The 56,548-nt window shown below is 55.7% G+C and carries 54 protein-coding genes (1 of these 54 cut by a window edge); 28 read left to right on the forward strand and 26 right to left on the reverse strand.

The features are described 5' to 3' along the window. Positions 1-213 precede the first annotated feature (213 nt). Positions 214-999, reverse strand: a complete 786-nt coding sequence (locus ACR0JI_RS16655; RefSeq protein ID WP_480477727.1) for a DeoR/GlpR family DNA-binding transcription regulator — start codon at positions 997-999, stop codon at positions 214-216. Between the two features lie 203 nt (positions 1,000-1,202). Here ACR0JI_RS16655 and ACR0JI_RS16660 point away from each other — a divergent pair, with 203 nt between their 5' ends. The 5 genes from ACR0JI_RS16660 (at position 1,203) to ACR0JI_RS16680 (ending at position 8,573) form a co-directional block, all read left to right on the forward strand. Next, positions 1,203-2,150: an ABC transporter substrate-binding protein gene (locus ACR0JI_RS16660; protein ID WP_480477729.1), complete on the forward strand. Its 948-nt coding sequence runs from the start codon at positions 1,203-1,205 to the stop codon at positions 2,148-2,150. Between the two features lie 76 nt (positions 2,151-2,226). Then, positions 2,227-3,249 carry a quaternary amine ABC transporter ATP-binding protein gene (locus ACR0JI_RS16665; protein WP_480495188.1) on the forward strand — a complete coding sequence of 341 codons (1,023 nt, stop codon included), beginning with the start codon at positions 2,227-2,229 and terminating at the stop codon, positions 3,247-3,249. After that, positions 3,246-5,237 (forward strand): ABC transporter permease, encoded by a 1,992-nt coding sequence (locus ACR0JI_RS16670; protein ID WP_480495190.1) that lies wholly within the window; start codon positions 3,246-3,248, stop codon positions 5,235-5,237. The genes ACR0JI_RS16665 and ACR0JI_RS16670 overlap by 4 nt, the downstream gene beginning before the upstream one ends. 1 nt (position 5,238) lies before the next feature. Then, a complete protein-coding gene (locus ACR0JI_RS16675) occupies positions 5,239-6,120 on the forward strand; it encodes a phosphotransferase (protein ID WP_480495192.1) in 882 nt (293 codons plus the stop codon). 8 nt (positions 6,121-6,128) lie between these two features. Continuing rightward, positions 6,129-8,573 (forward strand): GcvT family protein, encoded by a 2,445-nt coding sequence (locus tag ACR0JI_RS16680; protein WP_480495194.1) that lies wholly within the window; start codon positions 6,129-6,131, stop codon positions 8,571-8,573. A gap of 224 nt (positions 8,574-8,797) precedes the next feature. Here ACR0JI_RS16680 and ACR0JI_RS16685 read toward each other — a convergent pair whose 3' ends face one another. After that, on the reverse strand, positions 8,798-9,277 hold the full coding sequence (locus ACR0JI_RS16685; RefSeq protein ID WP_480477739.1) for an Lrp/AsnC family transcriptional regulator: 480 nt from the start codon (positions 9,275-9,277) through the stop codon (positions 8,798-8,800). A 100-nt stretch (positions 9,278-9,377) separates the two neighbouring features. On the opposite strand from ACR0JI_RS16685, the gene ACR0JI_RS16690 reads away from it, so the two are divergent. Beyond that, positions 9,378-10,565, forward strand: coding sequence for a diaminopropionate ammonia-lyase (locus tag ACR0JI_RS16690; protein ID WP_480495196.1), 1,188 nt, complete (start codon positions 9,378-9,380; stop codon positions 10,563-10,565). A gap of 135 nt (positions 10,566-10,700) precedes the next feature. Here the strand turns inward: ACR0JI_RS16690 and ACR0JI_RS16695 are convergent, their stop codons facing one another. The 4 genes from ACR0JI_RS16695 to ACR0JI_RS16710 all read right to left on the reverse strand — a co-directional run bounded on the left by ACR0JI_RS16695 (position 10,701) and on the right by ACR0JI_RS16710 (position 13,210). Then, positions 10,701-11,594: a VOC family protein gene (locus ACR0JI_RS16695; protein ID WP_480495198.1), complete on the reverse strand. Its 894-nt coding sequence runs from the start codon at positions 11,592-11,594 to the stop codon at positions 10,701-10,703. Between the two features lie 17 nt (positions 11,595-11,611). Then, positions 11,612-11,824, reverse strand: coding sequence for a hypothetical protein (locus ACR0JI_RS16700; protein WP_480477745.1), 213 nt, complete (start codon positions 11,822-11,824; stop codon positions 11,612-11,614). A 117-nt stretch (positions 11,825-11,941) separates the two neighbouring features. Beyond that, a complete protein-coding gene (locus ACR0JI_RS16705) occupies positions 11,942-12,667 on the reverse strand; it encodes an MOSC domain-containing protein (protein WP_480477747.1) in 726 nt (241 codons plus the stop codon). Next, complete coding sequence (locus ACR0JI_RS16710) at positions 12,668-13,210, reverse strand: MarR family winged helix-turn-helix transcriptional regulator (protein ID WP_480477749.1); 543 nt, start codon at positions 13,208-13,210, stop codon at positions 12,668-12,670. A gap of 87 nt (positions 13,211-13,297) precedes the next feature. Here ACR0JI_RS16710 and ACR0JI_RS16715 point away from each other — a divergent pair, with 87 nt between their 5' ends. The 4 genes from ACR0JI_RS16715 to ACR0JI_RS16730 all read left to right on the forward strand — a co-directional run bounded on the left by ACR0JI_RS16715 (position 13,298) and on the right by ACR0JI_RS16730 (position 16,630). Beyond that, on the forward strand, positions 13,298-14,047 hold the full coding sequence (locus tag ACR0JI_RS16715; RefSeq protein ID WP_480495200.1) for a hypothetical protein: 750 nt from the start codon (positions 13,298-13,300) through the stop codon (positions 14,045-14,047). 56 nt (positions 14,048-14,103) lie between these two features. Continuing rightward, entirely contained in the window at positions 14,104-14,628 is a 525-nt protein-coding gene (locus ACR0JI_RS16720) for a redoxin domain-containing protein (RefSeq protein WP_480477753.1), read from the forward strand. Between the two features lie 343 nt (positions 14,629-14,971). Continuing rightward, positions 14,972-15,757 carry a phosphodiesterase gene (locus ACR0JI_RS16725; protein WP_480495202.1) on the forward strand — a complete coding sequence of 262 codons (786 nt, stop codon included), beginning with the start codon at positions 14,972-14,974 and terminating at the stop codon, positions 15,755-15,757. A 3-nt stretch (positions 15,758-15,760) separates the two neighbouring features. Next, positions 15,761-16,630 (forward strand): EamA family transporter, encoded by an 870-nt coding sequence (locus ACR0JI_RS16730; RefSeq protein ID WP_480477757.1) that lies wholly within the window; start codon positions 15,761-15,763, stop codon positions 16,628-16,630. Positions 16,631-16,909: 279 nt separating this feature from the next. Here the strand turns inward: ACR0JI_RS16730 and ACR0JI_RS16735 are convergent, their stop codons facing one another. From ACR0JI_RS16735 to ACR0JI_RS16765, 7 genes are read right to left on the reverse strand one after another with little or no spacing between them, the layout of a single operon-like run. After that, positions 16,910-18,274, reverse strand: coding sequence for an aminotransferase (locus ACR0JI_RS16735; RefSeq protein WP_480495204.1), 1,365 nt, complete (start codon positions 18,272-18,274; stop codon positions 16,910-16,912). Continuing rightward, positions 18,267-19,841: a trimethylamine methyltransferase family protein gene (locus ACR0JI_RS16740; protein WP_480495206.1), complete on the reverse strand. Its 1,575-nt coding sequence runs from the start codon at positions 19,839-19,841 to the stop codon at positions 18,267-18,269. The genes ACR0JI_RS16735 and ACR0JI_RS16740 overlap by 8 nt, the downstream gene beginning before the upstream one ends. Continuing rightward, entirely contained in the window at positions 19,838-21,904 is a 2,067-nt protein-coding gene (locus ACR0JI_RS16745; protein ID WP_480477763.1) for an FAD-dependent oxidoreductase, read from the reverse strand. Before ACR0JI_RS16745 ends, ACR0JI_RS16740 begins: the two co-directional genes overlap by 4 nt. A 60-nt stretch (positions 21,905-21,964) precedes the next feature. Further along, positions 21,965-23,026, reverse strand: a complete 1,062-nt coding sequence (locus ACR0JI_RS16750) for an ABC transporter substrate-binding protein (protein ID WP_480477765.1) — start codon at positions 23,024-23,026, stop codon at positions 21,965-21,967. 17 nt (positions 23,027-23,043) lie between these two features. Next, positions 23,044-24,141 (reverse strand): ABC transporter ATP-binding protein, encoded by a 1,098-nt coding sequence (locus ACR0JI_RS16755; protein ID WP_480477767.1) that lies wholly within the window; start codon positions 24,139-24,141, stop codon positions 23,044-23,046. Continuing rightward, positions 24,138-24,926, reverse strand: coding sequence for an ABC transporter permease (locus tag ACR0JI_RS16760; RefSeq protein WP_480477769.1), 789 nt, complete (start codon positions 24,924-24,926; stop codon positions 24,138-24,140). Before ACR0JI_RS16760 ends, ACR0JI_RS16755 begins: the two co-directional genes overlap by 4 nt. Then, the gene (locus tag ACR0JI_RS16765; RefSeq protein WP_480477772.1) at positions 24,923-25,780 is read right to left on the reverse strand and encodes an ABC transporter permease; all 858 of its coding nucleotides are present in this window, start codon (positions 25,778-25,780) and stop codon (positions 24,923-24,925) included. Before ACR0JI_RS16765 ends, ACR0JI_RS16760 begins: the two co-directional genes overlap by 4 nt. Positions 25,781-25,919: 139 nt before the next feature. On the opposite strand from ACR0JI_RS16765, the gene ACR0JI_RS16770 reads away from it, so the two are divergent. From ACR0JI_RS16770 to ACR0JI_RS16815, 10 genes are all read left to right on the forward strand, one after another. Further along, a complete protein-coding gene (locus ACR0JI_RS16770) occupies positions 25,920-26,549 on the forward strand; it encodes a TetR family transcriptional regulator C-terminal domain-containing protein (protein ID WP_480477774.1) in 630 nt (209 codons plus the stop codon). A 402-nt stretch (positions 26,550-26,951) separates the two neighbouring features. Then, complete coding sequence (locus tag ACR0JI_RS16775) at positions 26,952-27,344, forward strand: COG4315 family predicted lipoprotein (protein ID WP_480477776.1); 393 nt, start codon at positions 26,952-26,954, stop codon at positions 27,342-27,344. A 42-nt stretch (positions 27,345-27,386) separates the two neighbouring features. Beyond that, positions 27,387-27,896: an RNA polymerase sigma factor gene (locus tag ACR0JI_RS16780; protein WP_480477778.1), complete on the forward strand. Its 510-nt coding sequence runs from the start codon at positions 27,387-27,389 to the stop codon at positions 27,894-27,896. Continuing rightward, on the forward strand, positions 27,893-28,639 hold the full coding sequence (locus ACR0JI_RS16785; protein WP_480477780.1) for an anti-sigma factor family protein: 747 nt from the start codon (positions 27,893-27,895) through the stop codon (positions 28,637-28,639). Before ACR0JI_RS16780 ends, ACR0JI_RS16785 begins: the two co-directional genes overlap by 4 nt. A gap of 196 nt (positions 28,640-28,835) precedes the next feature. Further along, on the forward strand, positions 28,836-29,996 hold the full coding sequence (locus tag ACR0JI_RS16790) for a Gfo/Idh/MocA family protein (protein ID WP_480495208.1): 1,161 nt from the start codon (positions 28,836-28,838) through the stop codon (positions 29,994-29,996). 395 nt (positions 29,997-30,391) lie between these two features. After that, the gene (locus ACR0JI_RS16795; RefSeq protein WP_480495210.1) at positions 30,392-31,006 is read left to right on the forward strand and encodes a TetR/AcrR family transcriptional regulator; all 615 of its coding nucleotides are present in this window, start codon (positions 30,392-30,394) and stop codon (positions 31,004-31,006) included. Then, positions 31,003-32,157, forward strand: a complete 1,155-nt coding sequence (locus ACR0JI_RS16800) for an efflux RND transporter periplasmic adaptor subunit (protein WP_480495212.1) — start codon at positions 31,003-31,005, stop codon at positions 32,155-32,157. The genes ACR0JI_RS16795 and ACR0JI_RS16800 overlap by 4 nt, the downstream gene beginning before the upstream one ends. Next, entirely contained in the window at positions 32,154-33,290 is a 1,137-nt protein-coding gene (locus ACR0JI_RS16805) for an ABC transporter permease (RefSeq protein WP_480495214.1), read from the forward strand. Before ACR0JI_RS16800 ends, ACR0JI_RS16805 begins: the two co-directional genes overlap by 4 nt. Positions 33,291-33,294: 4 nt before the next feature. Continuing rightward, entirely contained in the window at positions 33,295-34,008 is a 714-nt protein-coding gene (locus ACR0JI_RS16810; RefSeq protein ID WP_480477790.1) for an ABC transporter ATP-binding protein, read from the forward strand. After that, positions 34,005-34,406 (forward strand): hypothetical protein, encoded by a 402-nt coding sequence (locus ACR0JI_RS16815; protein WP_480495217.1) that lies wholly within the window; start codon positions 34,005-34,007, stop codon positions 34,404-34,406. The genes ACR0JI_RS16810 and ACR0JI_RS16815 overlap by 4 nt, the downstream gene beginning before the upstream one ends. 411 nt (positions 34,407-34,817) lie before the next feature. Here the strand turns inward: ACR0JI_RS16815 and ACR0JI_RS16820 are convergent, their stop codons facing one another. Both ACR0JI_RS16820 and ACR0JI_RS16825 read right to left on the reverse strand, forming a co-directional pair. Continuing rightward, positions 34,818-35,225, reverse strand: a complete 408-nt coding sequence (locus ACR0JI_RS16820) for a MaoC family dehydratase (RefSeq protein WP_480495218.1) — start codon at positions 35,223-35,225, stop codon at positions 34,818-34,820. Between the two features lie 59 nt (positions 35,226-35,284). Next, positions 35,285-36,301, reverse strand: a complete 1,017-nt coding sequence (locus tag ACR0JI_RS16825; RefSeq protein ID WP_480477798.1) for an aldo/keto reductase — start codon at positions 36,299-36,301, stop codon at positions 35,285-35,287. Between the two features lie 175 nt (positions 36,302-36,476). Here ACR0JI_RS16825 and ACR0JI_RS16830 point away from each other — a divergent pair, with 175 nt between their 5' ends. Genes ACR0JI_RS16830 through ACR0JI_RS16845 form a run of 4 tightly spaced genes read left to right on the forward strand, consistent with a single transcriptional unit; the run spans position 36,477 to position 40,412 of the window. Beyond that, on the forward strand, positions 36,477-37,622 hold the full coding sequence (locus tag ACR0JI_RS16830) for an acyl-CoA dehydrogenase family protein (RefSeq protein WP_480477800.1): 1,146 nt from the start codon (positions 36,477-36,479) through the stop codon (positions 37,620-37,622). After that, the gene (locus ACR0JI_RS16835; RefSeq protein WP_480477802.1) at positions 37,619-38,389 is read left to right on the forward strand and encodes a 3-ketoacyl-ACP reductase; all 771 of its coding nucleotides are present in this window, start codon (positions 37,619-37,621) and stop codon (positions 38,387-38,389) included. The genes ACR0JI_RS16830 and ACR0JI_RS16835 overlap by 4 nt, the downstream gene beginning before the upstream one ends. A gap of 9 nt (positions 38,390-38,398) precedes the next feature. Further along, entirely contained in the window at positions 38,399-39,547 is a 1,149-nt protein-coding gene (locus ACR0JI_RS16840) for a dihydrodipicolinate synthase family protein (protein ID WP_480495220.1), read from the forward strand. Positions 39,548-39,551: 4 nt separating this feature from the next. Beyond that, positions 39,552-40,412, forward strand: a complete 861-nt coding sequence (locus ACR0JI_RS16845) for a sugar phosphate isomerase/epimerase family protein (RefSeq protein ID WP_480495222.1) — start codon at positions 39,552-39,554, stop codon at positions 40,410-40,412. Positions 40,413-40,478: 66 nt separating this feature from the next. Here the strand turns inward: ACR0JI_RS16845 and ACR0JI_RS16850 are convergent, their stop codons facing one another. Genes ACR0JI_RS16850 through ACR0JI_RS16860 form a run of 3 tightly spaced genes read right to left on the reverse strand, consistent with a single transcriptional unit; the run spans position 40,479 to position 43,160 of the window. Further along, complete coding sequence (locus ACR0JI_RS16850; RefSeq protein ID WP_480495224.1) at positions 40,479-40,790, reverse strand: Dabb family protein; 312 nt, start codon at positions 40,788-40,790, stop codon at positions 40,479-40,481. 25 nt (positions 40,791-40,815) lie between these two features. Next, positions 40,816-41,580: an enoyl-CoA hydratase/isomerase family protein gene (locus ACR0JI_RS16855; protein WP_480477811.1), complete on the reverse strand. Its 765-nt coding sequence runs from the start codon at positions 41,578-41,580 to the stop codon at positions 40,816-40,818. After that, a complete protein-coding gene (locus tag ACR0JI_RS16860) occupies positions 41,580-43,160 on the reverse strand; it encodes an acyl CoA:acetate/3-ketoacid CoA transferase (protein ID WP_480495226.1) in 1,581 nt (526 codons plus the stop codon). Before ACR0JI_RS16860 ends, ACR0JI_RS16855 begins: the two co-directional genes overlap by 1 nt. A gap of 144 nt (positions 43,161-43,304) precedes the next feature. Here ACR0JI_RS16860 and ACR0JI_RS16865 point away from each other — a divergent pair, with 144 nt between their 5' ends. Then, a complete protein-coding gene (locus ACR0JI_RS16865) occupies positions 43,305-44,123 on the forward strand; it encodes an aldo/keto reductase (protein ID WP_480477815.1) in 819 nt (272 codons plus the stop codon). Between the two features lie 75 nt (positions 44,124-44,198). On the opposite strand, the gene ACR0JI_RS16870 is transcribed toward ACR0JI_RS16865, so the two are convergent. From ACR0JI_RS16870 to ACR0JI_RS16905, 8 genes are all read right to left on the reverse strand, one after another. Next, the gene (locus tag ACR0JI_RS16870; RefSeq protein ID WP_480477817.1) at positions 44,199-45,800 is read right to left on the reverse strand and encodes a GMC family oxidoreductase; all 1,602 of its coding nucleotides are present in this window, start codon (positions 45,798-45,800) and stop codon (positions 44,199-44,201) included. Further along, a complete protein-coding gene (locus ACR0JI_RS16875; RefSeq protein WP_480495228.1) occupies positions 45,800-47,302 on the reverse strand; it encodes an aldehyde dehydrogenase family protein in 1,503 nt (500 codons plus the stop codon). Before ACR0JI_RS16875 ends, ACR0JI_RS16870 begins: the two co-directional genes overlap by 1 nt. A gap of 28 nt (positions 47,303-47,330) precedes the next feature. After that, on the reverse strand, positions 47,331-47,888 hold the full coding sequence (locus ACR0JI_RS16880) for a hypothetical protein (RefSeq protein ID WP_480477822.1): 558 nt from the start codon (positions 47,886-47,888) through the stop codon (positions 47,331-47,333). Beyond that, on the reverse strand, positions 47,889-48,947 hold the full coding sequence (locus tag ACR0JI_RS16885; RefSeq protein WP_480477824.1) for a zinc-dependent alcohol dehydrogenase: 1,059 nt from the start codon (positions 48,945-48,947) through the stop codon (positions 47,889-47,891). It lies immediately after the preceding gene. Beyond that, on the reverse strand, positions 48,944-49,885 hold the full coding sequence (locus tag ACR0JI_RS16890) for an ABC transporter permease (RefSeq protein ID WP_480477826.1): 942 nt from the start codon (positions 49,883-49,885) through the stop codon (positions 48,944-48,946). The genes ACR0JI_RS16885 and ACR0JI_RS16890 overlap by 4 nt, the downstream gene beginning before the upstream one ends. 10 nt (positions 49,886-49,895) lie before the next feature. Beyond that, the gene (locus ACR0JI_RS16895; RefSeq protein ID WP_480477828.1) at positions 49,896-51,404 is read right to left on the reverse strand and encodes a sugar ABC transporter ATP-binding protein; all 1,509 of its coding nucleotides are present in this window, start codon (positions 51,402-51,404) and stop codon (positions 49,896-49,898) included. A 10-nt stretch (positions 51,405-51,414) separates the two neighbouring features. Continuing rightward, positions 51,415-52,380: an ABC transporter permease gene (locus ACR0JI_RS16900; RefSeq protein ID WP_480477830.1), complete on the reverse strand. Its 966-nt coding sequence runs from the start codon at positions 52,378-52,380 to the stop codon at positions 51,415-51,417. 102 nt (positions 52,381-52,482) lie between these two features. Next, positions 52,483-53,589: a sugar ABC transporter substrate-binding protein gene (locus ACR0JI_RS16905; RefSeq protein WP_480477832.1), complete on the reverse strand. Its 1,107-nt coding sequence runs from the start codon at positions 53,587-53,589 to the stop codon at positions 52,483-52,485. A 267-nt stretch (positions 53,590-53,856) separates the two neighbouring features. Between ACR0JI_RS16905 and ACR0JI_RS16910 the strand changes: the two genes are divergently transcribed. The 3 genes from ACR0JI_RS16910 to ACR0JI_RS16920 all read left to right on the forward strand — a co-directional run. Beyond that, entirely contained in the window at positions 53,857-54,504 is a 648-nt protein-coding gene (locus ACR0JI_RS16910; protein WP_480477834.1) for a TetR/AcrR family transcriptional regulator, read from the forward strand. A gap of 188 nt (positions 54,505-54,692) precedes the next feature. Continuing rightward, positions 54,693-55,943: an ABC transporter substrate-binding protein gene (locus tag ACR0JI_RS16915; RefSeq protein WP_480477836.1), complete on the forward strand. Its 1,251-nt coding sequence runs from the start codon at positions 54,693-54,695 to the stop codon at positions 55,941-55,943. 79 nt (positions 55,944-56,022) lie between these two features. Then, on the forward strand, positions 56,023-56,548 hold the 5' portion of the coding sequence (locus ACR0JI_RS16920) for a carbohydrate ABC transporter permease (protein ID WP_480477838.1). The gene runs 392 nt beyond the window's last position; the window shows 526 of its 918 coding nt (coding positions 1-526); the start codon lies at positions 56,023-56,025; the stop codon falls past the right edge of the window.

The raw sequence follows: 56,548 nt of genomic DNA on the forward strand, positions 1-56,548 counted from the left end.
GTCACATGTCTCCGGCGGTTTCCTTCTCCCCAAGAACCCGCTCCGCAAAGTCCATAAACGCCCGTATGATCTTGACATCGCGACGCTGGGACGATGTGCTCTCAGTAGTCAATCTTTCTTTTGCAATGAAACAGGTGGAGCATCGGAGGGTTCCTTCACACCGGCTTGCCCGAAATATCACGTGACCTGATCTGCCCTGATGAGACAGAGCGCCTAGTCCGACCCTGCGATAACTACTTCGATATCATTTTTATCGAGCATGTCCTGGATATTGGCAGGAGGACGGCGGTCGGTAAAAAACACATCAATTCCGGCCATGTTGTGAAGAGATATCGGAGCCCGCTTGTTGAATTTTCCGCTGTCGGCAACGACGATGCGCACTTGCGCATTTTCAGCCGCAGCACGTGCGATATTGGCTTCTTCGAGATCATGCAGCATAAAGCCCAAATCTCCATTCACGGCTCCAACCGAAAACACTGCCAACTGTACGTTGAAACGCTTCACAAGATCCAATGCCTCTGCACCGAAAGCACCCCCATCATGGGCGCGCAATTCTCCACCGGCCAGAAACACCCGGTTGTTGTTGTGCTTTGACAACGTGTAAGCGACGAAAACCGAATTGGTAACCACAAACAGGTCTTTATGTTTCCGCAACGCAAGCGCGACGTAGGCGGTTGTCGAACCGATATCCAGAAATAAGGAGTCCCCGTCGCTAATTGTATTTGCGACTGCCCGGGCTATTGCTTCTTTCGCATGCGCTTGCGTTCCCAAGCGGTTTTCAAAAGGTGGTTCTATTGCGTCTTCGCTAAGATGTACGCCGCCATGAACCTTCCTCACGATCTTGCGCTCTTCCAGTGCCTTGACGTTACGCCGGATCGTTTCATTGGAAACATTCAGTTTTTGAGCCAAGAGGCTGACCCTGCACGACCCGCCCGCATGTTGCAGCTCTCGAAGGATTTCTTCTTCGCGCTGATTTGTGGTTTTTCGTGGCTTTAACATGCGACCTCCTGAAAGGGGGATACGGCAGTCATCCCAATAAAACAATATTGCTCCCAATACGGTGCCATTCGGGGCTTTGTGTGCGAATTATAACGAATTATCGTGGAGAAATGTGGTTTTTATTGACGTAGTTGTCAGATTGGCGCAGCATGGAAGTGTAATAAACGAAAAACACTCAAAAAGCCACATTCAGGGAGCACAACATGATCAGGAAATTCAATACACTACACGCAATAGCGTTAGTCGCTGGCGTAACTGCTTCGGCTTCTTGGGCCGTCGAATCGACGGACCCTATCAAACTGACGCTGCATGATTGGTCAGGACAGCTGATCAACACCAAGATAATGGGAGCAATCCTTCAAGAGGCAGGGTACAACGTTGAATATGTTCAGGCGGACTATATCGCTCAGTTTGCGGGCCTGAAGACAGGTGATCTACATCTGGCAATGGAAATCTGGGAAACCACCGGGCGTGAAGCGCTGGACGAAGCCACCGCCTCTGGCAACGTGGTGAACGTTGGTGAAACCGGTCTGATGGCGATCGAAGAATGGTGGTACCCAGCTTACATGAAAGACCGCTGCCCAGGCCTGCCAAACTGGGAAGCTTTGAAAGACTGCGCAGGGGAATTTGCCACCGCTGAAACCTCGCCAAATGGGCGCTATGTCGGTGGACCTGTGACCTGGGGCGGTTTCGACGACGAGCGCGTCGAAGCATTAGAGCTAGAGTTTGAAGTTGTCCACGCAGGCACGGATGCAGCGCTTTTTGCAGAACTGGAATCTGCATATCAGCGTGAAGATCCGATCATGCTTTGGGTCTATGTTCCACACTGGGCCCCGGCCAAATATGACGGCGAATTCGTGGAGTTTCCGCCATATTCGCCCGAGTGCTACAGCGACCCGTCAGTTGGTGTGAACCCGGATTTGGCCTATGACTGCGGAAAACCGCGTGGTCCGATCTGGAAGGCTGCTTGGGCTGGCCTGCAAGAGAAGTGGCCGGGCGCGTATGACATCATCGAAGCCTATAACATCAATAACGACGAGATGAGCGCCATGGTCGGCAAAGCCGATCTGGACGGTGTGGATATTGATGCAGTTGTCGCGGATTGGATGGAGACGAACAAAGACCGTTGGTCTGGCTGGATCTCTAAATAATCTGCTTGGCCGAAGCGGTTACCCCGCTCTCCTCTACCGCTTCGGTCTTCTTCCGTCTCAGTACCGGACACCACAGATGACCCCCACAACAAAACTGTCCTGCCGAAACGTTTGGAAGCTTTATGGTTCAAACGCCGAGACCCTTCTGGCGCAAAATCCGAACCCATCTGCAGATGACATTCGAAATGCGGGTGTTATCGGAGCGGTACGCAATGCCAATATTGAAATCGTTGAAGGTGAAATTTTCATCATCATGGGCCTGTCCGGTTCAGGCAAATCAACCCTGGTTCGTTGTCTGTCCAGGTTGATCGAACCCACGAGCGGAGAGGTTCTGTTCGACGACGCCGACCTGCTGCGCGCCGGCGAAAAAGAAATGATTGAAATTCGCCGGCACAAGATGGGCATGGTGTTTCAGCATTTTGCCCTGCTGCCGCACCTGACTGTGTTGCAGAATGTGATGTTCCCCCTGACCATTCAGGCTACGCCCAAACACGAGGCCGAAGCAAAGGCGAGAGACGTGGTGGAACTGGTCGGTCTGAAGGGGCGTGAAGACTACTATCCACGAGAGCTCTCGGGTGGTCAGCAACAGCGTGTGGGCATTGCCCGATCATTGGTGACAGAGCCCGATTTGTGGTTCCTGGACGAACCTTTTTCGGCCCTCGATCCGCTGATCCGTCGCGAAATGCAGGACGAATTTCTGCGACTACAGGAACGGTTGCATAAGACTATTGTCTTTATCACGCACGACTTTGAAGAAGCCGTTCGCTTGGCCGACCGCATCGCCATTATGAAGGATGGTGAAGTCATCCAGATTGCCACCCCAGAGGAGCTGGTGATGAATCCAGCGACAGATTATGTGGCTGAATTCACGCGGCATATTCCGCGCTCCAAGGTTTTGACGGTTGGTGGTGTAATGACGGTCGGCGCTGCGGGTAAAGGTGAGCCCATTGTGCAATCAACCCGCGTCTCGGCCGTGGCGGAACGGATCATCACCGCAGATGCACCAATTCCCGTGACAGACAGCAATGGTCTGGTTATTGGCGCCATTGATCGCAAGGCTGTGGCCTATGTGCTATTCGGTGAAGGGGACGCGGTATGAGCCGCCTGTCCCGCAGCCAGCTTGTCATTCTGCTGCTTGTCGGACTGACAATCCTGCTGGGGTATTTCGGCAGTAACCTGGGAAAAGCGCTGGATGCGCGCTGGATCACCAAATTCCCGTCGGCTTGGGTCGTCCCGTTCAAAACTTATATTTCATCTGCGATGTCCTGGTTGATCGAGGATGCAGCAATCGGCCCAGTTTCGTTCACCGACGTTACCCGCGCTGCCGCTTGGTTGATCGAACAGCCCTATGACCTTGTATTGTCCCTGCTGGCCGAAGGTTTTGTCACCGGGCAAGGCAATGATGCGCAAGTCATTCTACCTGCGATCAGCTGGATTGTAGTGATCACCGCCGTAGTAGCTTTGGGACAGTATTGCCGGGACTGGGGGCTCGCGGCATTGGTCGGCGGCTGCTTTACCTATCTGGCCGTCTTTGGCCAGTGGGACAGCGCGATGGTTACGCTTGCCTCGGTCCTGATTGCGGTGCCCATTGGCGCGGGCGGTGGGCTGTTGTTGGGGATATTGGCCTATCGCCACCTGACTTTCGACCGCATCATCTCGCCCATTCTGGACTTGATGCAGACAATCCCGATCTTCGCCTATCTGGTACCAATTCTGTTCATGTTCGGCTTTGGACCGATTTCGGCGCTGGTCGCCACGATCATCTATGCGACACCGCCTATGGTGCGAATCACCACGCTTGCCTTGAGAGCCGTCGACCCCGAGATTTTGGACTTCGGGCGCATGGCAGGCACGACGCAAAAGCAGTTGATGTGGCGCGTTTTGGTTCCTTCCGCCAGCCACAGCCTGATGGTGGGCGTCAATCAGGTGATCATGCTGACGCTGAACATGGTCATCATTGCCTCGATGATCGGGGCCGGAGGATTGGGGTTTGACGTCCTTGCCGCGCTGCGCCGCCTCGATATCGGCGCTGGGTTCGAGGCCGGTATTGCCATTGTGGTTCTGGCCATTGCGGTCGATCGCCTAAGTCAGGCTTTCTCCGAGCGTATGGGGCAGGTACATCACGAGCTCCCCGGCTCGTGGATCACCCGCCATCGCCGGACAGTTCTGGTAATGATCCTGCTGATTTTGACCTGGGTTCTAGGGCAGTTCTCACCCCTGCTGCTGGAATATCCTGAAAGCCAGACGATCACCACTGGCGGGTTCTGGGATGACACGGTCAAATACCTGAACATCAATTATTTTGACACGTTCGAGGCGATCAAGATCTTCTTCCTGACGTGGTTCATGATCCCGATAAAAACGGTTTTGCTGGGAATCCCATGGCCTTGGGCGATTGCCATGCTGACCTTGCTGGGTTGGCACGCGGGGGGCTGGCGGCTGGCACTGCTGTGCGGAGGACTGGCGTCGCTGATCCTCGTATCAGGACTGTGGGCCAAGGCAATGGTGACAGTTTATCTCTGCGGAGCCTCTGTGTTTCTTGCTACTCTGATCGGAGTTCCGCTGGGTGTTGTGGCCGCACTGAACAAACGCGCCGGGACAGTGATCAACCTGTTGATTGATACGTTGCAGACTTTGCCCAGCTTTGTCTATCTGATCCCGGTAGTGATGCTGTTCCGGGTCGGCGATTTCACTGCCCTGATTGCCATAGTCCTTTACGCACTGGCCCCGGCCGTGCGTTATGCGGCCCACGGCGTGCGATCGGTCAGTGAGGAATTGATCGAGGCCGGATTGGTTTCTGGCTGCACACGCACGCAACTCCTGCGCCATATTCGCTTGCCCATGGCCCTGCCCGAAATCCTTCTGGGCATTAACCAGACCATCATGCTGGCGCTGTCCATGCTGGTTATCACGGCCCTCGTTGGCACCCGCGATCTGGGGCAGGAGGTCTACATTGCCCTGACAAAGGCTGACACTGGCCGGGGTCTGGTCGCAGGGCTGTCCATCGCATTCATTGCCATCATCGCTGATAGGCTGATCAACGCTAGCGCTCGTCAGGCACGCATCCGCTTTGGAATGGAGAGTTGATATGTCCAAATCCGACCTGATGACCCGCATTCGAAAGCTACCGATCTGGCAGGGCGAGATCAAAGCCACCCCGTTGACGGGTGGGATTACAAATGTGAACTACAAGGTCACTGACAGCAGTGGATGCTATGTGGTGCGTGTCGGTGACGACATCCCTTTGCACCAGGTGATGCGCTTCAACGAACTGGCTGCCAGTAAGGCCGCACATGCAGCGGGTCTGTCACCCGCTGTAGTGTTTTCGTCCAACGAATTGACAGTGCTGGAATTCGTCGAAAGCCGCACTTTGACCGAAGAGGACATACGCGACCCCAGTATGCTGCCGCGGGTGCTGGAGCTCGTGAAAGCCTGCCACCTTGAAGTGCCCAAGCACCTGCGCGGACCGTCGCTGGTGTTCTGGGTCTTTCACGTCATCCGCGACTATGCTGCCACTCTCACCGAGCGTGGAAGTTCGCATAAGGGCCTGATCCCGGAACTTGTGCAAATTGGAAATGACCTGGAAGCCGAAGCCGGGCCGTACGACATCGTGTTTGGCCATAACGACCTGCTTTGCGGCAACTTTCTGGACGATGGCACCCGCCTGTGGCTGATCGATTTCGACTACGCGGGATTCAACTCGCCACTATTTGATCTGGGGGGGCTGGCCTCGAACAACTCCCTTTCCAATGAACAAGAAGACTGGGTTCTGGAAACCTATTTCCAGGCACCCGTCACCAACCAATTACGTCATCGCTATTCGGCGATGAAATGCGCCTCGCTGCTTCGTGAAACCATGTGGAGCATGGTGTCCGAGATCACCTCGGAAATCGACTTCGATTACGCAGCCTACACGAGCGAAAATCTCGCACGGTTTCGCACGGCCCTGACCGATTACAAAAACACCTGAGGACAGATATGACCGACCTTCCAAATACAGCCAAAGCCGTCATCATCGGCGGCGGCATCATCGGCTGCTCGACCGCCTATCACCTTGCCAAGCTTGGTTGGACCGACACGGTGCTGCTGGAACGCAAAAAGCTGACTTCGGGCACCACATTCCATGCGGCGGGCCTGGTGGGGCAGCTGCGTTCGAACGCCAATATAACTCAGCTGTTGGGATATTCAGTCGATCTGTACAACAAGATTGAAGAAGAAACCGGTCTGGGAACGGGCTGGAAAATGAATGGTGGTTTGCGTCTCGCCTGCAACGAGGAACGCTGGACCGAGGTCAAACGGCAGGCCACCACAGCCCATTCCTTTGGTCTGGACATGCAGCTGCTGACCCCGAAGGAAGCGCAGGATCTTTGGCCGCTGATGGATATCGGTGACGTCATAGGCGCGGCGTTCCTGCCCACCGATGGGCAAGCAAACCCCTCGGACATTACCCAGGCGCTGGCCAAGGGCGCGCGCATGGCAGGCGCGAAGATATTCGAAGATACAAAGGTCACCGATCTTGAAATCGAGAACGGCAAGATCCTCGCCGTAATCACTGAACATGGCCGTATCGAATGCGAAAAAGTGATCGTGTGTGCAGGTCAATGGACGCGCGACTTTGCCGCCAAGTTCGGCGTGAATGTGCCGCTGGTACCAATGGAACACCAGTACATGGTCACAGAACCATTTGGTGTGCCCGGCGATCTGCCTACCCTGCGGGACCCTGATCGGCTGACCTATTACAAGGAAGAGGTCGGTGGGCTCGTCATGGGCGGCTATGAGCCGAACCCGATCCCGTGGGCGGTGAATGGCATACCGAAAGGTTTCCACTACACCTTGCTCGACAGTAATTTCGACCATTTCGAACAGATCATGGAGCTGTCGCTGGGCCGGGTGCCAGCGTTGGAAACTGCGGGGATCAAGACACTGACGAACGGCCCCGAAAGCTTTACTCCGGATGGAAACTTCATCGTGGGTGAAGCACCAGAGCTGAAGAATTTCTTTGTTGGCGCTGGTTTCAACGCCTTTGGCATCGCCTCGGGCGGTGGCGCCGGAATGGTGCTGGCAGAATGGGCCGCCAAGGGCGAGCCGCCTTTTGACCTGTGGTCCGCCGACATTCGCCGTTTTGGCCGCCCGCATTTCGATACCGATTGGGTCCGCACCCGCACAGTCGAAGCATATGGCAAACACTACACCATGGCATGGCCACACGAAGAACACGAATCCGGCCGCCCCTGCCGCAAGTCACCGCTTTACGATTCGCTTAAGGATCAGGGTGCGTGCTTTGGCGAAAAACTGGGTTGGGAGCGTCCGAACTGGTTTGCCGACGCATCGCTGGGCGAGGCGCCAAAGGACGAATACAGCTTTGGCCGCCAGAACTGGTTTGCCGCCGTTGGTCGCGAACACAAAGCGGCCCGGGAGGCGGCCGTGCTGTTCGATCAAACATCGTTCGCCAAATTCGCGCTGAAAGGCCCCGACGCCCTGGCTGCGATGAACTGGATATGTGCCAATGATGTGGACAAACCGGTGGGCGCTCTGGTCTATACCCAGATGCTGAATGACAAGGGCGGAATTGAATGCGACCTGACCGTGGGCCGTGTAGCGCATGATGAGTTCTACATTGTCACCGGCACAGGCTTTGCCACCCACGATTTCGACTGGATCAGCCGCAATATTCCGGACGGGCTGAACTGCCAGCTGTTCGATATCACCTCCTCAAACGCAGTATTGTCGCTGATGGGGCCGAAATCACGAGACATTCTGGCGGCGGTTACCCGCGACGATGTGTCGAATGACGGGTTCAAGTTTGGTACGATCCGGACAATCGGTATCGCCGGTTGCCCTGTCAGGGCACTGCGGGTGACATATGTGGGCGAGCTTGGCTGGGAACTGCACTTGCCTGTTGAATATGCACAAACAGTCTACACTGCGCTGATGGAAGTAGGGCAGCCACACGGGTTGGTTAATGCAGGCTACCGCGCAATTGAATCTCTTCGGTTAGAAAAGAGTTACCGCGCCTGGGGATCTGACATCGGGCCCGATCACACGCCGTTTGAAAGCGGTCTGGGATGGGCTGTGAAACTGCGCAAAAACATAAACTTCAAGGGCCGCGCGGCAAGCGAAAAGCAAAAGGCCGAGGGCGTCAAAAAGATGCTGGCCTGCTTTACCGTCGACCCTGATGTGGTGCTGTTGGGCCGCGAAACGATATACCGGGATGGAGAACGTGTGGGTTGGCTAACGTCGGGTGGCTATGGTTACACGACCGGCAAATCCATCGGTTACGGCTATGTCCGAAACCAGGGTGGTGTCGATGCGGAATTTGTTACGTCCGGCACATATGAGTTGGAGGTTGCGACCCAACGTGTCCCCTGCGACGTTACACTTCAACCGCTTTACGATCCCAAAATGGACCGTATCAAATCGTAACACAAACCCCTGTAGCTTGGATGAGGTTGGGGCAAATGTGTCCCAACCTCATTACCTCGGGAAAGGTGTTCATTTTCCAGTTAAACCAAGAGGTGTCCCGGCAGGATTTACTGTCCAGATCACCAGGTTGCCGGCAGATTTGGAATGCACAAGCACTTTGTTTCCTGTTCTCGCCGCGCAACGTCAAATACCCCGCCGCACTACCTGCGCTGGTGGGGCACAAGTCAGATGTTCAACTGCATGGATGACTTTGTTCGGTCCATTGCAACGAATGTCCTGAACTTTCGGATGTTCTTGTTCGAGAAGAATAACCGTTGGGTAAGCTTTTCATATTCCGACATATCTCGAACGATAACGATCAGAACAAAATCCACTTCACCAGTAACATAGTAACATTGCTGAACCTCAGGGGCACCAAAGAAGCTGTTCTTGATTTCATCGATTTTTCCGCCTGTCTCGGTTTTTAGTTCGACTTCGACGAAAATGGTCAGCGGCAATCCCACGGCTGCCGGATCAATATGCGCTGATTGCGCGGCAATGATCCCTTCCGCCTCCATGCGTTTGATCCTTCGCTGTACGCTGGGCGCAGACAGATTCACGCTTTCACCGATTTGACGGTGCGGCACCGTATTGTCCTGCTGCAACACCCTAAGAATCGCGAGATCGAAGCTATCCAGACTTCCTGATGAAAATTTTTGCTTCACGGCAACCTCATGCAAGTTTGTTTCAATTTTACCTGCAACTTAGAGCAAAAACATCACCGCCATTGATTTATTTTTGCACCATCAATGGAAGGACCACAAAATGCTCGCAAACTTTGAGACTGTCGGAATTGAAAGCCATGCAGCCAAGCCACGCTTTGGCCATGCCGCCGCAACCACTTTACCCCGCGAGGGTTTTGACCTCGCGCAGCGGGAAATTCAAAGCTGGAATGGATATGAAAGAGCCCCAATGCTATCCCTTCAAGGTCTAGCCGATGCGCTGAATCTGGGCACAGTCTGTTACAAGCATGAAGGGTTAAGATTTGGCTTGGGCAGTTTCAAAGCACTTGGCGGCGCTTATGCGGTTCTGCGGGTATTACAGCGTGAATTGACCGAAAAGGCAGGCCGGGAAGTCACCGCTGATGAGATTCGAAACGGCACCCATGCTGCCGGAATTGCAGACATAACCGTCATCTCCGCAACAGATGGCAATCACGGGCGTTCAGTGGCTTGGGGTGCCCAGCGCTTCGGCGCGCCTTGCCGAATTTACATTCACAAAGAAGTAAGCGAATTTCGCGCCGACGCAATGCGCCAGCTGGGGGCCGAAGTGATCCGAGTTGATGGAGATTACGACGCTTCCGTAGCAAAGACCCGCATTGATGCAGCAGAACACGGCTGGTTGATCGTTTCGGATACTTCCTGGCCCGGTTACACTCGGGCACCGCTTGATGTCATGGCTGGCTATGGGGTCATGGCGCGTGAGATCGTGCAGGACTTAGCTTTGCCACCCACTCATGTCTTCCTGCAAGGCGGCGTTGGAGGCTTGGCGGCTGCCGTCACCGCGGTATTCCTCCAGGATTGGGGGCAGAATGCTCCGCGCGTCATCGTGGTCGAGCCTGAATTGGCCCCCTGCCTTTTTGCAAGCGCCCAGGCAAATCGGCCTACAGCCGTCGAAGTAGGCGAAGAAACCATAATGGCTGGGTTATCCTGCGGCGCGCCGTCCGAATTGGCATGGAACGTTTTGGGAGAGGCCGCCAGCGGTTTTATGACGATCCCTGATCAGCTTGTGGCACCGGCCGTCCGCCTATTGGCAAACGGCGCTTTCGGAGATGAGCCAATCGAGGCTGGCGAAAGCGCCGTAGCCGGTCTGATTGGCTTGATCTGCGCGTCATTGCGCACCGACCTGCGACAACAATTTCAAATTACACCAAAATCCAGAGTGATGTTAATCGGGTCAGAGGGCGTCACAGATCCGCATGTTTTCAACCGGATCATGAATGATAGCAACTGACATGCGGAAATGACCCCGCTTGGTATTCCCCCTTGGTGGAAGCCGCGCCCGGCTTCCACCTTCCGGCCAGGCCGCCGGAGTTTACCTCTGTCCCACCTGCAAGATACGCCTTTGTCCTTAGCCAATCATGCAGGTTCACTTCCTTTCGACAGAGAACCGCGTTCCCCAAGGGTCCGTCAGCTCTTGCGGTTGCAATACAGTCCCATCCGTCAACAGCACGATCTCGTCCAAGCCGCTGCTGTCAGTTGGACGAGCTTTTGCACCATTGCTGTTCCAGATATTGCCTGCAAAGTGATGGTGGTACCCGCCCGAACTGTAGAACCCTGCTGAACCTTCGTGCAGCATGCAGTCCTGCGCTAGATGTCGCGTCATAAATTCGTCGACCGAATTGATATCCCCGACCTGAAGGTGGACATGTCCGACCACCATATTTTCCGGAGCCCCGGACCAGTCTGTCCGGGCTGCACCTGCAATGGCCCCCAGATCCAGATGATGCGAGCCCATGCGGGTATACTTTCCATCCATCTGCCATGTATCAACAGGCCGGTCGGCGTAGATTTCGATCCCATTGTCTTCTGGATCGTTGAGATACAACGCCTCGCTGACGTCGTGATCCGCCGCCCCGGTCAACGGGATGCGGTTTTGTGCAGCATAGATCAGCCAGCGTCCCAGGTAATCGCGGTCCGGCATTAGAAAAGCTGTATGGAAAAGGCCCGCCGCATGCGGATAGCGACGCGCGGTACGGTCTTGGCGCAACTCGAGCAGAACGTTGTTTCCAGCGCCCAGTTTCAGGGTTTCGCCATCCCGCGCCAATTCCTCAAGGCCGAGCACTTGTTGGTAAAAGGTCCCAACAGCGTCCAGATCGTTCACAATCAGTGCCACACGGCCGATTGACACGGGGGCTTCACTGCTTTTCACGCCAAAGACTCCTTTTCTGAGGTTCGAAACCCCCTTCCCATCAACCGCGCTGGCGTAAGCCCGCGTACCCAGCATATCCGCGATCATCGCTGTACTGGCGGCGGCAGTCAAACCTCAGGCCATCCTGTTTAGAAATCCTCGCCTGTGCACATTGCCGGGATTGCAGCATAGAGACCCTCGGCAAGCACGCGGTACAGATCGACCTGCACATCACGATCGGCGGCCAGTTCACCGGCAACAGCCTCGATCAACTCAACCGGCCCCTCGCCACACGCGGTGGCGTGCTGAACATAGGTATCGCCAATATACCACGCGAAGTTGTTGAGGTTCCGGTAAACCAAAACATCCCGACAAAACCCTTCGGACAGTTTGATCGAGGCCTGGGTTTGTGCGTCTTTGCTTAGCTTATCGGCAGGGAGCGGGGTACCTGCCCAAGTCGTCCGCCCATCATACCGACGTCACCCAGTGGACCCCTCGGACGACGTATTCGGCATGCTCCCCAATCTTGCACGCGTATCTTCTTTTACATCGCCCATGGCCATGCGCGCGAAGGCTTGCCGCCAGCCTGGGACGAGGTCTGACAGATTTGCGAGGGCTTCGGCATCTTCACGGGAAACTCGTCGTGTTAGACGGGCGCGGGTCACGTACAACACGCTCCAGTCCGGATTGCGCCTTTCAATCAACGTTATTCGATCTCCTGCTTCGACCTCACCGGTTTCCAGAACACGGTAGTACCACCCTGTGCGACCCGTTTTCTGAAACAGGTAGGGCATCCTTTCATTTCCAGTGTGCAGTCCCAGTTTCCAGCAGGGCTGACGGCCCTGGCTGATTTGAACGATTGCCGTGCCCAGCCTCAGGATGTCGCCAATGCACAGATTTTCCTCGGTCAAACCGGTTGTTGAGATGTTTTCACCAAAAGCAGCGGGCACTGCGCCGGGAGGCAGCTGCCCTTCTCTCTGCCAATCCGCATAGTGATCCTGCGCATAATGGTGAATGGCTTTCTCTGCACCGCCATGCACGGTCAGGTCCGCCTGTGCATCGTCAGAAAAACCAGTAAGAGAAATGACCTGACGGCCAGACACCCGGTCCTTTTGAATGGCAGAGGGCGGCCTTGCTTCCCAGCGGTTCGTGACACGACCCAGGAAAATGCTACCGATTTCTGAGGATAGTTCAGGAAGGAACATTCAGGCTTCTTTGTGTTCGATGCATATCTTTTCTTCTTCGCCGCGCTCGAGGCTAAGGTTCAGCAAAGTGCAAAAGTCATTTCCCACGCCTGTCTCATGATAGGCGCAGGTCATGCATTTCCCGAACGAGTGGCCACCGTTCGCTGCCAATGCCAACCTCAAGCTCTGAAGAAGACCCTCCTTGAGGGACACCTGAACGCTGGCGGGCAGATTGCCAATGGCGTCTGCAATCGGATTGGCCTCTGCCAAAACGGCGCGACCAGCCTCGTTCAACTCATACGAGATCGACCGCTGGTCAGATTTTTGCCGGTGTTCGGCGGCGTATCCCTTGCGCACAAGCGCCTTCAGGGTCTGGGACATCGTTCCGCGTGTTGTCCCAAGGTATTCTGCGACATGTGACGGTGAACGGGAAAACTGATTTGCCTCGGACAGGTACTCCAGCGCGGCTCTTTGCGTCGGATTCAGGTCGCCCGCCCAGCCCGCAGCGGAATCTATCCTGGCAAGGCGGTTGATAAGGATACGAATATTGTGATCGTTTCTCATGCTACATCAAGTAGCGAGTCGAAATTAAAGTTGCAATGTGTTTCTTCTTATTATAGCGAGTCGCTATTACTTGACCGGAGATGAGAAATGACACTTACTTGGAAATCACTTGCTGCCATTGTGATCGGAGCTTCACCTGCCATCGCAGACGGCACTCACGCCCTTCATCAGGAGGGGGCTGTTATCTCTCCCGCTGATGCCAGCATGACGGCTGACTTCGACATCCTTGCAGCGCATGCGCATCGCAACGGCAATATTGTTACGTTTCACATGACCACCAGCGGCACTGCCGGGGCTTCGGTTCCAGCGGCAACCGGGTCAGTGGGCGGGTCAGACGTCTGGTCCTATGTGTGGCCTACATCTCTGGATCCGTCTGCAGTGGGTTTCGAAGGCGGCACCGGCATCCTGGCAATGGCAGCAACCAGCCACCCGGATTTTGACGACACGCCTCTTTTTGATGAAAACGGCGATGGCAATCCAGCCAATGATGGCATCGAGTGGCACAGCCACTGGGTTGTACTCACCCCGACCGAAGCTTGCGGCCCGGGCGCCCTTGCAGTGCGCGATATTCCCGAAGGGTCGACGCCAAAGCTTCCTGCGACCTGGCCTGGGTTCCCAATCTTTCTGGACAGCCCTGGGTTCACACCGCTGTTCGATGGCCCGGAAATTCAGGTTAATGCTGGGTTTTCCAGCGACGTTCAGCTTGAGGGCATCGCTTATGATGGCGTGACCTCTGCCCTGCGGGTAAACGCCAACATTCACGCTCCGCTGTTGTGCGTCACGGATGTTTTCGACATTGCGTCGGGCGACCTGAGCCTGCCGGGCAAGCTTCAGTAACGGTATCAGCCGGTCGCTTCACGCAGGCGTCCGGCCCCTGAACAAGAGAGACCAATATGCAAGCACCTGAACTACAGGTCAGTGAATGGTTCAACACTGACAAGAATTTAAAGCTTTCGGATTTCCAGGGTAAGGTTGTCCTGATTGAGGCTTTCCAGATGCTGTGCCCAGGCTGCATCCTCCATGGCATTCCTCTGGCACAAGCTGTGCGGGAGCATTTTTCCAGCGAACACGTCGCCGTAATCGGTTTGCACACCGTTTTCGAACATCATGACGCGATGACCCCAGTATCACTGAAAGCCTTTCTTCACGAATACCGTATCAAATTTCCTGTGGCGGTCGACAAACAGGGCACCGGGCCGTTGCCGGAAACCATGGCGGCATACGGAATGCGCGGCACGCCCAGCCTTGTTCTGTTGGATCAGTCAGGACGGATTGCAGCACATCACTTTGGCCAGGTCTCAGAGCTGCAAGTGGGTGCAGAGATTGGCAGCCTGCTTGCCCGTAAGGCTGCTGCTGAGGACGCAAGTCGGCACCCCAGTCAGGCCAGCCGGTGTGATGACACTGGCTGCGCTGTGTAAAACGGAAGTGTAGAGAAGACAAACCAAGGCGCACTTCCCATTCTCGGTTTGTGCTACTTGGGTTCACCCTTTTCTTAACTGTGCAGGTCTGCCCTGGTTTCACATGATCGTTTCGGCCAGGCACCACGCCCGTTTCAGATTTGAATACCGCGATAGCAATAAGGCCGGATCATCTGGAATACGGTTTCACACCGGTCGAGGCAAGTTTCGCAAACTCTGTCGTGTTCGGCTGCCAACCTTGTCGTGTATGAGCGAGTGATGCCAGTGAAATTCTTACTAAATCCGTGCGATCGGCAAGCTTCGTCGATACCTTGTTTCTTGCATTACTCGGGGGAAATGGCGGATGAAGTTCATTCACATCACTGATATACACCTCGTCCGCGACTCCGGTCCGCTCAATGGCGGTTTTCCGTCCCAACGGTTGGACGCCTGTTTGGACGATATCCTTCAGTGGCATTCCGATGCGGCGTTCTGTGTCATCTCTGGCGATTTGGCTGAATTTGCCGAGGATGAGGCCTATCGGGCGCTCAAGGCGAAACTGGCCGCATTTCCTCTTCGCTCATTTCTGCTGATAGGAAATCACGACGACCGAGCTGTTTTCCAATCGGTCTTCCCGGATCATCCAAAGGATGCCAACGGGTTTGTCCAGCATCGGTTCGAATTAGATGAGGGTGTTTTCTTATTTCTCGATTCAACCAAAGACGGGCGCGATGTGCATGAAGGGCAGCTTTGCCCTGCCCGGCTGGACTGGCTCAGGCAGCAATTGACCGAAGCCGAGGACAAGCCCACCTATGTGTTTTTGCACCACCCACCCTTTGACCTTGGCATTCCCCTTGTGGACGATATCAGGCTGGTCGAGGCGGACGCCTTTGCTGATGCCCTCAAACTCGGACGCAATATTCGGCATGTATTTTACGGTCATGTACACCGCATGACCTACGTGAATTGGCGCGGCTTTCCATTTACCAGCCTGCCCAGCCTCAACCACCAGGTCCCGTTGAATGCGACCAGCGTCGATGGCGAGTTCTGCGACGAACCTCCGGCCTACGGTGTGGTACAGATTGCCGAGGATCAGCTGACGGTGCATTTCAACACTTTCCTGCAACGCAACCCATTGCATCAGACCTGAGGCATGGAATCCTACTGGATCGCATTGGTTCTCGTTTCGGCGGCAACCCACCCATTGCGCGACCTTACGCTGAAAGGGGTTGCGCATCCGGTGTCGTGCTATGTCGGGGTTTCCCTGACCTGGGTGATCCTGGCGGCGGTTCAAACGCTGGCCATGGGACATGATCTGAGCCTGCCTTATGAGGTCTGGCCCTTTGTCGCGATTTCGGCCCTTGGGCTTGCCTTCTATTACTACGGCACGTTGTCGGCCCTGAGACGTGGGAACCTTTCGGTCTATTATCCGATCATCCGTTCGTCGCCGATTGCCATTGTCGCTTTCAGCTGGCTGGCCCTTGATCAGCATTATTCGTGGTTCACATTGGTGGGAATCGCGCTGGTCCTTTTAGGCAGCCTGATGATCCAGAAGTCGCCCGGCGGCCTACTGCACGATCACAGAGCATTCGCGCTGGCAAGTATGGCGATGCTGGGGTCGGCTGCCTATTCGTTAAGCGATGCCCAAGCGATGAAGCTGACCAATCCGGCACCTTTCCTGTTTTTCACCTATATTCTTGTGACACCGCTGCTTGCTGGCATCAGGGCCTGGGAAGATCGCCACTTGTCAGCCCCGTTCCTGGGGGTCGTGCGGGGCTGGGCACAGGCACCGGTGCGGATCGCATTTGCCGGGATCGTGTCCTATCTGTCCTACCTGTTCATCCTGACCGCTTTTCAGCTTGGGGCTGAGGCCGCCACAGTCAGCGCGGTCCGGCAAGCATCAATCCCGGTTTCGGTGACCCTCGCAGCGATCATCCTCAAGGAATCCCGCTTTCTGCACCGTATCGGCTGGGCCAGCCTGATCGCACTGGGAATTCTCTTGATTACGCTGTCCCGAGGTTGAACCTGCATCCACTGTCTTGACGTACTGCGAATTCACCATTCTTCCACTGGCCTTGTTTGGGATCTCTCTGGACGAAAATGGCCGGTCCTGAAATGACATGCACGACAGAACCAAAGGTCAGAAACACTCCATCTCTGGACCCAATGCGTAGATGCCATAGTCGTTCAGACAGAGCGAATACGCCAAATCCTTAGCGAAAAATGAACTTGGCAATCCCTAAGATCGAAATGAGGCTATATTACCCGATCTCCAGATAATTGCAGCAACAGCCCGCACCAGTCACCGGCCACTGATCCTGCCGAGCCATTCGGATGTCGCTTCTAGCCCTTGCCGCAGGATAGTAAACATATGCTCGATTTCGCCTTGTGTAATGATGAGGGGCGGCGAAAGAACACACATGTTGATCACGGGTCGAACAAGCAGACCGCGTTTCTGGCATTCCATATCGATACGGCTGCCAATCTCATAGTCGCGCCCCAGCTCGCTCTGGGGATCGCCCTCAACTGAGCACTGAACACACCCCATCAATCCCATCCCACGCGCATCGGCCACGATGTCAATCTGGCGCAACTGCTGTAACTGATCCTGAAAAACCGGGCCGACTTTTCGAACGTGTTCGAGTATCCTTTCCCGCTCGATAATCTCGATGTTTTTCAACCCGGCAGCCGCGCTGACCGGATGGCCCGAATAGGTATAGCCATTCGAAAAGGTGGCATCTTTTCCCGCAACATCCGCAATCAACCTGTCAGAAATAATCGCGGCCCCCATCGGCGCATACCCGGATGTCATTCCTTTGGCACAGGTGATTATGTCAGGCTGAATGCCAAAGACAGCCTCGGAGGCGAACCAATGGCCCAAACGACCGAAAGCCGTCACGACCTCGTCGGAAATATACAATACATCATACTTCCTGCAGATGTTCAGGCAGCGTGCGTGATACCCAATTGGTGGTACGATGACGCCGCCCGAGGCCAAAACCGGTTCGGCGATAAAAGCGGCAACATTTTCCGGGCCAAGTGCCACAATGGCGTTTTCGAGATCGGCAACTTTCTCGTTCAGAAAGCTTTCATCGCTTTGACCGGGCGCGCGGTAAAGCGGGTTCACGTCCGGCAGGAAATGCGCCAGGTCGTCGGCCTTGTCGAGCCAGAGCCTGTCACGTTCCTTCCCACTGACGCTGGCCGCCAGATATGTGCTTCCGTGATAGGCTTTTTGCCTTGAAATGATTTTCTTTTTCTCTGGCCAACCCATTAGGTTGTTGCGGAAATGGACAAACCGGATGGCAGTATCAACCGCAGTGGAACCGCCGGTTGTAAAGAAGACATTATTCAGGTCACCCGGCGCACGTTTGGCGATTTCGCGGGCAAACTGTGCCGCAGTCGAGTTTGTGTTGTTGAAGGGCGAGAAATAGGCAAGGTTCCGGGCTTGCTCGGCCATTGCTTCGGCCATTTCCGCGCGTCCATACCCAATCTGGGTGCACCACATGCCCCCCGGTCCGTCGATCAGGCGTGCACCTTTTTCGTTTATCAGATGAATGCCGCTGGCACCTTCGATAAAGGTGCGGTCGTTTTCACCCAAAGCCTCCATCCCTTCCCACGGGTGCAGGAAGTGGTCGTTGTCCCATTGCTTTACGTTGGAACTATCCATGGCGCGCCATGCTTTCCGCGCTTAACACAATGGGAAATTCTTCGCGTACCCGAGCGTCCAAAGCGCCAAAATAATTAGGAAAATGGCTGTCGAGGATGGAATTCGCCTTGTCGCGGGCGCGGTCCAGAAGATCCGTTTTCCCCTCATTCTCCCAAGTGTCCGTACGCTCGCGGTCCATAAGCTGAGGGTAGACGAATTCGCTGTTCATATAGCTCAGCGTGTGCGGATTGCCGAGGAAATGACCCGGATCTATGGCACATTGGTGAATCACATCCACCGCCATGGTTTCATCGGTAACCTCTATCCCGCGCAACGATCGCAGGATCATGCCGCCCGCTTCGTCATCGATGACCATGCTTTCAAAGCTGCATCCCATAAGACTACCGATCATACCACCAAACTCGCACAGGCGATTGGCGCCGGCATGCGCTGCAAGGGTAAAGGTCAGCGCCTTTTCCAACCCGTATTGTGCATCGGGTATTTTTGCATCGGTCATACCTGCACCCACCGAAGTGGGAAGGCCGTAAAAGTTGCCCATCTGAATTGCTGCGGCACCGATCAGCGCCTGTTCGCCGCTGCCGCCAGTGAAAGACCCGCTGCGCAGGTCCGTAATGAAGGGCCAGGCCGCAAAGCAGATAGGGCAACCCGGCGTGATCAGGTTGACGATGGCGACGCAGGCAAGTGTTTCGGCGACGGTTTGAACCAGTGTTCCCGCAAGCGTCGCCGGAGCCGTGGCCCCGGCTTGAGGCGGCACGGCCAGATCAACAGTCAGGCCCAGCTTGGCAGTATCGATCAAGATTTCCATGTTTTCCTTGCCGATCCGCAGAGGGGAAACAATGGGGCAGCCGCCGAATATGACGCTTGGCTTTTTCAGGAAAGCCCCCTCGCCGCCCTGAGCCAGGTCAAACATGCGGATGGCATGTGGAATGTGGCTGCGGTCGCGGAATGTCAGGCAGGCGGGTTTTTGGCTGCCTGCAAGCATGGCGTAAATGGTGTTCATGTCATGGGTGAAATCATCGGTCACATCCGTCGCCAGAACCGTGTCGCCCAGCATGTGAATGTTTTCCAATCGGTCTACCAGGCGGGTGAAATCATAAACATCACGCAGAACCGACGGACGATAGGTTTTGGTTTTGGCATCGAATGTTGTCACGGCGGTTCCAGAGTTGGCGAAGTAAACGCTCTCTGCCGAACAATGCATGTCGTCTTTGCCTTCACGCTCTCCGCGGGCATAGACAAAAAACTCCTTGGCAGCACCAGCCAGGATGTCTTCCATCAGGGCGCGTGGAAAGCACAGCCGATTGAGGTCACTCAACATTGCACCTTTGGGAAGCACCAGCTCAAGCAACTCCGGGAAATGGTCGGTAATACCGGTTTGTTCCAGAACGGTCAGGGCTGCATGATGGATGTTCTCCATATCGATTTGAGTCAGAGGTCTATAGCGTCCGCCGCTCAGACCCCCGCGTACGGCTTCGTTACCCGTGGTCGTCTGTTGTACCTTCAGACGCGCTGCGCGCCCGCCGCCCCCGCGACGACGTGAACGGGTTGTTTCATTGGTGCTGTTCATGTCGCATCCTCTGCCAAATCAATAATCTCACGGCGAAACCAGTCTTTGTCTGCATCGGCCTTTGGGCGCTCGAAATCGCGGGCGGCGCGATGGCCGGCAAAAACCGCGTCTGCGATCAATCCCGGCGACGCGGCATCACCAATGAGGTCAAGGGTTTTCAAACCGGCCCCCTTCAGGCTGTCGAAAAGGGCGGTTTCACGCCAGCGCTCGGTCACCAGAACCGTTGAGGCGCACGGGATTTCAATTTCGCGGCCGGTAAAGACACAGCCGATCCGCACCGCGCCGCCCTGAACCGCCGTAAGCACCTGATTGCAACGGATATCGACGCCCAATTCAATCATACGGGCCTGGATGCGGGACTGTTCCAAAGTATGAACGGCGTAGGCCGAAACCAAACTCTCTGGCGTGGCAAAAATGACCTGATATCCGGCAGTCGCCAGTTTCTCGGCAATCACTCCCGCCAGATAGATGTGGTCATCATCATAGATCATCACCGGGCCGCCCGGGGGCAGAACCCCATTCATGATCTCATCAGGCGTCAACACATTGGCATCCGGCATGACCGTGGGCAGGCGGCGCTGCGTGTTGCGACCCACGCCATCTGCGCGCCAATAGCTGCCGGTTGCGACAAAGACATGTTCGATGCCAAGCTCGGAGACTTGTCCGGCTTCGAGCTTGCTGTCCGTGAACAACTGTACGTTGGCCCGCTGCTTCAGATCGTTCAGGCGATAGTCAACCACCCGCGACCAGGCGGCGAGGCCGGGAAGTCTGCTTTCCCTGCCAACCCGTCCACCAAATTCGGTCGAGGCCTCGGCCAGTGTCACCTGATACCCGCGCCGTGCCAATTGCATGGTGCATTCCAGCCCCGCAGGTCCGCCACCGATGACCAGCACTTCTGCCTCGCTTTTTTTCGGCTCAATGATCTCGGGGTGCCAGCCGCGGCGCCATTCCTCGCCCATCGTTGGGTTTTGTGTGCAGCGGATCGGAACACCCAGATTGTCCGACGACACGCAGATATTGCAGCCGATGCATTCGCGGATTTCGTCGATCCTGCCTTCCTCGATCTTTTTTGGTATGAAAGGGTCCGCAATGGATGGCCGCGCGGCACCGATAAGGTCGACAATTCCCTTATTGACCACCGACAGCATCATGTCCGGGGACGTCAGTCGGCCAACGCCAACAACAGGTTTTCGGGTGATCTGTTTGACGTGAGACAGAAACGCGTTCTGATAACCATCTTCGGGCTGGAAACGGGTCGTTGCGCTGTCATTGGACCAATCCGCCACATTCACGTCCCACAGGTCGGGAAGATCGGCCAATAGCTCGACAATGGCGCGGCCTTCTTCTGCCGCCTGCATACCGTCGGCGCCCATCATCTCGTCAATGGCAAAGCGGAACGCCACGGCACAGCTGTCGCCTATGGCATCGTGGGTGTCTTCCAGCAGTTCACGGGTCAGCCGCACTCGATTTTCAAGCGACCCCCCATATTCATCGCTGCGCTGGTTCATATGGGGCAGCATGAAATGCTGTGCCAATGTCATGTTGTGCCCGGCATAGACATAAACGATGTCAAACCCGGCCTCTTTCGCGCGCAGGGCCGCGTCGCGGTGCCAGCGGCGAAGTTCCCTAATATCAGCCTTGTCCATGGCCTGCGCATGCTTTGGATGCGTCGTATCCACAGACATTTCGGAAGGTGCAAGAACCGGAGCGCGGGTCAGTAGATTCTGCGCATGGTTGCCGTTATGAACCAGTTGGATGGCCGCCAGCGCGCCATGTGCATGCACTGCATCGGTCATCAGCCGCAGCGCAGGCACATCGCGTGCATCCCACAATCGCCCTTCAGGGAACGGGGACAAATCCGAGGTCGGATGAATCTCGGTTTCCTGATTAGACACCACGGCCCAGCCACCTTCTGCTTTCATTCCCCGCACGGCAGCGTCCGCCCGCGGCCTGAGATGCCCCATCCCGGTGCAATGCGGCACCTGATAAAAGCGGTTTCTGGCTGTCACCGGCCCGATCTGGATCGGTTCAAAAAGCAGAGCATATGGGTTCGCGTTCGACATAATCACGCGTTTTCCTGTAGTTGGGTTCCGGAGCCCTTAGGCCCCGGATGATGGGTTGTGTTAGAAGCCGGCTTTGATCCGCTCGAATTCGGCCAGCATCTTCGCCTCAAGCTCGGGGTTCACAGCATCAAAGAACAAGCTGCCTTCGAAGAAGCTTTTGGGATCGGAAAAACCATAGGCTTCGATATTGGCCTGATCGGCGATTTCAAACGCTTTTGCGTTGGAATGCGGGTAGCCCCAGTTGTCGATGATGTACTGACCACTGGCAGGGTCCGTAAGCGCGTTCAAAAGGTCATAGACCTGATCGACCGGTGTCGTGGACGATTTCAGATGCACATAGCCACACGCCCAGGTCGCGATGCCCTTGTCCACGTTGCGCATCATGGCCGCGGGCACTTCGTTCCAGATCAGGTTCAGTTCGGACTGGTTCCAGGCCCAACCCATTTCGATCTCGCCACTGGTCATGGCCTGGTCAAACTGACCCGCATCGGACCAGTAAAAGCGCATGTTTGGATGGATCGAGCGCAGGAAATCCGATGCTTCCTTGAATTGCTCATCGCTCAGGTTGGTGTAGTCATCCGCGTTTCCGGTGGCCAGCGCGGCCAGGGCATAAGCAGACGATGCGGCATCCGGGATGGCGATTTTGCCCGCAAAGGCCGGGTCCGCCATCAGTTGCAGCGAGATGTCATCCCCCGAGATCTTGTCGGTGCGATAGATCAGGCCCGTGTTCCCCCATTCAAATGGCAGCATGTAAAGCTGGCCGTCCAGAACGATGGCGTCGACCTCTTTGATCTCGGGCAGCACATCCGTCCAATTGGTCAGCTTGCTTTCGTCCAAAGGCTGAATCAGATCAGCTGCGACCCATTTTCTGACAGCGTCGGAACAAGGATGTGCCAGATCAGCGGTAAAACCGGAACTCAGCTTGGTAAAGGCTTCTTCCTGGCTTCCGAAATAGGAATAGCTTGGCGCTTCATCCCCGTATTTTTCCATGTAGCTGGCAAAGAACCCGGGATCTTCATATCCCGACCAGTCAAAAACCGTCAGATCAGCGCCACCTGCACTGGCACTGCCTGTCGTTAACGCCGTCGCACATGCGAAGGCCGCAATTCCCTGAAGTTTCATTCTATCCTCCCTCTGTTTTATTCCGAATTCGTACCAAGATCGATCACACTCGCCGCCTGAAGCCCCAGCCAAACGGAGTCGCCACGATTGAAATCGACCGTGTGAAAATAGTTTGGAACCGAGACCGAGATTGGTTTTTCGGCCCCTGCCACCTGAATGTGGTAGTGAATATTTTCACCGTAGAAGGCGACGTTGCTGACGGTGCCTTGAACCGTTGATAGGTAGTCTTCAGGCCGATCCGCAGCAATCTCCAGCTGTTCCGGTCGAATACCGATATTCATGTTTCTGGCGCTGATCGCCACATTGGGATTTCTCTCGATTTCCATCCGCCCGAAGGCAGCCGCATCGATTGACAACGTGCCACCGCTTTCGCCAAGCAACCGGGCCGGCAATATGTTCATCTCACCGATGAAGCGAGCCACTTGCTGATCACAGGGACGGGCATAAAGCGTTGTTGGCGTGTCCACCTGCTTGAGTTGCCCGTTGAACATCACGCCGATACGGTCGGACATGGTCATCGCCTCGTACTGGTCATGCGTGACCATCACAAAGGTAATGCCAAGCGACTGTTGCAGATTGCGCATTTCAAACTGCATCTGTTCGCGCAGCTTCTTGTCAAGCGCTGACAAGGGTTCATCCAAAAGCAACACCTTGGGTCGCATGATCAGCGCGCGGGCAAGCGCCACCCTTTGACGTTGCCCGCCCGATAATTCGCTTGCGCCGCGATCCTGAAGACCACCCAGTTCGACCATTTCCAAGGCTTCGGCGACGCGCTGATCGATCTCGGCCTTAGGCGCTTTGCCCCGCAACCCGTAGGCTACGTTATTCCCGACATTGAGGTGCGGAAAGATTGCGTAGCTTTGGAAAACCATGTTCGTCGGGCGTTTGTTGGCGGGCACTCCTTCCATATCCTGACCGTCAATCAGCACTTTCCCTCTGGTGGGTTCCTGAAAGCCCGCGATCATGCGTAAAACCGTGGTCTTGCCACACCCTGAGGGACCGAGGAGCGAAAAGAACTCGCCCTCTCTGAGGTCAAGGTTTATGCCGCTCGCGGCCACAAATGTGCCGTAGCGCTTTTCGACATCCCTGAGCTCTATGATGTTTCTGGTTGTCATCGGACCTCAGATGCGGATGAACGGCGGCGGAAGTATTCAGCCAGAACCAGAAGCAGAACCGAGGTTAGCAACAGGATCGACCCCAGCGCCAACACATTTGGAAGCTTGGCGGGGAAACGGATCTGGCTCCAGATGTAAACCGGCAGGGTTGGCTGGTTGCCGGACAGGAAAAAGGCAAGGACGAATTCATCGAAACTGACGGTGAATGTGACCAAAACACTGGCTACGATACCGGGGGCGACGACCGGCAGCGTCACGCGGCGGAAGGTTTCGAACACACCAACGCCCAGATCGTAAGATGCTTCCTCCAGTGATGCGTCGAAGTCATCAAAGGCGGATTTCAAGATCGAGACAGAGAACGGCAGCGCGAGAAACGTGTGGCCCAGAATGACAGTCAGCAATGACGGCCTGAGACCAAGAAACAGAAACAGGACCAGCATTGAAGAGGCGACGATAATACCTGGGATCACCAAAGGCAGCATCACCAGACCTTCTGCCGCGCGTTGACCCCGAAAACGGTACCGAACAAAGGCACGGGCGGCGAACAGCCCCATGGCGGTCGACAGAAGGGCAACAACAGTTCCGACGGCAAGCGAGTTCCAAAGCGCCTGGATCAACGTGTCCTGCTCGCCTAGCTTACGATACCAGTCCAGTGTCCAGCCCTTGATCGGGAACGCAACGATTGTGCCGCTATTGAACGAGAACAGAGGCAGGAACAGAACCGGCAGGTACAGAAACAGCAGATACAGGAACGCATAGGCTGTCAGGGTCGAAGGACGTCTCATCTGATCCGCCTCCCCAGCCGCGTTGCGGACATGATAAACACGATGGCCACAAAACCCACCGACAGCATTGCGATCAGCGATAGCGTAGCCCCAAGGGGCCAGTTGTTGGCGGCCCCGAACTGCACCTGAATAAGATTGGCGATCATCTTCCCATCTGAACCACCAACCAGAGCCGGGGTCACATAATCACCAACTGTAGGGATGAAGATGATCAGGCAAGCGGCAATGATACCTGGGATCGTCAGCGGCAGCGTCACCCGCATAAAACGTTGAAAGGGACTGTTCCCAAGATCTGTTGCAGCCTCAAGCAGACTGGGATCGATTTTCTGCAATGAGACATAGATCGGCAGGATCGCAAATGGCGCCCAGGCATGAGCGAGCGTCAGCACGACTGCGAATTCGTTGTAGAGCAGGAAGTCGAGAGGCTCGCTGATCAGACCCAGCGCCAGAAGCGCAGAGTTCATAACGCCGTTGAAACCCAAAATGAGTTTCCAGGCAAATACGCGCAGCAAATAGCTGGACCAAAATGGAATGGTGATGAGCAGAAGCCAGATGGTCTTTTTCTGGGCCTTCATCGCGATAAAATACGCGATGGGATAGGCCAGTGCGACGGTGACTACGGTCACCGCTCCGGCAATCCAGATCGACCGAAGCATCAGGTGACGGACCAGCGGATCCGCAAACGCTTCGCTGTAATTCTTCAGCGTCGGTGTCTTGTCGAGCGTCACATAGGTTTGGGTCCAGAATGAATAGGCAATCAGGATCAACAATGGCGCCGCGACCAGAAACCCAACGTAAGCCGTGGCTGGCGCGCTGAGGGTATATCCCCGGGACGCTTCGCTGCGAAAGATCACCCAACCTCCCTTCCCGAAATTCACGAATTACTAATGGACGATCGTCCATTAAATGTTGCGCCAGAAAGGCCTTTCGTGTCAATATTCCTTTGATCTACCTCTATGAGGCATTCACAAACGGTTGGTAACATTGAACAAAGTGCAAAGCACCAAGGAACAAAAACGCGGTTCAAAGCGGGATCCGGAAGCCAACAAACAGCTACTGATCGACGCGACTCTGGACACAATTGCCGATATTGGAGTTACCGATACCTCGGTCAGCCGAATCTGCGAGCGCTCCGGCCTGTCGCGCGGAATGATCCATTTGCATTTCGGGGGTAAGGACAATTTGCTGACCGCAGCCGCCCGGCATTTCAGCACCGAGTATTATGCCGAGATGGACAGAAGGACGGATCTGGGCGCGAGCGCAACGCCCGAAGACCGTGTTATGGCAGTAATTGAGGCCGACCTGTCAGAAGCACTGCTCAATCCGCGCAGTACGAAAATCTGGCATGCGTTTCGGGGTATCGCAAGCTCTCATCCAGGTATCGCCCGTTACAGCAGCACTCAGGATGACAAACTTGTCGAAACCTTGCGGTCCGCGTTCAAAGAGATAGCCCCTAAAAACGGACGTGACCCGAACCTAGTAGATGACGCAACCAGCGGAACGCTCGCCTTGCTGGAGGGGATGTGGGTGAATTACCTAACCGATATGCAGGGATTTTCACGCCGCCGCTCTGTCAACCTTGTTCGAAGGTTTTTATGCGGACTTTTCCCTGGAAAATTCTAGGTTTAAGCCTTGGCGGTGTTCTAGTTCAAGTTGGATAACTCGGAGACAGAAGTTTCTGAGAGAAAATTGTTCCGGGCGCATACAATCAGCTCGTCTGTGCTTTCGTTTTGAAACAACTGCGACTGCCGTGCCATTACTTACATACCCAAACTTGGGACACTGTCAGGTGACGAAGCCCCCTGCCCCACGGGCCTAAGGCGCTTGTCCACTTGTCGACAGATACAGGTTATTCGTACCCAAACCGTACATGGGTGACCTTTCCTGTAGGCTCGGATTTTGGCTTAGCCACCACAACAATGCCTACACGCCACAAAAAAAGTTTCACTTTGGGGAATTTTTTCCAGGCGCCTTCGTAGTTGTATTGTCTGCCATCCGGCAGACCTGAAAAAGTCGGAGAATCCAATGTCCCTAAAATCCCTCACTTTTGCCGGTGTCGCGCTGGTTGCGACTGCAACCGGTTCATTTGCGGATGGTCAAACCGGTGCGCCAGCCGTAACTGGCCAGCTCAACGGAGAAACCTTCCTGATGGATGCGCACAAGATGACGCTCTATACCTTTGACAAGGACGAGACAGGCGTTTCGAATTGCTATGATGACTGTGCCGCCAAATGGCCGCCGCTGATGGGTGATGCCAACATGGAACTGAAAAAAGGCTACAGCCTGATTGAACGCAAGGATGGCAGCGTTCAGGTCGCCTACAAAGGAAAGCCGCTTTACCTATGGTTCAAAGACGAAAACCCTGGGGACATGACAGGGGACGGTGTAAAAGGTGTTTGGCATATCGCACGCCCCTGAACCTTGGTGCCGGGGGAAAGTTTCCTCCCCCGGCTTACGTACATGCTTCAGTCATTTGAAAACCAGCTTGAAAACTGCCTCCCCGATCTTTGGCGTTATGCCTGGTCGCTGACCCGTGACCGGGATGCGGCGGATGATCTGGTGCAGGATTGTGTTGAACGCGCCCTTCGCAAACGATTGCTATGGCTTCCGGGACGGCCGTTGAAACCATGGCTCACTAAAATATTGTTGAACCTCTACCGGGACAGGTGGCGTCGAGAGACCAAATTCAACACTGTCGATCTCGACAACATTTCGACGCTGGCAGCTACGACAAGCACGGCCGAAGAACGGTTGGAACTCAAGGCTGTCTGGAAGGCGCTGGATTCTGTTCCTCAAGATCAGCGAGAAGCCCTTCTTTCTGTTGTGATTGGTGGGTTAAGCTATGACGAAGCGGCCACAACTTTGTCCATTCCAAAGGGTACGCTGATGTCGCGGATCTCGCGCGCGCGTACTAAAATCAAATCTGAAATGGACGCTTCGACCGCCGTGAAGATCAGGAGCGTGAAATGACGCACACCCCATCCATCGAAGACCTGGTTCAGCGTAGCATAGACGGTGAGTTGTCACCGGAAGAGAGCGAACGCCTTGACCGTCACCTTGCCCGTCACCCGGACGATGCAGCGCGCGTTCGTGCAATGCAGCGTCAATCTGATCTGATAAACAAGGCGGTCCCTGTACCTTCTGCGGCACATCTTCGAAGTCTGCGGAAACAGGCCACGCCACCCTCGCCAGTCTCTTTGAGGCTGGTTGCTTCGGTCGCGGTTTTTACAGTCGGATTCGGCTTGGGATCTTATTTGCAACCTTGGAACAGTGGAACAACCGACGATCTGGCATTGTTTTCGCAACACGCAAAGGCGGCGCATTCTCTATTCGCCGTTGAGGTTCTTCACCCTGTAGAAGTCGCCGCTGCGGAAAAAGACCACTTGCAAACCTGGCTCTCCAATCGTCTGGGCTCTGCCATTATCGCGCCGCAACTTGGGGAAACCGGGTTCTCCCTGATTGGAGGACGCCTTTTGCCCGCAGGAGACCGAGCCTCAGCTTTATTTATGTACGAGAATGCAGAGGGTGATCGGTTAAGTTTGATGGCCACGCATGGCGACACAACTCAAACTCAATCATTTCGGTTTCGACAAGAGGACGGGTATCTTGTCGTCTTCTGGCAGGACGGACCCTGGCAGTATACGTTGGTCGGAGACCAGCAGCGCGACCCGATGGAACACATCGCCCGCTTGGCGCATGGTCAAATGATCTAGAGACTGCTTTGAGCGGCTTCATTCGCGCAGAAGCTTTGCGAAACCCGCAAGTTTACAGCAAAAAGCAGTCCGAAGTTACCGGTGTCTGTTGCGGTGAACCGCACCAAGTGGCAAGAACTTTTTTGTTGGTTGAGAATATCTTAACTCCGCGTATGCCGGTCAGTGAACGGTGTTCGGTATTCAAAAGGAGAGCTACATGGCAAACCTATCAGGGGTTCGTGCGGCAGTCATTGGAACGGGTTTTATCGGAACAGTTCACGTGCAGACCTTGCGCCGCTTGGGTGTGCAGATAGCTGGCGTTCTTGGCTCATCTCCGGAAAGAGGCGCAGCCGGCGCCGCAGAACTCGGTGTGGCACAGGCATACTCGTCTTTGGAGGAGTTGCTGGCCGATAATTGCGTGGATGTGGTTCACGTTACTTCCCCGAACCAGGCGCATTATCCGCAGGTCATGGCCATCCTCAGAGCTGGAAAACACGTGATCTGCGAAAAACCACTGGCAATGACCAGCCAGCAATCGGCTGAAATGGTCAAAATGTCAGCAGCGTCCGGTAAGATTTGCGCGGTGTGCTACAATATCCGGTTTTATCCTCTGAACCAGCACGCACACGAAATGGTCAACAAAGGGGATTTGGGCGATATCCGCCTTGTCACAGGCCACTACCATCAGGATTGGCTTGCGAAACAAACGGACTGGAATTGGCGATTGCAGGCCCAGTCAGGAGGAGTTCTGCGTTCGGTTGGCGATATTGGCACGCACTGGGTCGATTTGACGGGCTTTATTACAGGATTAAAGGCAAAATCCGTTTTCGCGGATTTGACGACATTTCTACCGGAGCGGCAGCGCCCGATGGGGCCAGTTGGAACATTCTCAAACGCAGGTGGCGCAACCGAGACCGTGGCGATTGATACAGACGACAGCGCAGCAATCCTGATACGGTATGAGGGCGGCGCCAAGGGGGTTATGACCACGTCTCAGATCAATTTCGGACGCAAGAACTCCCTAGTCTGGGACATAGCCGGAAGCAAATCCAGTTCGTCATGGGACAGCGAAAAGCCGGATCATCTGTTCATAGGTCATCGCGACGCCGCCAATCAGGTATTGATGCGTGATTTTACCCTGATGAATGCAGCCGGGATCCGCGCCGCGACTTTGCCTCCGGGCCATGTCGAAGGCTTCGCGGACAGTTTTTTTAACTTTTTTAACAGCGTTTATCTGGACATTTGCGCAGGCACGCGCGGGCAAGGCAGCACGTGGGCAACATTTGAAGACGGTCACTATGAAATGCGTTTCTGCGAGGCCGTTCTCAAATCCGCCCGAGAAAGCCGCTGGGTCGATTTGGTCGAGATTTCAGATTGATGCCGCCAAACGCGGCGTCCAGTGTTCTGTTAAAACACTGACTGCTGCCGGGATCTGTCGCAAACTTCACCCCCACCTGTTGTCCGTCGTCAGGGATTTTGGTACAGATGGCTATCTGATCTAAGAGAGGGTCCGGCGCATCTGACTGGTTTGATTATGCGGCCTATTTGCAACGATCCCAAGCGGCTTGATGTCGTGTTTTTCACGAAGTTTGTCTTTAGGTGCCCCGCGGTTATTAGGTGCTTTCCGCTATTTTCCTGTCGATCATTTCGCTCCCAATAGGTGCCAAGCCATTCTTTCCGCCCCCGATGCCGAAATCAAATGCAGGTGCGCTTGACGGCAAGTGTATCTCGTCTTAGATAGTTAGTTATTAATCACTAACACAATGATGTCCAATGCCTGCACGCAAGCCCGCAGATGAACGCAAGACCGAGATCGTACAGGCAATGCTGCGTCTCGCGGACGAGTTGGGCCCGGATCGCCTGACCACGCAGTCGGTTGCTGATGCAGTCGGGCTGACGCAGCCCGCAATCTTCCGGCATTTCGCGACCAAACAGGATTTATGGTTGGCGGTGGCAGCAGAGATTTCTGAACGCCTCCGAACCGCATGGGGTGACGCGCTTAGGACATCCGCCGATCCGGCAGAGCGGATCAAAGCGTTGATCTTGGCACAATTGCACCAGATCGAGACTATGCCTGCCATCCCGTCCATTCTGTTCTCGCGCGAGCTACAGGTCGAAAACGACGATCTCCGGCAATCTGTTCTTACGCTGATGACTGAATTGGTCGGATTGCTGTCCATCGAGCTGACCAACGGGCAGAAAGCGGGCCTGTTCGACACAGACCTGCCGCCTGAAGACGGAGCGCTACTGTTGGTCTCGCTGGTGCAAGGGTTGGCGATCCGCTGGACTTTGGGGAAACGCGGTTTCGCATTGGAATCCGAAGGACGCCGATTGCTCGATGCTCAGATGCGGCTATTCCGAATAGCAAGTACAGAGGTTTCGCCATGAACCGCCGTATCATCCTGGGTGTCAGCCTTGTTGTCGTCCTCGCAGTCTTTGGCAGGTTTGTCCTTACAGAGCGCCCGATCAGTGTTTCCGCGGCCGCAATTGAACAGAATGTCCCTGTACGTGTTTATGGGCTGGGTACGGTCGAGGCCCGGATCGTCTCAGATGTTGGATTTGAAGTTGGTGCCACGCTGACAGAACTTTCGGTCGACAGTGGTGATACGATCAAAGCGGAGCAGGTCCTTGCCCGGCTTCATCCGACGGAACAACAAGCAAAAGTCGCGCGCGCCAAAGCGGGGGTTGCCGCCGCAGAGGCTACCTTGGGCAAGGCTGAGGCAAATGTGATACGCGCGCGTGCCATTCTTGCGCAGCGGCAGTCGACAAATGCGCGCCAGCAGGAACTTGCCGGGCGCAACGCCGTCTCGACTCAGGCTGCGGAAGAAGCGCAGCGGGATGTCGATGTTGCAGCCGCTGATCTGGCCGTCGCAGAAAGTGATGTTGAGGTTGCCCAATCCATGCACAATGACGCCAAGGCAGTTCTGCAATACGAGCGTGTACTGCTTGATCATCATGTTTTGCGGGCACCGTTTGACGCGGTCGTTGTTGAGCGTCATGTCGAAGCAGGTACTGTTGTTGTCGCTGGTGAACCTATCTTTACCCTTGTGGACCCGAGCACTGTCTGGGCATTGGCCTATATTGATGAAGAGCGGGCCGGGCCCCTGCAACTCGGACAAGTTGCCGAAGTGAGGTTGCGGTCTTTGCCGCACAAGGTCTTCACCGGCAAGATCGCGCGGATCGGTATAGAAAGCGACCGGGTGAACGAAGAACGCCGAGTCTGGATTGCATGCAATCGGTGCCCGGAACAGGTTTTTCTCGGCGAACAGGCCGAAGTTTGGATCACAGTGACAGAGCTGGTCGAAGCGATGTTGGTTCCAGAGATCGCAATAACCGGTTTTGACGGGCATGAAGGTCGTATCTGGGTCGCGCAGGATGGGCGTGCGCATCAGGTGTCGGCAGTTTTCGGGCACCGGACCGAAGATGCGCGGGTCGAGCTGGTTAGTGGTATTCCCAATGGCTCGCAGGTCATCTTGGCGCCCGTTAAAGGGCTGTCTGAAGGGCGCATGGTTCGAGTCGTCGAGAGGAATGCGCCATGAACCTCGCCTACCGCGATGTGCGTCACAATCTGTTCCGCTTCGTTCTGACTTGCCTCGGCCTCAGCCTTCTGATGGCGGTCGTGCTGGCAATGATTGGTATTTACAATGGGCTGGTTGCAGACGCGCTGAATATTGTCAAAGCACCGCGAGCAGATCTTTGGATTGTTGAAACTGGTACACGCGGGCCGTTTGCAGAAGCCTCAAAAATTCCCGACGGAACCCGTGATGCCTTGGGGCGATTGCACGGTGTGGCCGAAGCGGGTAGCATCACATACCAGACTGTCGAAGCGCCCTTTCGCGGCGAAACGCTACGCCTGTACGTGATCGGATACGAGCCAGGTCACCCCGGTGGACCCGAAGCAATCTCGGTAGGGCGTGGGATCAGCCAGTCCCATTTCGAAATCGTGGCAGATGCCAAATCCGGACTGTCCGTCGGCGATGTGATCCGACTGGGCCGCGATCCTTTCACTGTGGTCGGGTTGGTCGAGGATACGATGAATTCCGCCGGTGATCCGGCGGCGTTTATCACCTTGCGCGATGCGCAAGTGCTTCAGACGCAACTGGCCCCGTCGGCTCAACGCGTCCAGCAGGCGCGAGGCGCGGGGTTGCTCGAAAGTCAGGACAGCGTTGCGGCTGTGATCGCGCGGCTTGAACCGCTTGCAGACCCGCAAGAAGTGGCGCAGTCGGTGCGCCAATGGAAACATCTTGGGGCCCTGACACAAGCCGATCAGGAGTCTATCTTGCTAATGTCTGTGGTGGATCGAGCAAAGCGGCAGATAGGTTTGTTTCTGGGCATTCTATTGTCCGTTTCAGCCGTTGTAATCGCGCTAATTATCTACACGATGACCATGGAAAAGCTAAAGCAGATCGCCACACTCAAACTGATCGGCGCCCCCGACCGCACGATCATCGGGCTGATCGTGCAGCAATCCATTGCACTTGGTGCGGTTGGCTGGAGTTTCGGCCTGATCCTTATCCTGCTAGTCAAGGACTACTTCCCCCGCCGGGTTGTGTTGGAGCCGATCAACGCCGTCGCTTTGGCAGGGATCATCCTCGTTGTCTGCATCGTCGCCAGCGGCCTTGGCGTTCGTGCCGCACTCAAGGTCGATCCGGCCACGGCAATCGGAGGGTGACGTCATGCTCAATGATCCGCGCCGCGTGATTGTAGATGTTACCAATGTCTCCAAGCACTTTGGCGAAGGTGATGCTCGCGTCGACGCATTGAAGGGTGTTGATCTGTCAGTCCAGGCAGGCGAAGTCGTGGCACTACTCGGCCCGTCTGGATCGGGTAAAACGACGCTTCTGAATGTCATTGGCTGCATCATTGCTCCGAGTACGGGGAAGGTTACGCTGGACAATGAGGTGGTTTACGACAAGCAATGGCTGCGAAACGATCTGCGCAAGCTACGGCTCGACAAGATCGGGTTTATCTTTCAGTTCCATAATCTTCTGCCATTTCTCGATGCCAAAGATAACGTTGCCCTAGTGCTGAAACTGGCTGGAAAATCGACGATCGAAGCGCAAAGGCGCGCTATCGAACTGCTGGACTATCTGGAGGTCGGTCACCGCAGGGATGCGATGCCCGCGCTTCTGTCCGGAGGTGAGGCGCAGCGTGTGGCCATCGCACGCGCCCTTGCCAACAGCCCGCGCATCATTCTGGCAGATGAACCAACTGCGGCGCTTGACAGCCAGCGGGCCGGGATCGTGATGGACTTGATGCGCAAGCTCGCGGCTGAGCAAGACGCCTGCATCATCGCTGTGACACATGATGAAAAGATTTATGACCGGTTCGACAAGCTGTTCCACCTGCGCGACGGCCTACTTGATGGAACGGAAGGGGGCGTGACATGAGAAATGCGATCCTTGGCAACCGCGCCCTGAAAGTAGCGTCAAGCGTAGCATTAGTTTTCGGCGCGTTGACCGTATTCTCAGGCGGGTGGGCCTTGTTTGGTGGCGAGGAAGCACGCACCGCCGTTGGCGATGCGGTGCCCTTCGTGCTGTGGTTCAACTTTCTGGCGGGGTTCGCCTATGTCGTGGCCGGTATTGGGCTGTTTCTTCGGCACCGGTCAGCGGCCTGGATATCAACAGGCATTCTGGTTGCCACCGTTCTGGTTTTCCTGGCCTTCGGCGTTCATGTGTTGCAAGGCAACGCCTACGAGATGCGCACGGTTGGTGCGATGACCCTTCGCGCGGGTGTCTGGTTAGCCATTTCTGTTGTGGCTTGGATACATATCTTGCGAACGGATTGACCCTTACAGACCCTGATTTCCCGGCCGTAGAATATTTGGTGAAATCCAACGTCGCTTCACACATGGGACACGGCCTGGACAATGAATACATGACCGCTCTGTTCGGCTCTCGGTCATTGAGATGGTGTACCGCGTTCCTGATCACCGTCCTCTCAGAGTAATGGCCCAACTGAAGCGCTCAACCAAGCTCTTCATGGAAGAAACACCTACGGCAGTCATCGCGCCACTGATCGAGATCTGCACAACCAACGGGATCGCGGTCGCCAGAATAATCGCGAAGCGGCTTTTTTTGTACCACGAGGTCTGGCTTTCGGCTATTTGCCGAGATTGCGGGATAGGTGTGCCCGGTAAGTCGCTGCTTCTGGCCGCTCAAAAAGTTTGACACATCCGTGATGTCGACATGTCCGCACATCAATCTTGATGAAGGTGCAGATCAAAGATCAACTCATTGGTTCCCTGCTGAACTCTCAGATCATCTTGATTGAAAACATCAAACTGAAATTCAATGATCCCGCGTTTTCCCGATGTCGTAATGCGTTTTGAGACGACGATCAGATCAGCCCGGATCGTGTCACCTGCGAAGACGGGTTTCTCGAACCGCCAGTTCCACCCGAGCGACGCCAGGCCATCGGGTTTTGCTTGAGACTGAAACTTGAGCCCATCAACCACTGACAGCACAAGAAGGCCATGCGCAACGCGGGCTTTGAACCCCCGCCGCCGGGCTGCGTCATCGTCGAGATGAAGCTCATATTCATCTCTGGTCAGCGCGGCAAAAGCGGCAATGCGATCCGCAGAAATCTCTGCGGACCCCGTTTTCATGACATCCCCGACCGTTAGATCGTGATAGCCATATCTTCCTGCCGGCAGCGCAGTTCGCTTCATTCCGGGACTGGGGCGTCTTCTCGAAGAAGCCCCTTTGCCTTGAGGTCAGACCAAAACTCTGCGGGAGTGTCGTGGCTGAACCAGTTGAGGTTCTGGTCCAGCTGCTCGACCGTGCGGGTCCCGGCCAGAAAACTGGGGACTGCCGGGTGCGCCACAACAAATTGCAGTGCGGCTGCGGGCAAGGGCACGTTGTATTCCGCGCAAACAGCTTCGATCTTGGCGACTTTTCCCATGATCTCGGCTGGTGCTGGGGCGTAGTTGTACTTGGCCCCCTCCTTGGCACCAGTCGCCAGAATGCCGGAATTGAAGCCACCGCCAACAACCACCGCCGCGCCGCGCTCCTCGCAAAGTGGCAGGAATTTATCCAGCGCATCCTGTTCCAGCAAGGTGTAGCGCCCCGCCAGCAGGAAGCAGTCGAAGTCACGCTGCTCAAGCGCGGCGTGGCAGACTTCCCACTCGTTCACACCAACACCGATTGCTTTAACAACGCCTTGGTCGCGCAGGCTTTCCAGCGCTTTCCACGCACCATCCATAGCTTGTCTGAACACTTCGGGCTGTTCATCACCGCGCGTGAAGACATCGATATCGTGAATGAAACAGATATCCATCCGCTCCAAAGCCATCCGCTGCAAGCTGTCTTCAAACGACCGCATGACGCCGTCGTAAGTGTAATCAAAATGCATCGTGAACGGCGCAGCGTTAGTCCACGGAGCGAAATCGATATCCTGACGTCGGGCAGGCTTCAGCACGCGCCCCACTTTGGACGACAGGATGAAGTCGCCACGGTTCTTCCATCGCAAACTATAACCGGTCCGCATTTCCGAAAGGCCGTGGCCGTACATCGGTGCCGTGTCAAAATACCGAACACCCTTGCCCCAGGCATGCTGGATCATCGAATCCGATGTTTCTTCGTCGATTTCACGAAAGATGTTACCGATTGGCGCTGTGCCAAATCCAAAGGCGGTCACCTCTAGATCGACCCTACCAAATTTGTTTTTTGCATTCGGGTTCATGCGAGCCTCCCATTGGCAAACCGGAACCAGGAAAACGACCGGGTTGCGTATCTCTATTGTTTATTAAGTAACTGTTTGGTTATTTATCCTAATTTTTCAACCCGATCAAGCCACTTGACGAAGGCGGGTCTGGCAACGTATTAGTAACCGATTAGTTACATCTTGGGGCACAGCTATGTTTCTGACGGAAACCCACATTCAAGTCCGTGATATGACCCGGCAGTTCGCAGAGGATGTAATCCGCCCCGTGGCGGAAGAACTGGATCGGGACTCTCGCTTTCCGGCGGAAATTTATGATCAGATGGCCGAACTTGGCCTGTTTGGCATTGGTGTTCCCGAAGAGCTGGGCGGGCCTGGCTTTGACACCGTAACCTACGCGCTGGTGATGGAGGAGCTGTCCCGCGGCTACGCATCGATCGCAGATCAGTGCGGCCTGCTTGAGCTGGTTACAACCTTGCTGGTGCGTCACGGAACGGCGGAACAGCAGCAGAAATGGCTGGGCAATCTGCTGGCCGCCAAATTGCGGCCAGCCTATTGCATCACCGAACCCGAGGCGGGCACTGACGTGTCGGGTATCCGCACCACTGCGGTACGCGATGGTGAAGGATGGGTTTTGAACGGCGGCAAAATCTGGATTCACAACGCACCTGTTGCGGATTTGGGCTTTGTTCTGGCCCGAACAGATCCCGAGGCGGGACATCGCGGCATGTCCATCTTTGTGGTCGACCTGCACGCAGATGGCGTTTCGCGAGGTTCGAAAGAACTCAAAATGGGGCAACGCGCCAGTCAGGTAGGGCCTTTGTCATTCGACAATGTACGTCTGCCCGCTGATGCTTTGTTGGGTACCGAAGGGCGCGGCTTTCATATGATGATGAGCGTGCTCGACAAGGGCCGGGTCGGCATCGCGGCGCTAGCCGTCGGAATAGGTCAGGCAGGTCTGGAAGCCGCCACCGATTACGCGCAGCAGCGCAAACAATTCAACAAACCCATCTCGGATTTTCAGGGCGTTCAGTGGTTGCTGGCTGACATCGCCAAGGATGTCGAAGCGGCCCGGCTTCTGGTTCACTCGGCCGCCTACAAAATCGACACAGGCCAAGATGCAACCAAGGCCTGTTCAATGGCCAAGTGCTTTGCCGGGGATATGGCTGTTCAGCGCTCATCGGATGCTGTGCAGGTATTTGGCGGGTCCGGGTATATCCGTGGATTTGAGGTGGAACGCCTGTATCGCGATGCAAAAATCACCCAGATTTATGAGGGCACAAACCAGATTCAGCGTATGATCATAGCTCGGGAGTTGCTGACAAAAGGGGCAGCAACATGAGCGCGCACGCAGCACTTGTAACCGGGTCCTCCCGGGGGATCGGCCTTGCGGCAGCCGTAGCTTTGGCGCGCGAAGGTTTTGCCATCGCCGTCAACGGCCCCCAAATAGACGATGAACTGAGCGCCGCCGTGGACAGGATCCGCGCAATTGGCGTTCCGGTTGTAACCGCCGCTTTTGACGTTTCGAACACCGCAATCCACGATGAGCAGTTGGCAGCCGTAGAGGCAGCAATCGGCCCTCTAACGACACTTGTTAACAATGCTGGCGTCGGCGTGATGCAAAGAGGCGATCTGCTGGACGTCTCTGAAGAAAGCTATGATCGCTGCATGTCCGTGAACACGAAGGCGATGTTCTTTCTGTCGCAAGCCTTTGCCAGACGCCTTTTGGCGCGGGATCGGGACACGGAGACATTTCACAGCATCGTCAACGTGACCTCCTCGAACGCGGTGGCTGTTGCGGCCCCGCGGGCAGAATATTGCGCCTCGAAGGCTGCTGCCGCCATGATTTCCAAGACCTTCGCAGTGCGGCTCGGGCCCGAAAACATCGCGGTTTACGACGTCCAGCCCGGCCTGATCGCCACCGACATGACAGCCCCGGTGATCGAGCAGTACGACCAGCGCGCCAAGGACGGGCTGACTTTGTTCCCCAGGGTGGGTCACCCAGATGAGATGGGTAAGATCATCGCCTCTCTGGCCAGCGGCAAACTTCCTTATACAACCGGACAGGTAATCTCGGCGGATGCCGGGATGCTTGTTCCCCGTTACTGAGGTCACCCGATGAAGATCAGGCTTCCCGACACAACTGGCAAATTGCTTGACTACGCATTAGTCGGAACACCCGTCGCGCCCTCGAAACTGACACCCAATTCGGCCCGGGTATTGTATTCTGCCGCGCATGTGGTGGCCGACCCGTTTGGCGATCACGACCCGACAGGCCCAGCCCATGTGGACTGGGACAAGACGATGGAGTTCCGTCACTATCTTGCCGGTATGGGTATGGGTATTGCCGAGGCGATGGATACCGCCCAGCGCGGCATGGGTCTGGACTGGAAGGGCGCGCTGGAACTGATCCGCCGCACCAGGGAAGAACTGCCGGATGCGCTGGTCGCCAATGGCTGCGGCACTGATCATCTGGATCCTGCCGAAACGCGCTGTCTGGACGATGTGCGCCGCGCTTATCTGGAACAAGTCGATGCAATTCAGAAACTCGACGGCCGCATCATCCTGATGGCGTCGCGCGCCTTGGCGAAGGTTGCCAACGGACCCGAAGACTATGTCTCGGTATATAATGACGTGCTGTCCGCCTGCGACCATCCCGTAATCCTGCACTGGCTGGGCGAGATGTTCGACCCCCAGCTGGCCGGGTATTGGGGCACCGACAGATTCGATACCGCACTTGAAACCGCTCTGAACGTTATTAGCGGCAATGTGGACAAGGTTGAGGGCATCAAGATCTCGCTACTTGACGCAGAGAAAGAGATCGTCATGCGCCGTCTTCTGCCCAACGGCGTGAAGATGTATACGGGCGATGATTTTAGCTATCCCGAGTTAATCGAAGGCGACGAACAAGGCCATTCCCACGCCTTGCTGGGTATCTTTGACCCGCTGGCCCCGGCGGCGGCCTATGCAGTCAGCAAACTCAGCGAGGGTGACGCCAAAACCTTCCGTGCCACGCTTGATCCCACCGTGCCACTGGCGCGTCATATCTTCCGCGCCCCAACGCAATACTACAAAACCGGTGTTGTCTTTCTGGCCTGGCTCAACGGTTTTCAGGACCATTTCATCATGTTGAACGGCGCGCAGGCAACGCGGTCTCTGCCCTATTTCACTGATTGCTTCAAAATAGCGGATGCGTGTGGTTTGTTGCGCAACCCGGATCTGGCCGTCGAGCGGATGGGCAACTTGCTGAACTTATACGGAGCCTGAGGGGATGCGTGACTTCTCGCAGGATCATTCCGCGCTGGCCCTGAACACGGCGACCCTTGGCCACAATCTTGACGGCCATGGCGCCGGATGGCCGCCCGAACGTGTCATCCATGCCTGTGCCGAGCGGGGATATGGCGGCATCACATTCTGGCGGCGCGAACTGGGCGGACGTGAAGCCGAGTTCGGGCAGCGTGTTCGCGATGCGGGAATGCAGGTCGCGGGTCTGTGCCGAACACCTTTTCTGACCGGCCCTTTGGCGTTGCCAACCGATCAGCAGATCATGGATGATTTCCACCTGTCCATTGATCAGGCTGCGGCCTTGGGAACCTCGGTGCTGACCGTTGTCGCCGGTGGCCCAGAACCGGGCACCAAGGGTGTTCTGGAAAGCCAGAAAATCCTGGCCGACCGCGTTGCCCGCGCAGCCCCTTATGCGGCAGAGCGCGGGGTCCAACTGGCGCTGGAGCCGCTCAACCCTGCAACTGCAGGTAATCGCACTTGTCTGATGACCGCTGCCGATGCGCTGAATGTCTGCGACGCGGTTGCGGAAGGCAATGTAGGTGTCGCAATTGATGTCTATCACGTCTGGTGGGACACGACGCTGGCTGACACGCTGGCGACTCGCGCGAAGGGTCGCATTCTGAGATATCACCTGTGTGATTGGCTGGCAGATACAACAGATGTACTATTGGACCGGGGCATGATGGGTGACGGGGTAGCCGATCTGCCCGCGCTGCGTAGTGCGGTCGAAGCCGCCGGGTATAACGGACTGTGCGAAGTCGAGGTTTTTTCGGCTAACAACTGGTGGAAGCGCGACCCAAACGAAGTTCTGGACACAATCGTTGATCGTTTTCGAAGCTGTTGCTGAGAGTAAAACTGCCCGCGAGCCCGTTCGGTTCATCGCCACTACGTTAAAAAAAAGCAGTATCCCACATTACAGTTTAATGTCACATACAAAGACGCCGTCTAGACCTCCGGCGACTTTTGCCACAATACGGCTTCCGATTTCCTGATGCGTCGGATCAACCAAATAGGCATCCCGGACAATAGCGTCGCGAAAATCAAACCAGAACATATCATTGAACCCGCGAACCAAGTCCGTCTCGACCGAGACATTCTTGCGACTTTGGAAATCCAAAACACCGTCAATTCGATCCTTAAGGCTCTCAAGGTCCTGATACAGAGCTGTTTTCTGATCGTCTGACACGTCGACTTCAAAACGCAGGTGAACAAGGTGACGTATCATTTTGAGTTTCCCTTTCAGCGAGGTGTTACCAGAATTTAGCTTTTTCACGGCCCTTGTAGGCGGACAGACCGGTTTGCAGCTCGGGTTGTGCGGCAGCAATACGACCGGCGAGCGCCTCAAAGACACGCTCGCGCTCTTCTCCTTCGGCGGCATTGATCAGCATCTTCACCAACTCAGTTGCAACTGGTCCACGATGGCGCATGCTTTTGGCCAAGGTGACGGCGGTCGCCAGACCCTCGCCCTTTTCAACCACCCGATCGACGATCCCTGTCTCCAGCGCCGCTTCCGCCGAAAACTCTTCACCGAAGATAGCCATGCGCCGCACAAGCTGAGCACCAAACCGGCGCACCGCCCGCTGAGTTCCGGACCAGCCGGGGATTATACCAAGCGCGGGCTCGGGTTGACCGATCCGTATGTGGGATTCTGCGATGCGATAGTCTGCGCATGCCGCCAGCTCAAGTCCGCCGCCCAAAACATGGCCGTTCAGCACAGCAATCAACGGTTGCCGCAGGCGTGCAAGCGCGTCCAGCGCCTGATGCCCATCCCGTAACCAATGTCGACTAAACCCGTCCGGAGGTCGGCTTGCCCATGCGTCAATGTCGCCGCCCGCACAAAACCCCTTGCCCGCGCCAGTCAGGACAACAACATGCACATCGCCGGCATGTTCGATCTGTCGGCAGAGGATCAAAAGATCATCCATCATGGTTTCATCGATCGCATTCAACCGGTCAGGCCGGTTAATGGTCAGCCGTGCGACACCGTCCTCGATGTTCAGCAGAAAGTGCTCCATCAAGTCGCCTGCAGTTGCAGACCCATCGGGGCCGGATCAAACAGGTCTGCATCCATTGTTACCAAGTCATCCGAAACCAACAACGGGGTGGCCGCCTGATCCAGAACGTCTTGCTTCAGGTCCACGCCTGGCGCGATTTCGGTCACCATCAGGCCACGTTCCGTGAGTTTGATTACACAGCGCTCGGTCACGTAGGTCACGTCCTGCCCGTGCGCATTTGCGCGAATGCCGGAAAATGAAATCTGATCGACCTCGTGAACAAATTTTGCAACCTTACCCTCTTGCAAGATTTTCAATTGCCCATCTTCAACAGTCATTCTTGCCCCTGCATTGAAATTGCCCGAGAAAACGATCTTCCGGGCCCGCGCTGTTATATCAACAAAACCACCCGCCCCGGCCGTTCTGTGCGGAATGGCGGACAGACGTGAAACATTGACAGAGCCGGTCCTGTCAACTTCAAGGAACGACAGGAGCGAGGCGTCAAACCCACCCGCCTGAAAATAGCAGAACTGATGAGGCGACGGGACGAATGCCTCGGCATTGGCAGAACAACCGAACTTGAAATCCAGCAATGGCACGCCGCCGACCGCACCCTGTTCGATCATCCAGGTAACCGACCCGTGCAGCCCCTCTTCGACGAGAATGCGAGGGACATTGGCCGAGATACCAAAACCGATATTCACGGCCCAACCATTTTTCAGCTCTTTCGCAACCCGGCGTGCGATGACCTTCCCGACGTTGAATTCCGCCGTGCGGAAACTTTCGATGGGACGCGTCAGTTCACCTGAAATTGCCGGGTCGTATTCTGTCGCCGTCGTCTGCAATTGATCTGGGGCCTCGACAATCGCGTCAACCAGAATGCCCGGCACATGGACATCGTGGGGCCGAATGCTGCTGGCGGCAGCGATGCGCTTGGCCTGGGCGATCACGACACCGCCGTTGTTCCGCGCAGCCAGCGCCATTTCCATTGCCCCCAAATATGCGCCTTCGTGCTCGAAACTCAGATTGCCCTTTTCATCAGCGGTGGTGGCGCGAATTATCGCCACGTTTGGGGCCATGGATTTGAAATACAGCCAATCCTCACCTTCGAACTCCATACGTTTGACGATTGGTTCGGCACGGGCTGCATCGTTCATGGCGCAACCTTCGATGTCGGGGTCCACAAATGTGTCCATCCCTACCTTGGTCAAAACACCAGGCCGCTTGGCCGCTGCTTCACGCAACATGTCAAAGATGATGCCCGACGGGACATTATAGGCGCGCACCTGTTCGCCTGTGATCATTTGCCAGATAAGCGGAGGTTCGGCCTTGCTGGGACCTGAAGGGTACGAGCCGCCAATGATCCGGGTCAACAGACCGGGTTTTGCGATGTGATCCACGCCTTTGGTGCCAAACATATCCCCAGCCGCGATAGGATGGATCGTCGTCAGGCTACTTGGCGCACCTTCCTCGTCAAAGCGTTCGCCCAGACCTTTGAGAACCGCATCGGGGCAGCACAGTCCGCTTGACGAGTTTATTGCCACTGTCGCCCCGTCAGGAACAAGGTTTGCTGCTTCGCGTGCCGTCATCTGCTTTGTCATGCGATCCTCACGAAGGTAACTAACTGGTTATATGTATGCCTTGGCAGGCTTCCAAAATCAACCAGAATTAATCACACAGCAGAATTGACCTAACAACAAGTAACCAATAAGTTACTTACTAACTTGAGATCAGGGAGAACCGCTATGAATATCTACTTTCAAAACACCAATCAGCGTACTTTTGGCACATTCCCACTAACCGGAAACGAACTTCGGGACGCCATGATAATCGCGGCAGAGGTCGGATATCGCTCGTTCGACACAGCACAAATGTATGAAAACGAAAAAGAAACTGGAGACGCGCTGGCTGAGCTTGGTCTTGCCCGCAACGAGGTTTGCGTCACCACAAAAGTCCATCCCGACAATTTCGGCGCAGCGGCGTTTCTACCGTCCGTTAAGGAGAGCCTGAAGAAACTGCGACTGGATTACGTCGACGTTTTGCTTTTGCACTGGCCTCCAATCGGCGGCGACATCGCGCCATCCCTCAAACAGTTGGAACTAGCACATGCAAATGGGCTGGCCAGGAATATCGGTGTTTCGAATTACACGGCGCAGATGATGCGGGACGCAACCAAAATCATCGATACGCCGTTGGTAACGAACCAGGTCGAGTTCCATCCGTTGCTGAATCAGGATATCCTGCTTGCAGCGGCCAGTGAAACCGGGATTCCACTTTCCTCTTATTGCTCGGTTGCGCGTGGCGAAGTCTTCAAACATCCGATCTTTGCCGAAATCGGTGAAGGTTATGGAAAGACCGCAGGTCAGGTAGTGTTGCGGTGGATTCTGCAAAAAGGCGTCTCGATCAACACGATGTCCACCAAACGCGCCAATATTCAGGCTAATTTCGAAGTAATGGACTTTACGCTTTCCAGCATTGACATGGATCGGGTTGATGCCATGACCCGGGCCGGCTACCGGATTGTCAGCGAAGATCTGGTGCCTTGGGCGCCTGAATGGGACTAAACAAAAAAAACGGCGGTGCCGCTATTAGGCACCGCCAGTTCGGGGAGTTATCCAAGCCTTTGAGAGCGGAATAGCTTAGCAATTACCCCTGATCATGTCAGAAGCTTTCTCTGCCATCATTATTGTCGGGGCATTGGTGTTTGATCCGATCAGGCTGGGCATTGCCGAGCTGTCGCAAATTCGCAACCCTTCAATCCCATGCACGCGCATCCGCGGATCGACCACCGCCATCTCATCCACGCCCATCTTACAGGTGCATGTGGGGTGATAGGATGTACGCCCGTATTGCCGTGCATAAGCTTCGAACTCGGCGTGTGTCCTGACACTGTCATCCGGGAACCGGATCTTGCGGATATATCTCTGCAGGCTTTTCTGCCGGAAGATCTCGACACTGTGTTTCACTCCCTCGATCGAGGTTTTCAGGTCATCGGGATGCCCAAGGAAGTTGGGGTCAACGAGCGGCATGTCCTCGACCCGGTTTGAGCGCAGCCGCACAGTACCTCGTGCCTTGGGACGCAAGGTGTAGGAGTTCAGTGTGATACCCGAGCTGCCTTTGGGAACACTTGGCACACCGGCCTCGGCACCGGCGCCGGCCAGGAAATGAAACTGCAAATCAGGCTGACTTTCGGACCTGTCACCGTACCAGAATGCGCCACCTTCCACCACGTTCGATGCCACCGGCCCTGACCCGAACAAGTAATATTGAATCCCGGCCCACATCGCCCAGTGCGGTTTGTTGTATTTGTCGAGGCTTTGATGCCCATTCAACTCTGCCACGATATCAATGCCGAAATGGTCATTCAGGTTTTCACCTACTCCCGGCAGATCTTGTTTGACCTCGATCCCATGCGCGCGCAGATGCGCGGCCGGACCAAGGCCTGACAGCATCATCAGTTTGGGTGTGCCGATCGCACCAGACGTCACCAGAACCTCCTGATCGACCGCCACCCGCCGCATCTGTCCACTCTTGTCGTATTCAACACCGGTCGCACGCCCACCTTCGATCAAAATGCGATGCACCTGGCAGCCGGTTTCAACGGACAGGTTTGGTCGTGATAGCGCCGGTTTCAGGTAACCCACCGCCGCCGAACAGCGTTTCGCGTTCCATATCGTGGTCTGATAGACACCCGCCCCTTCCTGAACCGCGCCATTGAAGTCAGGATTATAGGGAATGCCCGCCTCCTGACAGGAACGCACAAAGGCACGCGTCATTTCCTGTGGCGAAGCGATATTCGATACGCCCAATGGACCTTCGGTCCCGTGCCAGTCACCAGAAAGAATTGCATTGCGTTCCGAGCGGACAAAATACTTCTGGATTCCCTTGAACGACCAGCCCTCGCAGCCTTCTTCCTTGGCCCAGCGATCATAGTCGATGGGGTTGCCTCGGGTGAACACCTCGGCATTGATTGAGCTGCCACCGCCGATCACCCGACCTTGAGCATAAGGAATCTCGCGGTTGTTGGCGTTGACCTGCGGAACTGTAGTGAAACCCCATGTGTGGGGACCGTCAGTCATCTTGGCAAAACCCACAGGCATGTGGATCAGCGGATGGCTGTCCTTGCCGCCAGCCTCCAGTAGCAGAACCCTGGCCGCGCTGTCTTCGGTCAGGCGGTTCGCCAGAACGCATCCGGCCGAGCCACCGCCGACGATAACATAGTCATATCCAGTTTCAGCCATCACTCCACCCAATGCGTCCGCTTGCCGATCTCGATATGGATCGATTTGACCTGCGTATATTCCTCGACCCCGTGCATTCCGGCCTCACGCCCCCAGCCGGACGCCTTGAAACCTCCAATCGGCAGTTCCGGTCCCCCGGCCAAAGTGGTGTTAACCCAAAACCGGCCCGCCTGAACCCGACGCGAGACGGTCAGTGCCGTGTCGATATTCTTGGTCCAGACACTCGCGGCCAGCCCATATTCCGTATCGTTGGCAATCGCGATTGCGTCGTCAATCGTATCGAACGGAATCACGCACAGGACGGGGCCGAAAATCTCTTCCTGGGCAATCGCCATGTCCATCGTGACATTGGTGAAGACAGCCGGGTCGATATACTGGCCACCGGAAATCTCGGGCGTGGTTCCGCCTGTCAGCAGCGTCGCCCCTTCTTCCTGGCCTTTTGCGATGTAAGACAGGATAGTGCGGTTCTGCGCATCCGTAGTAATTGCTCCGGCCTGAGTGTTTTCATCAAGTGGATCGCCAACACGTACCTTCCGTAGCTTGTCTGCCACTTGGTTTGAAAACTCCTCCGCGACCGATCGTTCGACCAGAAGGCGGGCACCGGATACGCAGCATTGCCCGGTATTGAACGCGATACCAAAGGCAACGCCGTCGGCGGCATCCTCCAGATCGGCATCCGCAAACACGATTTGCGGGTTTTTGCCGCCAAGTTCCAGCCCCAACTTCTTGAAGTTGCTCTGGCCAGACGCCGCAACCACCGACCGGCCGACGGCAGTCGAGCCGGTGAAAGACAGCATGTCGACATCCATATGCTCGGCCAGTTTCTGGCCAATCACACTGCCCGCGCCGGTGACGACATTAAAAACCCCGTCAGGCAACCCGGCCTCACTGAGAATTTCCGCAAGAAGCAGGGTTGTTGCGCTGGTCACCTCGGAAGGCTTGGCGACAATCGTACAGCCAGAGGCAAGGATATACGGCACCCTCTCGCAAAGGATCAGAAACGGAAAATTCCAGGGCGTGATAAGTCCGACGACACCCACGGGTTCACGGGTGACGATACCCATTGCCCTGTCGCCGCTGTTGTTGAAGCTGTCACCATGCAACGCGCGCGCAAGGCCTGAGGCAAACTCGAACATCCCGACACAGCCCTTAACTTCGACCCGCGCCTGACTGATTGGCTTGCCGTTTTCCAGCGTTTCCCAATAGGCAATCTCATCTGTGCGAGTGTGGATCAGCTCTGCCGCCTTCAATAGTACCGCGGCGCGATCAGCGCCGGACAGACCACACCAGCGACGATCATCAAACGCATTTCTGGCCGAGGCGACAATCGCGTTCAGATCGTCCTCGGTGCAGCGGGGAATGCGGGTCACCGGAACGCCGTGACCTGGTGAGGATCGTTCGAATACCTCACGGTCTCCGGCAGGCACCCATTGCCCATCCAGAAAAAAGCCAAACTCCCGCGGCTCAGACGGCGGTGTCAGAATGTGGCTCTTTTGATCCATTTGATGTGCTCCATCGTTGCGTTTCGACTCAGGCCGACGCGTCCAGCCTGTCGCGGAAATCGTTCCAGCCACCATCAACCGAAGACGGCGCATCATGCCATTGGTGCAACATCTCTCCGGTCGCCGGGTCATTGTCTGGGATCGGTAGCATCATGATCCGCTTGGCTGCTGCTTGAAACAACTCGGGCGTCAGGAAAGCTTCCTGAATATTGTCCCAGTCGCGGCCTCCGGCATAACCACCGCACATCATGATGTCGTCCGAGCACCCGACCATCTCATGGCTGACACCTGCGGGCATGACGATCACGTCGCCGATTTCAATCCGCACTCTGGTCCAGCCTTCCACAGACAGGTTGAATTCCATCCAGCCTGCGGCACAGCCCAGGCATTCATGTGAGGTCGAGTGGAAATGAGGGTATTCGTAAATGCCAGGGTATTCCCAGTTGTTCCCCCACCCATTTGAACGAAACCGCGACTTGACCGCATCCACTCCACCACCGGGAATTGCTCCTCGATGGACCAGCAGCGGAAAGCGGCTGTTGGGGATCATACCTTCGGGTTTCGATTTGTAGATTTCAACAGTCAATTACAGCTCCTCCCCGGTTGGATGATGCGCTATGACAATCTGGGTTTTCAGGTCCTTTGGCCGGTCCCGGAAGCTGTCAAACGCCTCCTGAATGCGATCCAGCGTGTAAGTGGCTTGGGTAAAGAGACCGGTCTTGATCCGGCCATGCGTCAGCAAAGTCAGGGCATCGTGCATATCCTGACCCATGCCTGCGACGGACCCTTTGATCGAGTTCTCCTGCAGGATGGTCTGCAAGATATCGACCGGCAATGTCTTCCCAGCACCGGTCAAGCCAAAGGCCGCTATGTGGCCGCCCTTGCGGATCAGTTGCATCGCCTGCCGGTACAACGCCGGCAGACCAACACTTTCAATCACCACATCCGCGCCGCGCCCGCCCGTGTGTTTCAGGACGGTTTGTTCCAGCATGGCCGCGTCGGTAACACCGATGTCGGCCCCCGCCTCAAGTGCCATGCTGACCCGATCCTCGGACAGATCCGCCACGATGACCGGAGCGGCACCGATAGTACGAAGCAGCTGCACATGCAGATTGCCGATGGGCCCTGCGCCCAAGACCACTACGGATTGACCGAAGGTGATATTGGCCTTGCGCGCGCAGCGCACTACACAGGCCAAAGGTTCGGTCAGGGTCAGAACCTCGGCGGGAACGTCGTCCGGGGCCGGGATCACCAGCCTGGCGGGAACCGAAATATATTCTGCGAAAGCTCCGTCCATGGTGATACCCAACTGCTGCATCTCAGGGCAGTTCAGTATCTCGTTCCGGAGGCACCAATAACAGGTGCCGCAGCCAATATTCATATCAACCACAACCGGAGCACCCAAACTCAGGCCGGTCACACCCTCGCCTAAAGCTGCAATTGTTCCGGTAAATTCGTGACCCGGAATCATCGGTAGTTTTTCCACCGAATAGTGGCCTTTGAAGATATGAATGTCCGTGCCACAGATGCCGACCCGCGATATGCGAACCAGCACCTCGCCCCAACCAGGATCAGGGCGCGGCACATCCCGAACCTCGAACTGTCCCGGCCTGGTCAGGACAGCGGCTTTCATGGTCCCGGTCATTTCACGACCCTGAGCTTTGATCGATCGATGGTCAGAGCAATCGCCACGATCAGGATGATGCCAAAAACCATCTGTTGCTTCGTGGCGTCCACTTCGAAATACAGCATCGAGGACCGGATCACCGCCACGATAAGTGTACCTATCAACGTGTTGATGACGCCGCCGACGCCACCGGTCAGCGGGGTGCCGCCAACCAGAACCGCGACGATTGCAGGCAGCAGGAACCCGTTCGCCAGTGTGGGAGAACCACCGGACAGCTTGACCGAGAACAGCAGGCCCGCAATCGCCGCCAGCCCGCCGGACAGCGCGAATGCCATAATCTTGATCCGGTTGACATTCAGACCCGAGGCGACCGCCGCAGGTTCCCCCGCGCCCACCGCCTTGAGCGCACGCCCGAAGATCGTCCGCGACTGCAGGAACCACGCACCCAGAACCAGAACAGCCGCAATGATCAACTCGCTTGGCAGACCGAAAATTGACCTGGTCATCCAGCCGAACGTCGCATCCCGCAACGCCGCGTCCATGAACAAGGCGCGCTGACCCGAAAGGTATTGCGCCGTCGAAAACGCGATACCGCCAACCGCCAGGGTCGAGATGAACGACGGCACGAACAGTCGCGTTGTTACGTAACCCGAGATACTGCCCAGAACGACGCCTGACAGAATGCAGATCAGCCCCGCACCAATGCCGAAGGTTGGCAGAGCGATGGTGGCTACAACAGTTGTCATATTTGCAATTGATTGGGCCGACAGGTCGATACCGCCGATATAGATGGCAAACGTCATGCCAAGGGCCATGATGAACAATGGCACGATGTCGGCCACCATCGATATCAGGTTCGCGGGTCGCAGGAAATTTGAATCCGCGAGGCCAACCACCAGCACAAGCGCCAGCAAGGTGATCCAGGGCAGATGGGGTTTGATGCGTTCGAAACTCATGGCGCGTGCCTCAGATCATATGGTGGACAAGGTCGTACAGCGACGGCTTGTCTCCCGGGCTGCAATCGAAACGTTTCTGTGCGACACCATCCTTGAGAACGATGATTGTGTGGCTGAGGCCGATGGCTTCTTCCAGAGTATCTGCGACCAGAATGATGCCGACACCGTCATCCGACATCTCGCGCACCATGTCATAGACATCCTCTTTCGCACCGATATCCAGACCGCGTGTCGGATGGTCGAGCAGGATGATGTCGGATCCGGCTGACCGCCATTTGGCCAATACGACTTTCTGCTGGTTACCCCCCGACAGCCCGCCGCAATCCTTGTAGACATCCGGTGTCTTGATCGCGAGGCGATCTATCCATTTGCGGGCCAGCGCCTTTTCCTCGGCAATGCGCAGCACGCCCGAGTTGGCATAGTTCCCCATCTGACTGAGCGTCATGTTCTCGTAGACGTTCATCCCGGCTACGATGCCTTCGACCTTGCGTTCGCGGGGGACGTAGCCCACCCCGCCCACGACACCGGCCTGCGCGGTAAATCTGCTGACGGCTTTCCCCTTGAGTATCACCATACCCGAGGACGGGGTTTCCAAGCCAAAAATCGTTCGCAGGATGGCCTCTCTCCCGGACCCTTCGGTGCCAACAAGACACAGAACCTCGCCAGGATGCAGTTGGAACGAGATGTCTGTGTATTTGCCGCTGACCGACACGTCGCTGAACGCGACAAGGGGATGCGCAGCGGACTGGTAGGGGTTCTGCTTCTGCTCGCGGTAATATTCTTTGTCGACGTCACGACCGACCATCTTGTGCTGGATGGAGCTGACATCGGCATCATCGTGGGCAACGACATCCACAACCTCACCATCCTTCATCACGTAGATGCGGTCGGAAAGCTCCAGGACCTCATCCATACGGTGGCTGACAAAGATGAACGACGCACGGTTGGTCAGTTCGCGCACTAGGCCGAACAAAAGCTCGACCTCTTCTGTAGCCAGAACCGATGTCGGCTCATCGAGCAGGATAACCAGATCACCGTCGATCCGTTCTTCCAACGTCAAAACCTTGGCCAACTCCACCAGTTGCCGTTGTGCAAAGGACAGCTTTGACGTGATTATTCTGGGCTCGATATCCAGTTTAACCTTGGCCAGTTGCTTGCGCGCGGCCTCGGCCATAGCGTTCCAGTTGATGACGCCAAAACTGACGAATTGCTGCTCGAACCCCAGAAAGATGTTTTCCATCACAGTCAGGTTCGTGATCAGGGATTGCTCCTGAAACACCATGCCGATCCCATGATCCATCGCCTGGCGCGGGTTCTGAAATCGAACTTTGATACCGTCGATCGTGATGTCGCCGCCATCGGGTTGGTAAGCGCCATAGATGACCTTCATCAGGGTCGACTTTCCCGCGCCGTTTTCACCCACAAGGCCAACGATCTCGCCTCGTTCAATCTTGAAGTTGACGGATTTCAGCGCGTGAACGCCGGGGAATTTTTTGTCAACGTTTATAAGTTCGTACATCTGCCCGCCCCTATTTCACGAAGGTTACGGATTTTCGGTCGGTCGACAGAACCACCGCGGCAATGACCAGAACGCCCAGAACGCCGTCCTGCACGTAGCCCGGCAGTCCGATCACAACCATGCCGTTGTTAATGACATTTACGATCAGAACGCCGATCAGCGTGTTCCAAACACCGCCAATTCCACCCCAGAGTGCGGTGCCGCCCACGACGACCGATGTTATTGACACAAACATGAAGTTCGACCCGGTCGCGGTTTCAGCAATCCCGATCCGTCCAACCGCAAGCAGCGCGCCAACCGCGTAGAAAACCCCAGCCAGCGCAAATCCCATGATCCGCACGCGTTTGACGTTCAGGCCAGATGCATGGGCCAGCTCTTCACCCCCGCCAACGGCGTAGAAATTCCGCCCCAAGGTCGTACGCGATTGGATAAACCAGGCAATCAACAGAAGAAACAGGGCCACATAGCACATAATCGGAAACCCAAACCAACGCTCGGTCAGGAGCGAACGGAACAGCTCATCTTCGACCCGGATCCGATCACCCCCGGTTAATAGCAATGCAAACCCGGTACCTACAAAGCCCATGGCCAAAGAGGCCATGAAGGAAGGAACCCTGAGAATGACATGGACAAGCCCGTTCACCAGCCCGATTGCGGCGCCGACCAGCCCTGCCAGTGGAAGGGCCAGCCACGCCCAGGATGACAATGTGCCCCCCATACCAATAAAGGCAAAGGCGAAGACTACAGCACAGACCGAAACCGTACCTTCCATCGACAGGTCAATCGATCCCATGATGATGATGAATGTCACACCGATAGCGACCATCAGCGCAGGCGTGGACGAGATACCGATCCGTGCGAAGTTGCGCAGCGAGAAGAAACGGGGCTCAATCGCCGTAAAGAACAAAACCAGGACGATAAGGACGATCAGAGGGGCCCATTTGATCAGAACATCCCGTGCCAGCACATTACGCATGTGCTTCCTCCCACTGAGTAAATTATTCGGGCTGACTGCCCTTGAACTTCTTAGCCAGACATGAAGTGGCAGACCGGGCTATAACCCGGTCCGCCTAGGCCACTACTTGTACTGAATCTGGCCGTTTGACGTGGACCAAAAGTCTTTCCAGTCATAGGTGGGAACATCGTCCAGATATTCTGCCTTGAACGCCAGCGCATCTTCGGGCCGGACCATGATGGTCGGACCATAGAACTCGCGATGTTCATTGGGCTCTTCCGAAGGCTTGAAATGGCCGGTCGCCGCATAGTAGGCCAACGCCGCCGTTATGCCGCCGCCCCAATGCGGGTTGGTAAAGACGGTAGCCAGGATTTTGCCTTCGCCCACCAGTTGGACTGCCTGCGGGTTGCCGTCATAAGATACGATTGGCATGTCCTCGATACCTTCGGCGCGCAGCGCTTCGAGCACACCATAGGCGATTGTGTCGTTGGCACAATGAACCCCTTTGATCTCATCACCATAACGGGTCAGGAAGGCACTCATGACCTGATTGGCTTTCTGAGTATCCCAGTCGGCAGGCTCAGCGGCCAACAGCTCGGCGTTCGGATAGTCTTTCAGTGCGTTCTTCAGACCTGCTAAACGTTCAATCGCAGGGTTATTCGACGCGATGCCACCTAGATGGACAACGCCGCCTGAACCGCCCATCGCATCCAGCAGGATGCGCGCGGTCTGCTCGGCGGGCCCCTCGTCAGACCAGCTCATATGGCTGACATAGTTGTCCCCGAAATCCCAGGGATGCAGATCGTCAGTTTTGTTCCAAAGCGTCGAAACATAGGCGCCGGCTTCCACACAGGATTCCACCACCGGGCGCGCGTTTGGCGCGTCATTGGTGTCGATAGCCAACGCCAGCTCACCATTGGTTTTGGACAGCAGCGCCTTAACATCTGCCAGCGACTTCTCTGACGAGCCTTCATTGATCAGATGCGTTAGGAAATCCTTGGGCTTGCCGAGACTTTCAACGAAAGCCTCACCACCCGAAACAATCTCGTTCCAGTACGGATTGGTCCGGTTGCGGTACGACCATGCAACCGTCGGGTCTGTGATCGCCGCGCGCGCCATGCCGCCCAGCATACTCGATACTGCTGCGCCGCCCACACCATAGGCGGATGCGAGCAGGAAGCTACGACGGGTTATCGTCTCCTGCTCGATGTATTTTTTGATGAATGACATAATGTCCTCCCTTTCGATCAGCACTTGGGACCACAGGTACTTCCCATGTCGGCCCCTCCCCGACACATATCTCGCATAACGGCAACTTGCACCATTAATGCACTAACCAGTTACTTCTTTACGAAACGCTATGTCAAGCGTTAAGAATGAGGTAGAAACGAAGGTGGGCGGCACGCAGTAGCGTGCAATTTAAATCGGAAGGTCAGGCAATAGGACCGCGTTGGCCATTTTCACCGTGCAAGAAGCCCGGAAGAAAGGAAGTTCGTAGTGGTCGAAAAAACAAAAAACAAAAAGAAAAGAGATGCTGAGGCGACAAAGGCACGGATACTTCACGCCGCGAAGAAAGAGTTTGCCAAACATGGTTTGGGTGGCGCGCGCGTGGATGAAATTGCCGAGCGCGCGGATGCGAACAAGCGGATGCTCTACCACTATTTCGGAAGCAAAGAAGATCTGTTCCGAACCGTTCTGGAAGCGGCCTATCTCGACATCCGAACCGCGGAACGCAAGCTAAACCTGGAAAGCCTGTCACCGTCCGATGCCCTAGAATCCCTGGTGAGATTCACCTGGAAATACTACCTCAGGAACCCAGAGTTCATTACACTCGTCAATAGTGAGAACCTGCACCGTGCGCGCCACATAAAATCGCTTTCGAGTCTTCCGGAAACAACTAAAGGTCTCGTTGAGATGGTGGAAGAAATTCTGAAGCGAGGCGAAGAAAGTGGCGAGTTTCGTTCGGGTATAGACGCCACCCAGCTGAACATCACAATTGCCGCCATCGGGTATTACTACCTGACCAACAGGTTTACTGGCTCATTTCTGTTTCAACGGGATATGATGGACGAACAAGCCTTGAACGAGCGCTTGGACTTCAATGTCGACAGCATTCTGCGGATCGTTCGAAAGGAGCAGCCTTAGATGTAGTGAAACAAAAGCATCGAGTAATGCTGACAGTTGGATGATCTAAGAAATCCTTTCCTGCGTGGCCGCGACGTTACTTAGTGCCCACGCCAGGTACCGAATAAGTTTTCTTGACTTGGTGAACACTTGCGTCACTATAGAAAAAGTAACCGACCAGTTACAAAAGTACAATCAGGGAGGACATCATGAAAAAGATTGCCACGATACTGCACTTTACGACGGCAGTTGCCGCCCTATCCGTGACAGCTGCTCAGGCCGAAGATGTGGAAGTTCTGCACTGGTGGACATCAGGCGGCGAAGCTGCGGCGCTGAACGTGCTCAAACAGGATCTGGAAAGCCAGGGCATCGGTTGGCAGGATATGCCCGTTGCCGGTGGAGGTGGAACCGAGGCTATGACTGTATTGCGTGCCCGTGTCACTGCAGGTGATCCGCCCACGGCAGTTCAGGCGCTTGGTTTTGACATTCTGGACTGGGGAAATCAGGGGGCGCTTGCCAACCTGAATGAACTTGCCGCCCAGGAAGGATGGGATGAAGTTGTTCCCGAAGCGCTGCAGTTTTTTGCCAAAGTTGATGGCAAGTGGATTTCAGCACCTGTGAATGTGCATTCAACAAACTGGGTCTGGGCCAACAAATCCGTGCTTGATGCCAATGGTATTGCCGTGCCCGAGTCTTGGGAGGATTTCGTAGCTGCGGTTGAAACTCTGAAAGCGGCGGGCATTACGCCGATCGCGCATGGCGGCCAGGCCTGGCAGGACGCAACAGTGTTCGATGCGGTGTCCATGTCAACGGGTGGGCCAGATTTCTACAAGGCCGCCTTCGTTGATCTTGATGAGGAAGCTCTGGGTTCGGAGACCATGAAAGAGGCATTCGACCGGATGGTGTTCATTCGCGAAAACGTCGATGACAACTTCTCGGGCCGCGATTGGAATCTGGCGACGGCGATGGTCATCAATGGCGAAGCCGGCTTTCAAATGATGGGCGACTGGGCGAAGGGCGAGTTCCTGAATGCAGGCAAGGTCCCGGGCGAAGATTTCCTGTGCTTCCGCTTCCCCGGCACTCAGGATCAGGTCACATTCAATGCAGACCAGTTCATGATGTTTGATCAGGGCGGCACCGTTTCGACGGAACAGGCCGCTTTGGCCAGCGCCATCCTGTCCCCGTCCTTTCAGATCGCCTTCAACAAGGTGAAAGGGTCTGTCCCTGCCCGCACCGACGTGGATGGAAGCGAATTGGATGCCTGCGGCCAGCAGGGCATGAAGGACCTTGCAGCAGCGGCATCCTCGGGCAACTTGTTCGGCTCGATGGCGCATGGTCATGCTGCTCCGGCTTCGGTGAAGAATGCGGTTTATGATGTGGTCACCGCGCATTTCAACGGCGAGTATGACAGCGAAACCGCTGTCCAGGAACTGGTCGACGCGGTTTCCATCGCAAAGTGATCAACCTGCGTGGGGCGGTTCCTAGGGATCGCCCCTCACGGCTTTGAAATCCACGTAACCCGTTCTCAGGAGAGTTGCCATGGCCACGGTTGCCGAGGCAGATTTCAAGACCCGTCTGCAAAACTGGATTCCCAAGCTCGTCCTATCGCCGTCACTGGCTATGGTCCTGATTTTTGTCTACGGGTTCATTCTGTTCACGATCTACGTATCGTTTACCGACAGCCGCATTTTGCCGTTCGTCGACAAGGACGGGCAGCGGACATTCGACCTGATCGGGCTGTCGAACTACGAAAAGCTGTTCAAGCTTTCCCATTGGGAGATCGCATTGACCAACATGGCCGTCTTTGCCGGTCTGTATATCGTAGTCTGCACATTTATCGGCCTGACACTGGCCATTTTGCTGGACCAGAAAATCCGCGGCGAGGGATTTTTGCGCCCGCTTTACCTCTACCCAATGGCGTTGAGTTTCATTGTAACCGGCACCGCCTGGAAATGGTTTCTGGATCCCGGCATCGGACTGGAAAACATTGTGCAGTCCTGGGGATGGCAGAGCTTCGAGTTCGACTGGATCAAGAACCGGGACTTCGCAATCTATACAGTCGTTC

This window comes from Ruegeria sp. N10 (assembly GCF_056531545.1).

What these genes read in the sequence shown, in the direction of transcription:
- ACR0JI_RS16655 (WP_480477727.1), bottom strand. Translation starts at nt 999, where the DNA reads ATGTTAAAGCCACGAAAAACCACAAATCAGCGCGAAGAAGAAATCCTT.
- ACR0JI_RS16660 (WP_480477729.1), top strand. Translation starts at nt 1,203, where the DNA reads ATGATCAGGAAATTCAATACACTACACGCAATAGCGTTAGTCGCTGGC.
- ACR0JI_RS16665 (WP_480495188.1), top strand. Translation starts at nt 2,227, where the DNA reads ATGACCCCCACAACAAAACTGTCCTGCCGAAACGTTTGGAAGCTTTAT.
- ACR0JI_RS16670 (WP_480495190.1), top strand. Translation starts at nt 3,246, where the DNA reads ATGAGCCGCCTGTCCCGCAGCCAGCTTGTCATTCTGCTGCTTGTCGGA.
- ACR0JI_RS16675 (WP_480495192.1), top strand. Translation starts at nt 5,239, where the DNA reads ATGTCCAAATCCGACCTGATGACCCGCATTCGAAAGCTACCGATCTGG.
- ACR0JI_RS16680 (WP_480495194.1), top strand. Translation starts at nt 6,129, where the DNA reads ATGACCGACCTTCCAAATACAGCCAAAGCCGTCATCATCGGCGGCGGC.
- ACR0JI_RS16690 (WP_480495196.1), top strand. Translation starts at nt 9,378, where the DNA reads ATGCTCGCAAACTTTGAGACTGTCGGAATTGAAAGCCATGCAGCCAAG.
- ACR0JI_RS16705 (WP_480477747.1), bottom strand. Translation starts at nt 12,667, where the DNA reads ATGTTCCTTCCTGAACTATCCTCAGAAATCGGTAGCATTTTCCTGGGT.
- ACR0JI_RS16710 (WP_480477749.1), bottom strand. Translation starts at nt 13,210, where the DNA reads ATGAGAAACGATCACAATATTCGTATCCTTATCAACCGCCTTGCCAGG.
- ACR0JI_RS16715 (WP_480495200.1), top strand. Translation starts at nt 13,298, where the DNA reads ATGACACTTACTTGGAAATCACTTGCTGCCATTGTGATCGGAGCTTCA.
- ACR0JI_RS16720 (WP_480477753.1), top strand. Translation starts at nt 14,104, where the DNA reads ATGCAAGCACCTGAACTACAGGTCAGTGAATGGTTCAACACTGACAAG.
- ACR0JI_RS16725 (WP_480495202.1), top strand. Translation starts at nt 14,972, where the DNA reads ATGAAGTTCATTCACATCACTGATATACACCTCGTCCGCGACTCCGGT.
- ACR0JI_RS16730 (WP_480477757.1), top strand. Translation starts at nt 15,761, where the DNA reads ATGGAATCCTACTGGATCGCATTGGTTCTCGTTTCGGCGGCAACCCAC.
- ACR0JI_RS16735 (WP_480495204.1), bottom strand. Translation starts at nt 18,274, where the DNA reads ATGGATAGTTCCAACGTAAAGCAATGGGACAACGACCACTTCCTGCAC.
- ACR0JI_RS16740 (WP_480495206.1), bottom strand. Translation starts at nt 19,841, where the DNA reads ATGAACAGCACCAATGAAACAACCCGTTCACGTCGTCGCGGGGGCGGC.
- ACR0JI_RS16745 (WP_480477763.1), bottom strand. Translation starts at nt 21,904, where the DNA reads ATGTCGAACGCGAACCCATATGCTCTGCTTTTTGAACCGATCCAGATC.
- ACR0JI_RS16750 (WP_480477765.1), bottom strand. Translation starts at nt 23,026, where the DNA reads ATGAAACTTCAGGGAATTGCGGCCTTCGCATGTGCGACGGCGTTAACG.
- ACR0JI_RS16755 (WP_480477767.1), bottom strand. Translation starts at nt 24,141, where the DNA reads ATGACAACCAGAAACATCATAGAGCTCAGGGATGTCGAAAAGCGCTAC.
- ACR0JI_RS16760 (WP_480477769.1), bottom strand. Translation starts at nt 24,926, where the DNA reads ATGAGACGTCCTTCGACCCTGACAGCCTATGCGTTCCTGTATCTGCTG.
- ACR0JI_RS16775 (WP_480477776.1), top strand. Translation starts at nt 26,952, where the DNA reads ATGTCCCTAAAATCCCTCACTTTTGCCGGTGTCGCGCTGGTTGCGACT.
- ACR0JI_RS16780 (WP_480477778.1), top strand. Translation starts at nt 27,387, where the DNA reads ATGCTTCAGTCATTTGAAAACCAGCTTGAAAACTGCCTCCCCGATCTT.
- ACR0JI_RS16785 (WP_480477780.1), top strand. Translation starts at nt 27,893, where the DNA reads ATGACGCACACCCCATCCATCGAAGACCTGGTTCAGCGTAGCATAGAC.
- ACR0JI_RS16790 (WP_480495208.1), top strand. Translation starts at nt 28,836, where the DNA reads ATGGCAAACCTATCAGGGGTTCGTGCGGCAGTCATTGGAACGGGTTTT.
- ACR0JI_RS16795 (WP_480495210.1), top strand. Translation starts at nt 30,392, where the DNA reads ATGCCTGCACGCAAGCCCGCAGATGAACGCAAGACCGAGATCGTACAG.
- ACR0JI_RS16800 (WP_480495212.1), top strand. Translation starts at nt 31,003, where the DNA reads ATGAACCGCCGTATCATCCTGGGTGTCAGCCTTGTTGTCGTCCTCGCA.
- ACR0JI_RS16805 (WP_480495214.1), top strand. Translation starts at nt 32,154, where the DNA reads ATGAACCTCGCCTACCGCGATGTGCGTCACAATCTGTTCCGCTTCGTT.
- ACR0JI_RS16810 (WP_480477790.1), top strand. Translation starts at nt 33,295, where the DNA reads ATGCTCAATGATCCGCGCCGCGTGATTGTAGATGTTACCAATGTCTCC.
- ACR0JI_RS16815 (WP_480495217.1), top strand. Translation starts at nt 34,005, where the DNA reads ATGAGAAATGCGATCCTTGGCAACCGCGCCCTGAAAGTAGCGTCAAGC.
- ACR0JI_RS16820 (WP_480495218.1), bottom strand. Translation starts at nt 35,225, where the DNA reads ATGAAAACGGGGTCCGCAGAGATTTCTGCGGATCGCATTGCCGCTTTT.
- ACR0JI_RS16825 (WP_480477798.1), bottom strand. Translation starts at nt 36,301, where the DNA reads ATGAACCCGAATGCAAAAAACAAATTTGGTAGGGTCGATCTAGAGGTG.
- ACR0JI_RS16830 (WP_480477800.1), top strand. Translation starts at nt 36,477, where the DNA reads ATGTTTCTGACGGAAACCCACATTCAAGTCCGTGATATGACCCGGCAG.
- ACR0JI_RS16835 (WP_480477802.1), top strand. Translation starts at nt 37,619, where the DNA reads ATGAGCGCGCACGCAGCACTTGTAACCGGGTCCTCCCGGGGGATCGGC.
- ACR0JI_RS16840 (WP_480495220.1), top strand. Translation starts at nt 38,399, where the DNA reads ATGAAGATCAGGCTTCCCGACACAACTGGCAAATTGCTTGACTACGCA.
- ACR0JI_RS16845 (WP_480495222.1), top strand. Translation starts at nt 39,552, where the DNA reads ATGCGTGACTTCTCGCAGGATCATTCCGCGCTGGCCCTGAACACGGCG.
- ACR0JI_RS16850 (WP_480495224.1), bottom strand. Translation starts at nt 40,790, where the DNA reads ATGATACGTCACCTTGTTCACCTGCGTTTTGAAGTCGACGTGTCAGAC.
- ACR0JI_RS16855 (WP_480477811.1), bottom strand. Translation starts at nt 41,580, where the DNA reads ATGGAGCACTTTCTGCTGAACATCGAGGACGGTGTCGCACGGCTGACC.
- ACR0JI_RS16860 (WP_480495226.1), bottom strand. Translation starts at nt 43,160, where the DNA reads ATGACAAAGCAGATGACGGCACGCGAAGCAGCAAACCTTGTTCCTGAC.
- ACR0JI_RS16865 (WP_480477815.1), top strand. Translation starts at nt 43,305, where the DNA reads ATGAATATCTACTTTCAAAACACCAATCAGCGTACTTTTGGCACATTC.
- ACR0JI_RS16870 (WP_480477817.1), bottom strand. Translation starts at nt 45,800, where the DNA reads ATGGCTGAAACTGGATATGACTATGTTATCGTCGGCGGTGGCTCGGCC.
- ACR0JI_RS16875 (WP_480495228.1), bottom strand. Translation starts at nt 47,302, where the DNA reads ATGGATCAAAAGAGCCACATTCTGACACCGCCGTCTGAGCCGCGGGAG.
- ACR0JI_RS16885 (WP_480477824.1), bottom strand. Translation starts at nt 48,947, where the DNA reads ATGACCGGGACCATGAAAGCCGCTGTCCTGACCAGGCCGGGACAGTTC.
- ACR0JI_RS16890 (WP_480477826.1), bottom strand. Translation starts at nt 49,885, where the DNA reads ATGAGTTTCGAACGCATCAAACCCCATCTGCCCTGGATCACCTTGCTG.
- ACR0JI_RS16895 (WP_480477828.1), bottom strand. Translation starts at nt 51,404, where the DNA reads ATGTACGAACTTATAAACGTTGACAAAAAATTCCCCGGCGTTCACGCG.
- ACR0JI_RS16900 (WP_480477830.1), bottom strand. Translation starts at nt 52,380, where the DNA reads ATGCGTAATGTGCTGGCACGGGATGTTCTGATCAAATGGGCCCCTCTG.
- ACR0JI_RS16905 (WP_480477832.1), bottom strand. Translation starts at nt 53,589, where the DNA reads ATGTCATTCATCAAAAAATACATCGAGCAGGAGACGATAACCCGTCGT.
- ACR0JI_RS16915 (WP_480477836.1), top strand. Translation starts at nt 54,693, where the DNA reads ATGAAAAAGATTGCCACGATACTGCACTTTACGACGGCAGTTGCCGCC.